Genomic DNA, 57,671 nt, shown 5'->3' on the forward strand with positions numbered 1-57,671 from the left:
GAAGGTGCTGCCAGATGAGCACCGACAGACCGAAGGATGCGCCGAGGGACAGCACCACGGTGCCCACGATCACCGCTGCGGCCACCACGCTGCGGGTGAGGATCAGCATGATGATGAAGATCAGGCAGAGCGAGGCGATTCCGGCGATCAGCAGGTCGTAGTTGGCGCCTTCCTGCATGTCCTTGAACATGGCCGCGGTACCGCCGAGGTAGATCTTGGAGCCCTCCAGCGGGGTGCCCTTGATCGCCTCCTTGGCGGCCAGCTTGATGGGTTCGACGTGAGCGACCCCTTCGGGGCTCATGGGGTCGCCCTCATGGCTGATGATGAACCGCACCGCGTGCCCGTCGGGAGACAGGAACATCTTCATGCCGCGCTTGAAGTCCGGGTTCTCGAAGGTCTCCGGCGGCAGATAGAACGAGTCGTCGTTCTTGGCGGCGTCGAAGGCCTGACCCATGGCGGTGGAGTTGTCCTGCATCGCCGCCATCTGATCCTGCATGCCGCCCTGGGTGGCCTGCATGGTCAGCATCATGGTCTTCATCGTCTTCATCGTCGCGATCATGGGCTGCATGTTCGCGATCATCACCGGGATGAGTGCGTTCATCTTGTCCATGTCCGGCACGATCTGCTCGAAATCAGCTGTCATGGTGTCGACCCCGTCGAGGGTGTCGAACACCGAGCGCATCGCCCAGCACATGGGAATGTCGTAGCAGTGCGGTTCCCAGTACAGGTAGTTGCGGATCGGCCGGAAGAAATCGTCGAAATCCGAGATGTGATCGCGAAGTTCCTTCACGTCGTCGACCATGATGTGCATCTTGCCGACCATGCTGTTCATGACGTCGCGCATCTGCTCCATGAGCGCGATCATCTTGTCCATCGTGTCGATGGTGACCTGCATTTCATCGGCTTGCTTGAGCATGTCAGCCATGCGGTCCTGCATGTACTTCTGATTCATGGTCTGGGTCGTGCCCTGCATGCTGATGTTGAACGGGATCGAAGTGTGTTCGATCGGCGTTCCCTGCGGACGCGTGATGGCCTGCACCCGGGAGACACCCGGCACGCCGACGATGCGCTTGGCGATCCGCTCGATCACCAGGAAGTCCGCCGAGTTGCGCAGATCGTGATCGCTTTCGATCAACAGCAATTCGGGGTTCATCCGGGCCTGCGAGAAGTGGCGGTCCGCCGCGGCGTACCCGGTGTTGGCCGGCAGGTCCGGCGGCAGGTACTTGCGGTCGTTGTAGTTGGTCTTGTAGCCGGGCAGGGTCAACAGGCCGACCAGCGAGATGGCGATGGTGGCGACCAGGATGGGACCGGGCCAGCGCACCACGGCGGCACCGATCTTGCGCCACCCGCGGGTGCGCATGGCCCGCTTGGGCTCCAGCGTCTTGCCGAACTTGGTGGCCACCGTGATGATCGCCGAGCCGAGGGTCAGCGCGACCACCACGACCATCACCATGCCGATGGCCAGCGGGATACCCAGTGACTGGAAGTACGGCAGGCGGGTGAAATGCAGGCAGAACGTGGCGCCGGCGATGGTCAGGCCCGAACCCAGGATGACGTGGGCGGTGCCGTGGAACATCGTGTAGTAGGCCGATTCTCGGTCCTCGCCGACACTTCGGGCCTCTTGATATCGGCCTATGAGGAATATCGCGTAGTCCGTGGATGCCGCGATCGCGAGCATGACCAGCAGGTTGGTGGCGAACGTCGAGAGCCCGATGATGTTGTAGTAGCCCAGGAACGCCACCAGGCCGCGGGCTGCCGACAGTGACAGCACCACCATGAACAGGGTGAGCAGCACGGTCACCACAGAGCGGTAGACCGACAGCAACATGATGATGATGACCACGAACGTCAGGGCGGTGATCATCTCGAGGCTGCGGTTACCGGCGATCTCCTGATCGGCCGACATCGCGGCCGGTCCGGTCACATACGCCTTGACGCCTGGCGGCGCCTGCACACTCTGGACGATCTTCTCGGTGGCCTCGACGGATTCGTTGGCCAGCGCCTCGCCCTGGTTACCGGCGGTGTAGACCTGCACATAAGCGGCATGCCCGTCGGAGCTCTGGGCGCCCGAGGCGGTCAGCGGGTCGCCCCAGAAATCCTGGATGTGCTCGATGTGCTTGTCGTCGGCCTCGAGCTTGTCCACGATCTCGTCGTAGTACTTGTGTGCCTCGTCGCCCAGGGGCTGATCACCCTCGAGGACGACCATGACCGAGCTGTTGGACTTGAACTCCTGGAACACCTCGCCGACGCGCTTCATCGCGATCATCGACGGCGCATCGTCCGGTGTCATCGACACCGAGCGCATCTTCCCGACCTCTTCGAGCTGCGGAACGACGGTGTTCAGGACAGCGATGACGGCGATCCAGCCGATGATGATCGGCACCGACAAGCGCCGGATCCACTTGGCGATCCCGCCATGATTGCTGTGCTTAGGTGCGGGGGCCGCCGGGATCGAGTCGGTCGGGGTGTCGTAATTGCTCATGCAGATTTCACCAAGCAGAAGGTCTGGGCGTTGACGCCGTTGGAGGTTCTCTCGTCCTTGAGTTCGTCATCGACGGTGATCCGGCAGCTGATCATGTCGCCGTTGCCCTGGGCCACGATGTTGGGGAAGACCGACGGTGCGGTGGACTCCAAGCGCAGCGTCCACGGCAGGCTGACCCCGTCGATGCGCTGCGGTTGCGCGTCGAGATCGAGGTAGTTCACGTCGGCAGTGGCGCCCGGCTCGCCGTAGATCTCGTAGACCACGACCTTGGGGTCGAAGGGTTTGGTGTCATCGACCTTGGCGCTGGCGAAGCCGGAGCCGTCGCCTGCGCCGAAGAACGTGCGTACCCGCATCACCGTGAATCCGCCGACCAACACCACCGCGATGATGATCAATGGAATCCAGAACCGTCTCAACAGCTTCATATTCGCTGGTCGGCCTTTCGGAGGTCAGGTACGCGGTGACGTACCGGCTAGCTTGGAAGCTCCATTGCCACTTCGTGATCATCTCGGCGTCGGCGGCTTCCCGCCAACATCGTTCTACGTCGACATCCGAGGCGACATCTCCGTCGGATTCGTCGCGGAACGGACTCACCGAGATCTCCGAGACGAGCCTGCTGCCCGGTGCGCTCATGACGGTGATGTCGGCGACGAGCCGACGCTGCTCGTCCAATGGGATGAAGGGTAATACGCCTTCCACGCTCCACAGGGTCGGCCGGTCGGCGTCGAATCCGGCGCGGACCAGTGCTGCGGCCCAGTTGTCGCTGATCGTGGCAGGCACACCGCACACCGCCGCCGTTGGCGTGATACCTGTCACGGCGTGGGTCTTGACGTCGAGGATCGCCGGATCGTCGACGACGTAGACGGTGATGTCCGCCGGCCAGGGCAGTTGGTACGGTCGCGGATCCAGATCGGAGGCCAGGAAAACGACCTGTGCGACGCCGGACTCGACAGCAGTCAAGAGATAGGTGTCGAGGAGGTCTGATTGAAGTGCCAGGCACGAGCTCGGCATCGGCACTCCTCCTCGCGATTTCCTTGCCGGATGTAAAGTGAAACCTATACAGTCGGCTAACTTCAATCAAGTTAGTTCGACTATTGACACTGTGATCTAGCCCGCGTCTGGGTACGCTCGGCGCGACGAAGGGACGGGGTGTGGCGAAGGCTGTTGCGCCGCGTGGCTTTGCGCGCGAGCGGGTGCTGGAAGCGGCGCTGAGCCTGTTCGCCGAGCACGGTGTCAACGGAACGTCGCTGCAGATGATCGCCGACCGCCTGGGCGTCAGCAAGGCCGCCGTCTACTACCAGTTCCATTCCAAGGACGAGATCGTGCTGGCGGTCATCCAGCCGGTCTTCGACGACATGATCCGCCTGGTCCGCATCGCCGAGGCGATGTCCACACCCGAGGCCCGGCGGGAGGCCGCGATCAGCGGCATGGTGGAGATGGCGGTGCGGCACCGTCGCGTCACCGCGGTGTTCCACGGAGACCCAGTCATCGACAGCCTCGTGCACAGTCGTGACGAACTCCAGGACACGATCGAACGACTGACCGGGATCCTGCTGGGCCCCGAACCCGATGCCGCCGACCGGATCTGCATGTCGGTGCTCGCCGCCGGTGTCTACGGCAGCGCCACCGACCCCGCGCTCGCCGACGTCACCGACGAGGAACTGCACCGCGTGCTGCTGGATTGCGCGCAACGGTTGCTGCGCGCGCCTGCCACGCCCGTCTCCTCCGGCTGACGCCGAAAATCAGCCCCGCAGCGCCGACGCGAAGATCGCGGGCAGCTTGCCCCATCCGGGGTTGCCGGCGAAGTCCACCAGCAGGCGGCCCGTCGTGGCCGCGGTGCGGTTGTTGACGAACCACGGCGGCTTCGGCGACAACGACCACTCGCCGCGGACCACCGAGCGCGGCGCGGGCCGGAACGGGCCGCGGACCACCGTGCGCTCCGGGCGATCGAGCAGAAAAGCGTTGTGCACCACGCCCGTTCCGCTCTGGATGTCGTTGCGCTTGTGTCCGGGGAAGGCGCCCCAGGTGGCGGTGGGCGTCAGATAGCCGACGCCGGTCCAGGCGTTGATCGCGATGGTGCCGTAGCGCAGCTGCTCGACGAGGTGGTCGAACTTGTCGCCGAGGCCGGCGAGGGTGTCCGGGTGGGCGATGATGTTGACGCCGAGGGTGCCGACGAACTCGTCGTTGGCGACGCGGACCGCCTCCTCGAGGAATCGTTCAGCCGAATTGTCGTCTTCTGTGTCGAGTTCGATCACGCCGAGCACCGGACCGAAGTACTCCGTGCACAACAGGGCTTTGCGGTCGGCCGGATCGACCACCAGGACCCGGGCTCCGCTGGAGCCCAGGTGCTGTGCGTCCGGGTATGACGTGTCGGCGCTGGCGACCCTGACGTCGGAGCCGGGGTAGTAGGCCGCCCGCGTCGGTGCGTCGTTGACGGCTTTGCGGATGGCGGCGATGAACTCGTCGCGTTGCGCCCAGCGCTTGGGCAGCACCACCACCTGCGCGGCCACGCAGTTGTAGCCGTTGTTGTGCAGCCGTTGTGTGGCAACGTGATTGGCCTGGAACTCGATGTCGGCCTTGCTCCAGACGCCGGGTAGCACGATCGTCGGCGACACCCCACCGAGCTCGGCGGTCATTTCCTTGTCCAGCACCGGCTCGTCGGCCGCCTTGCGCCGGGCGCCTTCCTCCCCGGTGCCGAACACGATGGCGTCGTACGTCAGTGCGCTGCCGGTCATGTGCACATGGTCGACGCGCTTGTGCCGCACCAGGTAAGTGCCGGCCTCGGCTCCGCCGGTCAGGATGCGCACCGCGCCGACAGCGATGAACGGAGCCAGCACCTTGGTCAGGACGGGCAGTAGCGGATCGGTGATCGGGTTGAGCTTGAGGGCCACGACGCGGTTGTTCGCGTACAGCTCGTAGATGGTGTCCAGCGGGGCGATCGAGAAGATGTTGCCTGCCCCCAGGACCGCACCCACACCATTGGTGGCCGACGGGTCGCGCTGGGCCAGGCCGGCCGCCCGTATCGCCTCGGCCTTCTCGATACCGGGCTGCAGCCACACCTCGGCGCTGAACCCGGACAGCAGTAGCTGGTCGAAGGTATTGAGCGGCAGGGCTTTTACCGTCGTGCGGCCGCCGGGGGCGTAGCCGAACTCGGCGCCGTCGAGCGGGCTGCGGCCCGATTCGAGCTTGGCCAGGCTCTCCGAAAGGGCACCCAGCCCGGCCGCCAGCGAGTACGGGCCCGACATCCATTCCTCGCCGACCAGCGGCGAGGACGGGTCGAGTTGTTTGATCCCGACGGCAGCGTCGACCCACTCGGCGGCATGGCGCACGGTCAGCGCGCGCACCTCGTCGAGCAACCCGCGGCGGGCCGCCAATGACAGGGAAGCCCAGGTCTTTTCGCCCTCGACGAGTTCCTCGAGGGCCTCGTCTATCTGCATTTCGGTCATGTCAGCTCGCGCTCTTGTCGAATTGCACCAACGCTTCGTGGTGGTTGTGGGCATATGGAGTTGGGCCGTCGCCCGCCTCGCGTTTGGCCACGATCGCAGCGTACTGCTCGAACGGAGTGGTCCGGTCCCATTTCGCCCTGGCCTCGGCCGGCGTGTAGGTCACGGTGTTCTTGGCCGGGACACCGAGCAGGGTGGGGCCGACGATCGGCGTGGTGTGCGGGGTGGTGAGGTCCAGGAATGCCAGTTCCAGACGCGGATTCATGGCCATGGCCTTGAGGAGGGGGCGGACCACCGCTCGGGCCGCGACATCGGCGAACCGGCGCTGCGGGATACCGCCCAGCAGTCGCATCCAGCGCGGCATGGTGGCGATGATGGCGGCCCGCATGGGGACGTTGAACAGCTTGCGCATCCAGTGCGGCATCCGCTCGGGCAGGATGTGGTAGCCCAGGTCGACCAGGTAGTCCATCATCTTCTGCGCTACTTCGGAGCCCACGAGGTCTGCTCGGTTGCTCTCGAAGTACTCGCGGATGCCCTCGCGGGTGCGTGGCACGTCGTCGGGATTGATGGTCTGGAATTCCGCGGCCCGCGCGCACTCCTCCCAATACTGGTTCTCCTCGGCGGGCGACAGCTTGCCGGGACCGTACATCTCGTAGCTGTAGAGGATCGAGTGCCACGCGGTCAGGTGGATCCACAGCTGCGAGTGCGGATCGTTGGCGTCGAACGGGCGCTTGGTGATCGGCTCGGTACCGATCGCCTTGGCGTGAATCTTGACCAGGACCTCGGAGGCATCCAGAACGGACTTGGCGTCGCCGAAGGCCACCAGGGCGAAGTACTGCATGGTCCGGTCGTAGCGCAGCCGGGTGCGCGCGTACACCTGCCCGGTGGCGTCCACGGCGGCGGCCAGGAACGGGTCGAGGTGCTCGATGGTCACCGCACGGGAGAAGCCGATCAGCAGCGATGTGGGGTAGCTCCACACCTTCCAGGTGACCGAATCCGGGCCGAAGAATCCGTAGTCCTCGGCCGGCGCCAACGGTTCGGCGACGGCCGGTAGGCCTGCCGCTTTGCGAAGTGCGATTAGCGCGTCCATCTGCGTCGTTCCCTCCGAAAGTTAGTGGTACATGACGTACCAGTTGGCTGAATGGTACGTCATGTACCACTTGATTGCTAGGGTGTGCTTGTGGAGAGCGGCGTCACCGGGAGATGGGCGGGCCAGCGGGAACGCCGACGGGTCGAGTTCGTCGACGCCGCGCTGTCCGCCATCGCCGAACACGGTCCGCAGACCTCGACCGAGCAGATCGCCGCACATGTCGGTGTCACCCGCACCAAGCTCTATCGGCACTTCGCCGGCGCGGCCGACCTACAGCGGGCGATCGCGCAGCGCGCCGCCGAAATGCTCAACACCGAACTTGCGCCGCTGTGGACACCGCACGGTTCGATGGCCCAGATCATCGAGGCCAGCGTCGGCGCCCACGTGCGGTTCCTCGTCGAGCACCGCAACCTCTACCGCTACCTGGCTCGCTGCTCACTGGGTGAGGACGCCTCGACGCCTGACGCCATCGCGGACATCCGGCTGACCATCGGTACCCAGCTCGGTGAGTTGTTCACGGTGTACCTCAACGCTTTTGGCGTTTCTACGGATCCGCAGCCGTTGGCCTTCGCCATCGTCGGGCTGGTCGAATCGACGACCGGCCGGTGGCTTGACCAGCCCGGCTCGACCGCGCAGGACCGGTTGGTGGCCGACCTCGTCCGGTGGATCTGGCTTCTGGTCGACGACACGCTGCGGGCCGGTGGGGTGTATCTGGACAGCGCCGAACCGCTGCCGACGCCTGATGTGATCGCCGCGCGGGCCGAGACCTACCGAAACCCCGAACGCGTCGGCCTCGCCTGACGTTCGCGTATGGGGCGCCGTGGCGGGAGATCGGGCCGCACGCCGCCATTCGGGCCTACCAGCGGCAAACCTCTGCGCCCGAGCCCGAGTCGACCGCTCGGAACGCGAGCAGGTGGCGTTGCCACCAGGGCAGCGGCGCGGCGAGGACGGGATCGTGCGTCGCATCGTCCACCACGCGCGGCGGGCCGCCGCGCAGGTAGGCGATGCGGACGCCGGTCAGGCCCGCGTCCTGCCACAGCAGCACCGTGCGCCGCAGCTCCAGCCATGGGATGCGGACCGGAGGATCCTCGGACATCCAGCGGGTCTGCCGACGAAGGTTTGTCATGTCACCCGATTGGTCGGGCAGCTCCAGCCCGACGATGGTGACGGTGTCGCGCTGGTAGCCCGCCGGCTGGAAGGCGGTGACGCCCGGCAGCAGGTGATTGGTGGTGCCCTCCTCGGTGTGCAGGTTGCTGAACATCGAGAAGTTCGCCACGGTCTTGAGCCCCAGATACGGCGTGGCCCCATTGGCCACGGCGAGTAGTGGCGCGATGAGCAGCACCAGCGGGCGCAGGCTCCAGTTCGGAGTCTTGACGCCGGCCGCCTGCACCACCCGGTAGGCGCGCAGCAGCGCGACCATGAACGGGGTCACGGCGATGAACCACGTGAGGACCAGCAGGGTGTGCCATGGCAGGCCGACCGGGCTCGCCGGAGACTCGGCCGAGCTCGACAGCACACTCAGCAGCACGTGGGCCGCGAATCCGGTGAGCGCCAGCCGTCGCAGCTGGGTCGTTCGGGGTGCCAGCGTCGCGAACACCTCGGTCGGGACCAACAGCACGTACACCGCGAAGACGACGGTGGCGAAGTCGTAGAACGAGGCGAGCGCCAGTACCGAATGGAAGCCCACCCCGAGCAGCACGCCCCAGAAGCGCAGGCGCGGCACGGCAAGCAACCCCAGAATGGCGGCCTCGATCAGGACCGCGACGACGGCGACGAATTGCCCGAGGGCCGGGGCCGGCACCACATCGTCGAAGCCGTTGAGCCAGATGAGCTGGCCGAACAGGTCGCTGCCACACGAGGTTTCCGGAGTGAAGTAAGCGGTGTTCAACTTGTCGAAGACCGTGAACGCATAGACCACGAGCAACACGAGGCCGACCGGACTGCGGGCTGCATCCAGCCACCGCTCGACAAAGCTGCCCGGCGCCCCGGGCCGGTCTCTGGTGGCCAGGGCCCACAGGGCCGCGGTGCCGACTGCGACGGCGACCAGCAAGCTCAGCACCAAATGGTTCGATGCGGCGGGCAGGTTCAGCACGGCCACCGTCGCGCCGGCCGCCACAGTCAGAACGGCCGCGGCGACCGAGCCGGGAAAGAACAGGGCGGGCAGGCCGGCCAGCAGAACCGGCACCACCGCAAGGGGCTGGCTGTCGGAATAGTGGAACACCAAGGCCATCGCGAACAGTGTTGCGAACCAGCCGAGTTGCTGTCGTGCGCCGGTGGGATCATCTGTTCGGGCGTTGCTGCGCCACCGCATTGAGAAGACTGTACTTGCCTACCGGCGTGAACCGTCGCCGACCGCCGCCATCGCGCCCGTCACGGCGTAATCTGAGAAGTGATGGATGGGGGCGGTGAGGCCCAAACGCCTTGCCGGGTAACGGAAAGGATAAGAAATGAGTACAGTCCATTCATCAATCGACCAACACCCGGACATCATGGCCCTACGGGCCGGCTATGACCGTGTCGCAGAGTCGATGGCAGCGCAGGTCACCTTCGGCCTGACGTTGCTGACGGCGATGTACGTCGCGTTGTCACCATGGATCGTCGGCTTCGACGCCTTCAACGGGCTGACGGTCAACGATCTGATCGTCGGAGGGGCGATCGCGTTCCTGTCAATGTGTTTCAGCTTCGCGCTGGACCGCGCGCACGGCATGACCTGGACACTGCCGATCTTCGGTGTGTGGCTGATCATCTCGCCGTGGGTGTTTGTCAGCGGACCGACCACCGGCATGATCTGGTCGCACGTGATCAGCGGTGCGCTCGTGATGGTGCTGGGCTTCAACGCGATGTACTTCGGGATGCGGGTGCGCAACTCTGAAGCGCGGCACGCCTGACGGTAGGCAGGTCCGGTAAACCAGCCGTGCTCCGACCGGCCGGTTGGGCACATCTGCGTCAATTTGCGCCCCGTGGCTGCTCGCACGCCATATCGTGGGCAATCGCAGGACTCCGATGACGGCGATGGCGGGTATGAACTGCTGAGATGAAGCTGGCGGGGCGGGAAGAAGAACTGGCGGCGATCCGTCGCTCCCTTGGTGGGCCGGGAACCCATCACGGAGTGGTGATCGTCGGTAGCGCCGGCGTCGGCAAGACCCGGTTGGCCCGCGAGGCCCTCGGCCACGCGGCGGCGTCCGGGCACCGGACCAATTGGTTCGTCGGCACCGAATCTGCGCGGGCCATCCCGCTGGGGGCATTCACCGGATCGATCAGCCAGAACATGTGCGACCCGCTGCCCGACGTGCGGCGGGTGATCGATTCGTTCGTCGCGCAACAGCGCATGGGCAGAGTGGTCATCGGCATGGACGACGCCCACCTGCTCGACCCGCTCTCGGCCCACGTCGTACACCAACTCGCACAGACACAGGGCGTGCGTATGGTCGTCACCGCGCGTTCCGGCGGCCCCGAACCCGATGCGGTGACGGCACTGTGGAAAGACGGCCTGCTCGAGCGGATCGACCTCGAACCCCTTTCGGCCGCCGCGGCCGCCACTCTGATCGAATCGGCCGCCGCTGGACCCGTCGACAGCCGCAGCACGCGACGGTTCTGGAAACTCACCGGAGGCAACGCGCTGTATCTGCTGCAGTTGGTGAAGGATCAGATCGCCGCCGGGCGGATGCACAAGTCCGCCGGGGTGTGGATGTGGGACGGCGATGTGGCCGTGTCCCAGAGCATCACCGACATGGTCGGGCGACGTCTGGGCGAACTCGATCCCGGTATGGCGTTGGTGCTCGACACGCTTTCGCAGTGTGAGCCACTGAGCGTCGACGTCCTGCGCGATCTTGTCGACCTCGCCGACCTGGAGGCGGCGGAGCAGATGCATCTGGTCACGGTCGAACGCGCCGGGCGCGACCTGGTGGCCACCCTCGCGCATCCGCTGTACGGCGAATTACGCAGGGCCACAGCCGGTGAGATGCACCTGTCGAGTATCCGCGGAAAGCTGGCACGGCGGCTGGCGGCCGAGCCCGACGGGGATATGCGCGCCACGGTGCGCCGGGCACTGCTGGCGCTGAACTCCGACCTGCCACCGGATCCGGACCTGTACCTGACGGCGGCGCGGTGCGCTGCAGTCCTACTCGATCCCCACGCGGCCGACCGATTCGCCGCTGCCGCAGCCGAATGCGGTGCACCCGAGGCCGCGCCGATGCGGGCGATGACACTGGTCCTGCTGAGTCGGGGTGATGAAGCCGAGGCGATCCTGCGTGACATCAGCACCGACGGCAGGCCGGACGGTCACCATTGGGCGACGGTGCGGGCGGCCAACCTGACCTGGATGCTCGGCCGACCGCTCGAAGCCCGCGCGGTATTGGAAAAGCTCGCCGAGACAACAGAATCCGATGCCCAGCGGATGGAGCGCCTGGCGGTCGAGTGCTGTGTCGACGCCGTGCTCGGCCACTGCGTGCGTGCGGAGGAAAATGCCAGGGCTGCTTTGGATTACGCCGGGCTGCCCGATATCCACGCCATGATGGCCTCGATCGCGTTGGTCATGGCGCTCGGTGCCCTCGGACACATTGACGATATCGACCTCGTCGCCGAGAAAGCTATCGAGCGGGCCACCATATCGTTCGAATCGTCTCCCATGCGGTTCTGGTTCGGGGCGGTCCACGGCCGGGCCTGCCGGCTGACCGGGCGCATCGACGACCTGGTCGCGATGGCGGCTGGTCTGGACGAGTCCGCGCGCGACGTTCCCGGCATCGCGTACGCCAACCTCGCCTATCTCCTCGGTCACGCTGAATTGGCCCGAGCCGATCTCGTCGGCGCGGTCAAACACCTGCACGAGGCCTATGCCGGCGTCGAAACGCATGACATAACAACGGGTTTGCGGGTTGCAAGCTGTTTCTCACTGGCCGAGGCGCATGCCAAGCTCGGCCATGCCGCCGCAGCCCAGGAAGCGCTGGCCCGGGCGGGCGAGCGGGTGCCCGAGGATTACGTCTTCGTGCATACCGCGATGTCACTGGCCACCGGGTGGACGCTGGCCGCGGGTGGGGCGCTCACCGATGCGGTCGCCGTCGTGCGTGACGCCGGCCGCGACGCCGCCCGGCGGGAACAACCCACGCATGAACTGGCGTGCCTGCAAGCCGCCGCACAGTGGGGTGACACGACCGGCGCGGCGCGGGCACGGGAACTCGCAGAGACCCTGAAACTGCCGCTGGCCCAGATCGTCGCCCGCCATGTCGAGGCGCTGGCCGCCGACGACGGCACCGAACTACTTGCGGTCGCGGAGCGCTACCGCGCCATCGGTGACCGGGCGACTGCTGTCGACGCGACCGCGCAGGCCGCGGTCGCGTTCGGCCGTGACGGCCAGGGCAAGCGCAGTGCGCATGCGGCCGCGATTGCTCAGGAGGGCGCCGACGAATGTGGCGGGCTGTGCACCCCCGCGCTGCGCAATCCGGCAGGTCAGCCGTTGACACATCGGCAGCGGGAGATCGTCGAACTCGTGGTCGGTGGGATGACCAACAAGCAGATCGCGGATCGGCTGGTGATGTCGGTGCGCAGCGTCGAAGGTCATCTGTACCGGGCCTGCCAGCGAGTGGGCGTCAGTTCACGTGAGGAACTCGCGGCCATCATCCGGCATGGATCACCTCAGGCTCGCGCCTGAGCCCCCTCGGTGGCCAGGTTCTCCTGGCTCGCCGCCCACGAGGCGAGCAGCGTGAGACCGTCGGCGGCCGGAGTGCCTGCGGCTGCGGTGTAGATGTTGAGCGCCAGGCCCGGCTCCGACGGAAGCTCCATCGCCTCGAAGTCGAGGTCGAGCTGACCCACGACGGGATGCCGGAGCCGCTTGCGGCCGGAGCGGTGGAACCGCACATCCTGCGATGCCCAACGCTGGCGGAACAACTCGCTGCGGGTGGACAATTCGCCGATCAGTGCGACCAGGTCCTCGTCGTGTGGGTTGCGTCCCGCCTCCAGCCGCAGCATCGCAGCGGCATCCCGGGAGACCTTGTCGTAGTCGACGAAAAACTGTTCGGCGGCTTCGGGATTGAGGTAGACGAACCGGGTGGTGTTGGCCGGCCGGCGGGGGTCGGCGAGGACGGGGGAATAAAGGGCGCGGGCGAGTTGGTTCATCGCCAGAATGTCGTGACGGCCATTGCGGATCCAGGCGGGCGCATCGGTGATGGCGTCGAGGACCTGCTGGAGTACCGGACGCACGGTCGCGGTGGTCTTGCGCCGCCGACGGGTGCCGTGAGACCCGGATTCGCGGGCCAGCGCGAACAGGTGGTCGCGTTCGGCTTCGTCGAGCTGCAGCGCCGAGGCCAGCGCGTCGAGCACGCTCTCGGAGGCTCCACCCAGGCTGCCGCGTTCCATGCGTACGTAGTAGTCCACCGATACCCCGGCCAGCAATGCCACTTCCTCGCGGCGCAGGCCCTTGACGCGGCGGTTTCCGCCATAGGCGGGTAGTCCGGCCTGTTCGGGGTTGATCCGGGCCCGTCGTGAGCTCAGGAACTCGCGGATCTCGTTGCGCAAGTCCATCGTGCCCATGCCTCTACGGTAGGGCCGTCCCGGGCGCGTAAACAGGTAATGCCAATACCCCGCTCAAGCGTCACTCCCTCAGCGCCGAGCAGAGGCGTTCACTAGAAGCATGCGAGCCACGTATATCTACGGACCGGGTGACGTCCGCGTGATCGACTCGGCGGTGCAGCCGGGCAAGGTATTCGACCGCACCGTTGCCCTGGACGAAACGCCGGAGGCGTACGCCGCCATGGATTCTCGTGAAGCACTGAAAGTGATGGTCAAACCCCGATGAGCGCTTGCGCGAAGAGGAGACAGTCATGAGCGTTCCCACCTTCACCCTCAACAACGGCGTGACGATGCCGGCCCTGGGCTTCGGCGTCTACCAGACTCCGCCGGACGAAACTCTTGCGGCCGTCGGCGTTGCGCTGGAGACCGGCTACCGCCACATCGACACCGCCGCGGCCTACGGCAACGAGCGGGGCGTCGGCGAGGCGATCCGCCGCTCCGGCCTGGACCGCGACGACGTCTTCATCGAAACCAAGGTGTGGATAACCGATTACGGTTACGACGCCACCCTGCACGCCTTCGACAAGGCGGCCGGCAAGCTCGGAGTCGGCACGATCGATCTGCTGATCCTGCACCAGGCGTTGCCGGGCGAGTTCGAGCGGACCATCGACGCGTACAAGGCACTGGTGAAGCTCTACGACGACGGCAAAGTACGCGCGATCGGCGTCTCGAACTTCATGCCGGCCCACCTTGACCGCTTACTGGCCGAGACCGAGGTGGTACCCGCGGTCAACCAGATCGAGGTGCACCCCTACTTCCGGCAGTCCGACTTGCTCGAGATCGACGACCAGCTCGGCATTCTCAACCAAGCCTGGTCCCCGATCGGCGGCATCACGTTCTACCGCGACGGGTCCCACGGGTCCACGTTGCAGGACCCGGTCATCGGCGAGATCGCCGCCGCGCACAGGAAGACACCCGCACAGGTGATGCTGCGCTGGCATCTGCAACAGGGCCGTCAGGCGATTCCGAAGTCGGTGACGCCGTCGCGGATCGCCGAGAACTTCGACGTCTTCGACTTCGAACTCACCGCTGGCCAACTCGCCGCCATCGATGCGCTCGACACCGGTGTGCGCGGCGGCCCGGAACCCGAAGACATCACCCGAGAAAAGTTCGGGATCGAAATTCCCGAAGCCGGGTGATGAGCGCTTGCGCGAAGAACAGAGCACCTGAGGAGGATTCATGCACACACGCACACTCGGCCAAGGCCTGCAGGTCTCGGCGATCGGTCTCGGCGCCATGGGAATGTCGCAGGGTTATGGACCCAATCCCGGCGGCCGCGACGACATGATCGGGGTGCTGCGCTACGCCGTCGACGAGGCGGGGGTGACGTTCATCGACACTGCCGAGGTGTACGGGCCTTACGTCAACGAGGAACTCGTCGGTGAGGCGCTGGCCCCGGTACGCGACCAGGTGGTCATCGCCACCAAGTTCGGCTGGAACATCGTCGACGGCAAGATGTCTGGCACCGACTCACGGCCCGAACAGATCAAGCGGGTCGCCGACGCGTCGCTGCGACGGTTGCGGACGGACGTCATCGACCTCTTCTATCAACACCGGGTCGACCCCGACGTGCCCATCGAGGACGTGGCGGGAGCGGTCGGGGAACTCGTAAAGGCCGGCAAGGTACGCCACTTCGGGCTGTCGGAGGCCGGCGCCTCGACGATCCGACGCGCCCACGGCGTGCATCCCGTGACCGCGGTGCAGAGTGAGTACTCGCTGTGGACCCGTGACCCCGAACCCGAAGTGCTGCCCACCTGCGCCGAACTCGGCGTCGGGTTCGTGCCGTTCAGCCCGCTCGGCAAGGGCTTCCTCACCGGCACCGTCGCCGCGTCGACCGAGTTCGCCGCCGGCGACGTTCGGAACACGATCCCGCGGTTCAACGCCGAGAACATCACTGCCAACGAGGCTTTGGTGGCTCACGTCCGCGGCCTCGCCGAGGCGAAGAACGCCACCCCCGGACAGATCGCGCTGGCCTGGTTGCTCGCCCAGCAGCCGTGGATCGTGCCGATCCCCGGTACCCGCCGCCGTGGCCGCGTCGATGAGAACGCCGGCGCTACCCAGGTCGCGCTCTCGGCCGACGAGATCGCCGACCTCGATGCGCTCGCCACGCGGGTCGGCGTGCAAGGCAACCGCTACAACGACGCCGGCATGGCCATGGTGGGCCTGTGAGCGGGTGGACCGAGGATGAACTGCGCGGCATCGGTGACGCGTATGAGCTCCACATTGCGACATACCGTCCGGACGGCACGGCCCGGCAACCGATTCCGATCTGGCAGGTCCGCGTCGGCGATGCGATCTTTGTGCGTTCTGCGCATGGACCGGAGAACGGCTGGTTCCGCCGCGCCCAGAAGACCGGCGCCCGGATCGAATCCGGCGGTGTGGAACGGGACGTGACGTTCGAACCGGCGCCACCCGCCTTGGCCGACGAGATCACCGCGACGTATCACGCCAAATACGACCGGTACGGCCCCGGTCCCGTCGGCGCGGTCACCGGCGATGACGTGCTGGAGACGACGCTGCGGGTGACGCCCCGCGACTGACCGAGAGGAAACGGACATGCAGGTCGACGCCCGCAACCCAACTACCAAGAACCCGCCCGAGCAGTTCACCGGCGACGTCTGGCTGGATCCGATCGCATACCCGCGCGAAGCGGGGCAACGGATGACGGTCGCCAAGGTGCGGTTCGCTCCGGGCGCCCGCACGGCCTGGCATTCACACGCGCTGGGCCAGACGCTTCACGTCACCCAGGGAGTGGCATGGGTGCAGTCGCGAGGCGCGGAGAAGGTCGAGGCCCACCCCGGGCAGACCATCTACTGCCCGCCGGGCGAGGAGCACTGGCACGGCGCCAGCCCCGACTCGTTCATGGAACACCTCGCGATGCTCGACAACGCCGACGACCCCGCCACCACCACGACGTGGCTTGAGCACGTCACCGACGAGGAATACCTCGGCTGACCATAAGGAGAGATCATGGCGATCAGCGAAACCGCCAAACGCAACCACGATGAGCTCTTTCCCGATCACGTTTCAGCCTTGGCGGTCACAGACCCCGAGTTGATCGAAGTCTTCGACAATTTCGCTTTCGATGAGGTACTGGGCGACGCCAACTTGGACGTGGGCACCCGGCTGATGGTTCAGTTGGCCTCGATCATCGCCTCTCAATCCGTCAGCGAGTTCCGGGCCATGCTGGGCGCCGCACTGACGGCCGGGGTGACACCGGTGGAGGTCAAGGAGATCGTCTATCAGGCTGTGCCGTATGTCGGTCTGGCCAAGGTGTTCGACTTCCTGCACGCCACCAACGACGTGCTGACCGAGCGCGGCGTGCAATTGCCGCTGCCCGGCCAATCTACGACGACACCGGAAACCCGGGCAGACAAAGGTATTGCGGTGCAGAAGCGCATCGTCGGTGATGAGCTCGTCGACGGCATGTACGCCGCCGCAGCCGATGACGAGAGCCACTTCCAACGGTATCTGTCGGCGAACTGCTTCGGCGACTATCTCACCCGCGCCGGGATTGACGTGAAGACCCGTGAACTGCTGACCTTTTCGATGCTCGTCGCACTGGGCGGAGCCGACGCGCAGGTGAAGGGTCACGTGGCGGCCAACCTCAACGTCGGCAATGATCGATCCACCCTGCTGTCGGTGCTGACCGTGGTGCTTCCGTTCATCGGCTATCCGCGCACCCTCAACGGTCTCAACGCCGTCAATGACGTCACCAAGGCTCGTTGACCGACGACGAAGAATCACGATGAGACTGAGGAGGCGCCGTTCCGCAGCCACTTACCTGCGGGGAGTGATCGGCCGCAGCAGATCGGCGGCTTCGGTCTGGTAGGCGTGCTCGGCCCATTCCAGGGGAGTCGAACCGAAGCGCCGGTCGGTGATGGTGGGATCGGCCCCGGCGTCGAGGAGACGCCGGATCAGTTCGAGGTCGCCGGCCCAGGCGGCCTGGTGCAGCGGGGTGGCGCCTTCGTCGTCGAGCGCGTTCGGGTCGTCCGGGAACACAGGGGCGACCACATGCACGCCGGACACGTCGATTCCGTGCCGGGCCAACAGGTCGAGCCGCGCGGTGAACCCGTGCTCGGCGGCCCAATCGACCTGGCGGCGCCACATCTCGTCGCGGGATTCCATCGCTTCGCCGAGGCGCAGCTCCCACGGACTCGGCACAGCGTCGGTAAGCCCGTGCGCGAACAGCAGTTCCAGGTGTGAGTCATCGGCCCGGAACATGCGGTTGTACAACGTCTGTTGGTCGACGGGATGCGCTCCGTGGTTCAGCAGCAGGGCGGCCAGCTCGGCTGCGAACGGATGCCGGGGCTGACGCCGCGGACCCTGCTCGCCCTCGCCGAACACCCCCGTCAGCGCCGTGAACGGTGTCGACAGCCCGCACCACAGGTAGCCCGCATTCGGGTCGGCGCCCGCGTCGAGCAACAATGTCGCGGCTGCGAGCACGTCGTCGACGTTGCGGCCCAACGGAACTCGCGAGTAGCAGAGATACAACAACGGAGTCCAGCCAAACGGACCGCCGCCGGTCGTTGCCAGGGCGGGCTGCTTGGCGAGGTGTACGGCCAGGGCGTTCGGATTCGTGGCCGAGGCGGCGGCCCAGATGTGTTTGTCGACCAGATCCGGTGTGGCGTCGAGCAGATCGGCCGCGGCCTCCCAGCGTGGCGGCGCATCGGTTTCGTTGTAGCGCAACGATGCCCACGAGCAGAACCGGTCCGCGGAGTCCAGGCTGTCCTCGTCGAGCGCGCCGGGGTCGACGCTGAGCGCGGCCGCGTCGCGCAGGTAGTGCACGAGCCTGGGCCAGCCGCTGAAACCGTAGTCGCGGGCGACGGCGAACTGGGCTTCGTGCAGCTGGGTGCCATTCACACGCTGCAGCTTGCGGGCTTCGGCACGCAGGTGGTCGATCGACGGATTGCTCGGCAGACGGCTGGCCATGACGGCCTCCTCTCACATGCCCGCGTCCGCGATCGAGCTGAGAAGAGGTCGGTCACACGGCAACTCAGTATGCAGGGAGGCTGAGCCCCTTCGAGCGGACGTCGGGCGGTCCTGCACGCCCGGACGCCACACTACCGGCCCGCGAGCGTGCGTGAAATGCCGACGTTGTGCGGGTGTGTCGGCGGACAGACACGCACGCTCGCGGTGCAGGGGTCAGTTGCAGACGGCGCCGACGGCGGCGGACTGGACCAGCTTGGTGTACTTGGCGAGCACACCCTTGGTGTAGACGGGCGGCAGCGGCTCGAAACCGACCTTGCGAGCCTCGAGTTCGGCCTCGTCGACGAGGAGATCCAATGTTCCGCTCGCCACGTCGAGCCGGATCCGGTCACCGTCTTTGACGAACGCGATCGGCCCGCCGTCCACGGCCTCCGGGGCGATGTGCCCGACGCACAGGCCGGTCGTTCCACCGGAGAATCGACCGTCGGTCATCAGCAGCACGTCCTTGCCCAGCCCGGCACCCTTGATGGCGCCGGTGATGGCCAGCATCTCGCGCATACCCGGGCCACCCTTGGGGCCCTCGTAGCGGATGACCACGACGTCGCCGTGTGTGATGGTGCCGTCCTCGAGAGCGTCCAGCGCTGCCCGCTCGCGCTCGAAAACCCGTGCGGTGCCCTCGAACACGTCGGAATCAAAGCCCGCGGACTTCACCACCGCACCCTCGGGAGCGAGCGAGCCGTGCAGGATCGTGATGCCGCCGGTCGGGTGGATCGGGTTGTTCATCGCCCGCAGCACCTTGCCGTCGGGGTCGGGCGGCGCGATGTGGGCCAGGTTCTCGGCCATGGTCTTACCGGTGACGGTCAGGCAATCGCCGTGCAGCAGACCGGCATCCAGCAGCGCACGCATCACCACCGGCACGCCGCCGATCTCGTCGACGTCCTTCATCACGTGGCGGCCAAAGGGTTTGACGTCGGCCAGATGCGGCACCTTGTTGCCCACGCGGGTGAAATCGGCCAGCGTCAACTCGACTTCGGCCTCACGGGCGATCGCCAGCAGGTGCAGCACGGCGTTGGTCGATCCGCCGAACGCCATGACGACGGCGATGGCGTTTTCGAAGGCTTCCTTGGTGAGGATGTCCCGTGCGGTGATGCCACGGCGCAGCAGTTCGACGACCGCCTCACCCGACTTGCGGGCGTATTCGTCGCGGCGCTTGTCGATGGCCACGGGTGATGCGCTGCCGGGCAGCGACAGTCCGAGTGCCTCGGCGGCGCTGGCCATGGTGTTGGCCGTGTACATACCGCCGCACGCACCCTCGCCCGGACAGATCGCCCGTTCGATGATGTCGACGTCCTCGCGCGACATCAGCCCCCGCGCGCACGCCCCGACCGCCTCGAAGGCGTCGATGATCGTGACTTCCTTTTCGGTGCCGTCGGTCAGTTTGGCAATGCCCGGCATGATCGAGCCGTTGTAGAAGAACACGCTCGCGAGATCCAGGCGCGCGGCCGCCATCAGCATGCCGGGGATGGACTTGTCACAGCCGGCCAGCAGCACGGTGCCGTCCAGGCGCTCGGCCTGCACCACTGTCTCGACGCTGTCGGCGATCACCTCACGGGAGACCAGCGAGAAGTGCATGCCCTCGTGGCCCATCGAGATGCCGTCGGACACCGAGATGGTGCCGAACTCCAGCGGGTAGCCGCCGGCCTCGTGCACGCCGGCCTTGACGTCCTGGGCGAGGCGTTGCAGCGACATGTTGCACGGGGTGATCTCGTTCCACGACGAGCCGACACCGATCTGCGGCTTGACCCAGTCGTCGTCGCCCATACCTACCGCGCGGAGCATTCCGCGGGCTGCGGTTTTCTCCAGGCCGTCGGTGACGTCGCGGCTGCGGGGTTTGATATCGACCGACTTATCGGCGGGCGTTGTGCTCATTGTTCAAGTATGCGCAGTGCGTCTAATCGGATTGAGCTGAGGCAACCCTCTGTCAGCTGCGGCCCGTGAACACGGACTGCAGGTAGGGCACCAGCTGGGCGTTCGGATGGTCGGGGGTCATCCCCAGCTGGTCCTTCTTCCGCCCGGTGGGCGGGATGAGGATGACCATGCCGTTGTCCACGATGATCTGGGTGTTCGCCCAGGGGAAGAACCAATTCTTGTGTGGGTAGTGCAGGCCATTCGCGTCGACCGCGTAGATGTTGCCCATGCTGACCCGTTCACCGGCGCGCATGCGGTTGACGAGGGTGTCCCGCAACCGGGGTTCGAGATGGTGGCGGCACAGTGCGACGAGGCCCTGCCAGTGCGCCCTGTCCTGGTCACGACCGGTGAACTTGAGAAGAATCTGATTCGGACCCGGGATGCGGGTGCGCTGGCCGCGGCCCACGGAAAAGACCAGGTCGCTGCCGATATCTTGCGGCTTGCCCACCTTGATCCCCAGCATGAAGTAGTCCTGGTAGAAGAGGTTGGTGATGGAGTATCCGTACCACTCGGCGTCCGACCACCGCAGCGTCGTCGAGTCGCACGTGATGCTGTCGGCGTCGGCGCGAATCTCCTCGTTGAGCAAGCTCTTGCGGCGGTAGACGGCCTCGGGGCCGTCGGGCGGAGGATGCGCGGCGGGCTGCAGCGGGTGCGGTGGTGGCGTCGGTGCGGCCGGCGGCAGGGGCTGGACCATCGAGGTCCAGCGGTTCCCGTCCCACCATCGCGCCATGGTCTGGTCCGCTGGGTCGGCATACCACCCCTGCACAGGTGTGTGCGGCTGCATGTGCTCCCCCTCGCCCGGCCGACGCCGTGGAACTCATCATTGCAATGAGTGAGTCAACGGTGCGCCCCGTGGCAGGATGCGGCTGTGGCGGGGGTTGACGACGAGGGGACGGGCTTCGGCCAATACCGGCTGGGGCGACTGCTGGGGCGCGGTGGTTTCGGCGAGGTCTACGAGGCTGTCGACACCCGGATGGGTCGTCGGGTCGCGCTCAAAGTGATCAACCCGGCCTATTCGCAGGATGAAGCGTTCCGGCAGCGAATGTTCCGCGAAGCGCAGACGGCTGGCCGGCTGCATGAGCCTCACGTGGTACCGGTGCACAGCTGCGGTGAGATCGACGGCCGGTTGTTCATCGACATGCGGTTGATCGAGGGCACCGACGTGAGGGGATTGCTCGCGGACATAGGCGCGATGGATCCCGCGCGTGCCGTCGACGTGGTGTCACAAGTTGCAGCGGCGCTCGACGCCGCGCACGCGCAGTCGATCGTGCACCGGGATGTCAAGCCCGCCAACATCTTGCTGACCGATGGCGACTTCGCCTATCTGGTCGATTTCGGGTTGGCCAATGCTGACGGGGACACGAGACTGACGCGTAGCGGCACGGCGGTCGGCACCCTGGCGTACATGGCGCCCGAGCGCTTCTCCGGGGAAGACGCCGGGGTGGCCGGAGACGTGTACGCATTGGCGTGTGTCCTTTTCGAGTGCGTGACGGGATCGCCCCCGTTTTCCGGCGACACGCCATCAGTCATCAACGGGCATCTGTCATCGCCGGTCCCGGCGGCCAGCGGGCGTCGGCCCGGTGTCCCGCAGGCCCTGGATTCCGTGATCGCCAAGGGGATGGCCAAAGATCCGTGCGACAGGTACCCCAGTGCCGGGGCGCTGGCAGCGGGCGCGCGGGATGTGTTGAGCCGCCCTGATTTTCATCAGGCGGAGACGGTCATGGCCGATCCGGTACGGCAGGTGGACTGGTCGCCACCGCGTACGCCGCGGCTGGATTTGCCGCCGCCGTACGTCGATCAGCCCGCCACAACGAAGAAGCGGCGGTCCCGGCGGCGTCGGGTCGTTGTCGGCGGATTGGCTGTCGCGGTGACCACAGTGGTCGGTTTGGCCACGTGGGGTATCGCTACGGATTCCGGGATCCGCGACATGTTGTCATTCGACAGTCATGGCGAGTTGTTGCCGTTCACCGGATTACAGAATCCCTGGGGCATTGCGGTCACTCCAGGCGGCGACGTGTACATCACTGATCGACGAGGCGGGCTCAACCAAGATGTGGTGCTGAAGTTGGCATCCGGCGCCGACGCGGCGACGGAATTGCCGTTCGGCGATCTTTTCGAGTCATTCGGTATCGCAGTGGACGACTCGGACAACGTTTACGTCACGTCATGGGCGCCAGGGCGGGTGATGAAACTGGCTGCGGGGCAGAGTACCCCGACTGTTCTGCCGTTTCCGGACCTCGGCGAACCGACCACATCCATCGCGGTGGACTCGACTGGAAATGTGTATGCCTTCAACGACCGCGATGAACTGTTGAAGCTGGCCCCTGGTGGCGCCCTGACGCCGTTGCCGTTGGGTCAGCTCGATGATCCGGACGGCGTGGCGGTTGACAGTGTCGGCAACGTGTACGTGACCGACGGTGGAAATCGGCTTCTGAAGTTGACGCCCGGTGCGTCCGGTCCGACGCAGGTCGCCAGCATCGAAAATCCCACGGCGATCGCGGTCGACAAGTCCGGCAACGTCTACGTCGATTCGGCGTCAACGACCGGGCTTCTAAAGTGGGGCGCGGGTGCTAACACTCCGGTCCAGCTGCCCTACCTGGGAACGTTCTCCGAGATGGCGTTCGATGACGCGGGCAATCTCTACGCCACCATGGGTTCGGGTGTGAAAGAGGTGCGAAAGTTCTCTCCCGAGGAGTTGACCCCGTAATCGATGCATACCCCCGTAGGGTACCTATACAATGGGGTCATGGCTGACGAGTCGGCGGTGCATGGCTATTCACCGCAAAAAGAGAACTACGCGAAACGGCTACGCCGGATCGAGGGGCAGGTCCGCGGTATCGCCAAGATGATCGACGAGGACAAGTACTGCATCGATGTCCTCACCCAGATCAGCGCCGTCAACAGTGCGCTGCAGTCCGTGGCGCTCGGGCTGCTCGACGAGCATCTCGGACATTGCGTGACGCAGGCTGTCTCCGAAGGCGGCGATGAGGCCGAGGCCAAGCTGGCCGAGGCGTCGGCTGCGATCGCCCGACTGGTCCGCTCCTGAGCTTTCCGCGCCAGTGTGCTTCGCCGAGATCTACGTCAGGGTTGTTCCGCCGCGTTGGTGACGACCGTGGTGTCGATTTCGGCGAAGCGAGGTTTGACCAGTCGCGCTAGTCGCGCAGAGCCTGTTCGATCCGCTCGACCTTCGCCGTCAGTTGCCCGGTGTAGCCGGGCCGGATATCGGCCTTGAGCACGAGGCTGACCCTGGGCGACACAGCGGCCACGGCTTCCACGGCCTGCTTCACCACGGCCATCACCTCATCCCATTCACCCTCGATGTTGGTGAACATGGCATTGGTCTCGTTGGGCAGGCCTGAGGCCCGAACCACCCGCACGGCTTCGGCCACCGCGGCACTGACACTCCCGGATTCATCCCCACCGGACGGGCTGATGCTGAAGGCGACGATCACGACACCGATTGTGCGCCGGGTTCGGATCCGGCGCGCCTCCGCACGGCAGCAAGGCCGCGTCGTCACGCCGATCGCGACATCATGGCACTACCGTGGCATTCCAGCATGACCTTCAGCGTCACCGGCGAAGCGCGCACCGCCAGTCCGTGGACACCGCGCGTCGCCGCACAACTCGCCGTACTCGCGGCGGCGGCGTTCATCTACGTCACCGCCGAGATGCTCCCGGTCGGTGCACTGCCGGCGATCGCCACCGATCTCCAGGTCAGCGAGGGCCTGGTCGCCACCCTGATAGCCAGCTATGCCCTGGTCGCGGCCCTGACCACGGTCGCCCTTGTGCGCTTGACCGCACGCTGGCCACGACGCCGGACACTGGTCGTCACCCTGGTCTGCCTGACCGTTTCGCAGGTGATCTCGGCGCTCGCGCCCAACTTCGCGGTGCTGGCCGGCGGCCGAGTGCTGTGCGCGCTTGCCCATGGGCTGATGTGGTCGGTGATCGCACCGATCGGTGCCCGGCTGGTCCCGGCCAGTCACGCCGGCAGGGCTACCGCCGCGGTCTATGTGGGCACGGGCCTGGCACTGGTGGTGGGCAATCCGCTCGCCGCGGCGCTCAGCGCGGTGTGGGGCTGGCGGGCCGCGGTGGCGGTCATCGCCGTCGCCGCGGCCGTGGTCGCCGTGACCGCGTGGACGACGCTGCCTCCGCTGCCGCCCGCATCTGGTGTCACACAGGCCTCCGGGGTGCCGCACGGCCATCGGCACAACCGTCGCCTGCTCACCCTGTCGGTGCTCACCCTGATCGGAGTCACCGGGCATTTCATCGCCTTCACGTTCATCGTGGTGATCATCCGGGACGTGGTCGGGATACACGGGCCGCACCTGGCCTGGCTGCTGGCCGGGTTCGGCGTGGCCGGCCTGGCCGGGATGGCTGTCATGGCCCCACCCCTGGACCGGTGGCCCAAAGCCTCCGTGGTGGGCTGCCTGGCCGCACTGGCTGCCGCGTTGCTGACCCTGTCGGTGCTGGCCCTCGAATCGTGGTCCGGAACGGCTGTCGTGATGCTCGGCGTGGTGGCGGTGGTGGTCTGGGGCGCGGCGTCGACGGCTTTGCCGCCCATGCTGCAGGCCTCGGCGATGCGCACCGCACCGGAAGACCCCGACGGCGCGTCCGGCCGGTATGTCGCGGCCTTCCAGGTCGGCATCATGGGCGGTGCGCTGATCGGCGGTGCGGTGTACGACCACGGTGGTGCGGCACCCACCATCAGCGTGGCCGCGGCGCTGATCATCGTCGCCATGTGTGGTGTTGCGCTGTCTCGCGGCGTGTTCACAGTTTCCTGCGCTACCACCGAGAAGTAACGCGAGCCGACTTACAGTCGATAAACATCGCAGTTCAGCGCCGTGGTATCAGTCGCTGTCGGGGAATGGCAGGCTCTCGCGGCAGTAGCTGGTCATTGCGTTGTGAGACACTGGAGCCAGTTGTGCTGTCTGGAGGTTACACATGCCGAAATCGGCAAAACGTCGACTGATCACCGCGTTCATAGCCGCGGGAGTAGTCGGTGGAATGGTACTCAGCCCGTCCGCCTATGCAGATCCCGAGGTGCCGCCGGCGCCCGTCGACCCTGCTGTCCCGGGCCCGCCTCCGGGCGCGTACATCCCCCCGCTGCCGGCCGACCCGGCGGCTCCGGCCGCCGCTGCTCCGGGCGCTCCCGCGGCACCCGCGCCGATCATCAACTACGGTTCCCCGACCGTCCCGTTCGAGGGCACTGCGCCCGGGCAGAGCTCCGAGCCGTTCACCGGTGAGGCGCCGTTCCTGCCGCCGTCGTTCAACCCGGTCAACGGTTCCATGGTGGGTGTCGCCAAGCCCATCTACATCAACTTCCAGCGGCCGATCGCCGATCGGCAGATGGCGCAGGACGCCATCCGCATCACGTCCAACCCGCCCGTGGCGGGCCGGTTCTACTGGGTCACCGACACCCAGCTGCGGTGGCGGCCCCAGGACTTCTGGCCGTCCAACACCGTGGTGAACATCGACGCGGCCGGCACCAAGTCGAGCTTCCGGGTGGGCGACTACCTGGTGGCCACCGTCGATGACAAGGCCCACACGATGCAGATCATGCGCAACGGGAAGCTGGAGAAGACCTTCCCGGTGTCGATGGGCAAGCCCGACGGCAAGCACGAGACCAAGAACGGCACGTACTACGTGCTGGAGAAGTTCCCCGACATCGTGATGGATTCCTCCACCTATGGCGTGCCGGTGGACTCCAAAGAGGGTTACAAGCTGAAGGTGAAGGACGCCGTCCGCATCGACAACAGCGGCATCTTCGTGCACAGTGCGCCGTGGTCGGTCGGCGACCAGGGCAAGCGCAACGTCAGCCACGGCTGCATCAACCTCAGCGCGGAGAACGCCAAGTGGTTCTACGACAACTTCGGCAGCGGCGACCCCGTGGTGATCAAGAACACCGGTGGCGGTTGGTACAACACGCCTGACGGTGCATCCGACTGGCAGATGTTCTAGAGGAACGTCGATACCAAAAACCCCGCAGCTCGCTGCGGGGTTTTTGGTATCGGGACTAGGTCAGGTCCAGCGGCTCCCCGAACCGGTGAAAGTAGACCTCGTATGCGAGCCCACCAAGGTTGGCTGGATCACCGACGTCGACGTGTGACGGCATCCGGCTTGGCTCTACGAGGACCGCTTCATATTTCTCCCGCCCTTGGCTGACCACCCAGTGTGCTGCGTCTTCAAGGCCATCTTCAGACTCGTCGGGCCCGAGATGGGACCGATATGGCTCGTCCTGGAGCTCGGCGGCGAAGTCCAAGAACAGATCTTGGAACTTGTGGACGGCGCCCTTCGGTAGTCGTCCGAGAATTTCACGAAGCTGATCGCGGCTCCGCGAGGCCTCCGCTATGGCATCCCAGAACCAGTCGACGTCCGGACCCTCGTCGTGACGAACATCGTCAACCAAAGTCGCTCCTGATCTTCCAGACGAACAGGCCCTAGTTCCAGATGCGCACGCGTTGGTCCGGCTCCAGGTAGAGCTCGTCGGATTCGGAGACCTCGAACGCCTCGTAGAACGAGTCGATGTTGCGGATGACGCCGTTGCAGCGGAACTCCGGCGGCGAGTGGGGATCCACCGCCAAGCGCCGGATCGCCTCGGCGTCACGGGATTTGGTCCGCCACACCTGTGCCCAGCCGAAGTAGACGCGCTGCACGCCCGTCAGCCCGTCGATCACCGGCGCCTCCTTGCCCTTCAGCGACAGCTGGTAGGCCAGCAGGGCGATGGACAGCCCGCCGAGGTCGCCGATGTTCTCCCCGACGGTGAACGCGCCGTTGACATGATGGGACTGATCCAGCCCGCGCGGGCTGAACTGCTCGTACTGATCGATCAAAGCCTTTGTGCGTACCCCGAATTCGGCGCGATCGGCATCGGTCCACCAGTCCACCAGGTTGCCGTCACCGTCGTACTTGGCGCCCTGATCATCGAAACCGTGCCCGATCTCGTGCCCGATCACCGCCCCGATACCGCCGTAGTTGGCCGCGTCGTCAGCCTCGGCGTCGAAGAACGGCGGCTGCAGAATGGCTGCGGGAAAGACGATCTCGTTCATCCCCGGGTTGTAGTACGCATTGACCGTCTGCGGCGTCATGAACCATTCGTCGCGGTCCACCGGGCCGCCCAGCTTGGCCAGCTCCCGATCGGAGTTGACCACGTGGCCGCGCCGGTAATTGCCGTAGAGGTCATCACGCTCGACCACCAGCGCCGAATAGTCGCGCCAGCGGGCCGGATAGCCGATCTTGGGGGTGAACTTGTCCAGCTTCACCAGCGCCTTGGCCCGGGTCTCGGGCGTCATCCAGTCCAGGTCGTTGATGCTGACGCGGTACGCCTCGCGCAGGTTGGCCACCAGCTCGTCCATCCGGGCCTTGGCCTCCGGCGGAAAATACCGCTCGACGTAGAGCTTGCCCAGCGAGTCGCCCATCAGGCCCTCGACCAGGGAGACGCCGCGCTTCCAGCGGTCGCGGTTCTGCTCGGTGCCCGAGAGGGTGCGGCCGTAGAAGTCGAAGTTCTCGGCCACCAGCTCGTCGGTCAGCAACCCGGCACGCGAATGGATGACACGCCAGCGGGTCCAGGCCTTCAGGTCCTCCAGATCCTCGCTCGCCCATAGTGCGGCGAATGCCGTCACGTAATCGGGCTGACGGAGCACCAGCTCGGACACTTTCTCGGGGGTGCTGCCGAGCGCACCGAGCCACCCGGTCCAATCGAATCCGGGCGCGTCGGCCGACAGGTCGGCGAAGGTGCGCAGGTTGTAGGTCAGATCCGCGTCGCGGCGCTTGACCACATCCCAGTGCGCGGCGGCCAGCTTGGATTCCAGCGCCACGATCCGTGCCGCGGTCTCACTCTGGGCATCCGCCGTCTCCGCCCCGTAGACCAGCGTGAACATCCGCGCGATATGGCCGGGATACGCGGCCAGGATCTCGGCGTGCTGATCTTCGCGGTAGTAGGACTCGTCGGGCAGACCGAGGCCACCCTGGCTCACGTGCAGCAGGTAGCGCGTCGAATCCTTCGAATCGGTGTCCACGTAAACACCGGCGCCGCCGGATACGCCGGTGCGCTCCAGCCCGCCCAAGACGGCGGCCAGTGCATCGCGGTCGGCCGCCCCGTCGATCAGGGCGAGCTCCGCGAGCAGCGGCGCCAGGCCGCGGGCGGCGATGGCCTGCTCGTCCATGAAGCTGGCGTACAAGTCACCGATGCGCTGCTCGTCGGTGCCTGCCGGCGCACCGGAAGCAGCGGCGGCGGTGATCAGATCGCGGATCTGTTCCTCGGCGCGGTCGTGCAGCAGCCGGAAGGCGCCGTCGGTGGCGCGGTCGGCCGGAATCTCGTAGTCGGTCAACCAGCGGCCGTTGACGTGGCCGAACAGATCGTCTTGCGGGCGGGCCTGCGGGTCGACATGGTTCAGGTCGATACCCGACTTGATCGCTTCTACCGTCACCCCGACATTCTTCCAGAAGGCCGCGGGTGCGCTGGGCCGGTCGCGCTGCCGGTACCCTCACGGCCATGCCCGAGGCGCCTAGCAAGGACAGCAAGGACAGCAAGGACAGCCCAGCCGATCACCCCGGCGGGGCGATCACCGGCTTCGGCTTCGCCTCGGCGGTCGCCGGCCTGATCGCGATCGTGGCGGTGGTGCTGGCCGCCATGGTGTGGAACGGGCACCGCGACGAGGCCGACGAGCGCGCCTACCAGACCCGCGTGCTGCGGACTGCCGCCGACTGGACCAACGTCCTGATCAACATCAACAAGGACTCCGTCGAGGCCGGTATGCAGAAGCTGCGCGAGGGAACCGTCGGTCAGCTCAACTCCGACTTCGACGCTGCCGTGCAGCCGTACCGCGACCTGGTGCAGCGGTTGCAGGCCCGCACCACCGGCCAGATCGATTCGGTGGCCATCGAATCGCTGTACCACCCGCCGCCAGGACCTGACGGTCGTCCGGTGCCCGCACCCAAGACCGAGTTGGCCGGGATGGTCGCGCGCACCGACACCGTGCTGGTGGTCGCCACGTCCGTCAGCGAGAACGCGGGCACCGACAAGCCTCAGACCGTGCGCTGGACGTTGCGGCTGGACGTCTCCGATGTCGACGGCACGCTGATGGTCTCCCGGCTGGAGCCGATCCGATGAGGAACCGGTTGCGCGTCCTGGCGTTCGACATCCTGGCCCCGCTCGCCGCGATCGCGGCGTTGCTCTACATCGGCCTGGCGTTGGCCTGGCCGCTGTGGTGGGTCTCGCTGTGCTCGGTGCTGTGCCTGCTGATCGTGCAGGGCGTCATCGTCAACATCGTGCTGGCCCGCCGCGACGGCGTGACGCTGGGCACCGACGACGATGCCCCCGGCCTGCGGCTCGCGGTCGCCGGGGTGGCTGCCGCCGCGGTGGTGGCCGCGGTGACGGTGGGCTATCTGCGCTGGACCGTGCCCGACCGCACCTTCAACAACGACCGCGACGAGGTGGTGCGCATCGCCAGCAGCGTCTCGGAGGCCACCGCCACCTTCAGCCCGCAGAGCCCGACGGCCTCGATAGACCGCGCCACCGCGATGATGTCGCCGCAGCAGGCGGAGCAGTTCAAGAACGAATTCGCCAATGTGGCAAAGGAATTGGCCAGCAAGAACGTATCGGCCACCGCCGCCACCATCTCGGCCGGGGTGGAGGCATTGGGTCCACAGGTGGCCAGTGTGGCCGTGGTGCTCCGCGGAACTCAGAGCGCGCCGGGTAAACCGACCGACAATGCGGTGATGGCGCTGCGCGTGGCCCTGAGCAAGACCGACGGACGCTGGCTCGTCGACAACGTCACCCCGTTGCACTCGCGCTAGGGGGTGGCGCCGGACTACTTCGCGGAACGCTGCGCGGACAGTTTCGCGAACCGGTCCGAGAGCCGCTGCATGCGCAGCAGCAGCGAGGCCGGCGGGCTGACGGTGCCCTCCAGGTAATCGGCGAAGGACTCGTTGGACACCCCGACGCGCGAAGCGAACTCGGGTGCCTGTAGTTCGGAGCGGCGCAACATGGCCTGGATCTGGCGGGCCACCTCGGCGCGCTCGGTGGCCTCGAGGTGCTCACGGGTGCGCACCAGCACCTCCGACAGCGCCTTCGAAACCCCGTAGGGCCGAGCGGTCTGCAGCACTTCCTCGACCTGCCGGGCGGTCCGGCCGTACGGGTCCCGCTTGATGGCGGCGACGATCCGCTGCCAGACCGCCATGTCGTCGGTCTCCAATGCGGCACGAATGGCCGCGGTCGGCCAGTACTCGACCGGCCGGTCGTCGAATGCGGGTTGGCGCTGCGGCGGTGCGGCCTTCGCCTGACGTGGTTGTCGTGGCTGTGCCGGCTGCTGCGAGCGCGGTACCGGTGTGCGTGGTGTCTGCGTGCCCTGCCCCTGTGTGCGCTGTCCGTTTGTGTCCTGCCCAGGAGTCCGTTGCTCCTGTGTCCGTTGTACCTGGGCGGGCGCCTTCTGGGGGCGTTGTGCGGAACTGCGCTGCGTCGAATTGCTTTGGCCGGACGTGCGCGGCGTCGTTGTGCGTGGCGTGGCGGGTGTCCGCTGGGCGGCCGTGCGCGGGGTCGCGGCGGCGCGTGTGGCGCCGGTTCGGGGAGCCGAGGTGCGTTGCGCCTGGGGCCCTTGGACTCGTTGTCCGGCAGGACGGCGAGTGGACGACGGAACCGGTTGATTCTCATCGCGACGCGCGATCCGCGCATCCCTCGGTTCCCGGACGTCGGGGGCCAACGTCACTTCGCCTCCTCCAGCATCGCTACCGCAACTGACAGGCAGCGCTGCCTGACCTTCTCCCATTCGGCAGCCGCATCCGGGTCCGACATCACGAACTCGTGTTCATCGGAAGGTTGCGGGTCGGCCAGCCGCCGCACCAACTGCGTGGCGACCCATCTGCTCTTCGGGTTCTGCCCACAGTAATACCGGTCCATGCCCGACAACACCAGAGCTGCTGTCTCGGTTTCCACCGATTCGACAAGATCAGCAAACTCTTCAAAGTCCTTGGTGCTGTTACGGCACATGATCAGAAAACTTTTCAGCCGCAGCGTTTCCGCGCCTGTCGGGATCTGCAGCCGATCACCGGTCGGCAGTTGGACATTGGTGGTCTCCACCGGACCGAGCCGCTCCATCGGTGCGCGGTCTGCGTCGGCCTCCGTCTCCAGAGCGTCCACGGCTACCGAGAGCCTGCCCCGCCACATCGTCACGGGATGCACTCCGGGGCACCGCTTCGGGCCGCCGGGGCGACGTGCCGCCAGCCGCGAGGAAGGTTTGCCGCAGCCGCTGAAAGCCAGCGGATCGGTGACGATGATAGTTTGCGGGGCAAGGGTTTTCATCCGTGCGGCGGTGCGCACCATCGTGCGCAGATCGGATCCGCTCGGGCCCATCGCGGAGATGTCGTCGGGAATGATCACCAGATCGGTGACCTCGACCTTCGGCAATGGCTTCTCGAAATCAACCTCGGGCAGCACCCGATCCAGCCAACGCGGCAGCCACCAGTTCCACTCGTCGAACATGGCCATCAGCGCGGGCACCAGGATGAGGCGGACCACCGTCGCGTCGACGGCGATGGCGACCGCGCACGCCACCCCGAGTTGGGCCACCAACGGCATGCCGGCAAAGGCGAAGCCGATGAACACGGCGATCATGATCAACGCGGCGCTGGTGATGGTGCGGGCGCTCGTGCTGACGCCGTAGGCAACCGCGTCGCGGGTGTTGTTGGTCTGCAGGAACCGTTCCCGGATCCGGGTGAGCAAAAAGATCTCGTAGTCCATCGACAGGCCGAAGGTCATCGCCAGGACGAGCGGCGGCACCGTGCTGTCGAGCGAACTGATCTTCTCGAAGCCCAGCCCCTCGAACCATCCCCATTGAAAGACGACCACCAGGCTGCCGTATGCCGCGGCCACCGACAGCACGGTCATCAGCACACCCTTGAGTGCCAAGAACACCGATCGGATCGACACCAGCAGCATCACGAACGCGATCAACGCGACGAACAGGAACACCAGCGGCTGGGTACTGGAGACCCGATCGTCGAAGTCTTTGATCAACGCGGTCGGACCACCCACGTCGACACGCGCGTTCGAGCCCGCGGCCTGCTGCAGCTTGTCCCGCATCCAGTCGACGGATTCGCGGGCAGCCAGATCCTCGGGATCCACCGACAGCACAGCCGACAGCAGAGCGCTGGTGTCGTTGTCCGCGAACACCGGCGGCTGCACGGTCTGCACGCGGGGTGCCCGGGTCATCTCCTGGCGCACCGCGTCGATCGTGGCGGTGCCTTCGGGGCTATCGGCGGAGCCTTCGGGGAACGTCACAAGCACCCGCACCGGGCCCAGCGCTCCGGGACCCAACGCGTCGGCGGCGGCGTTCACCCCGCCGCGGATCTCGTGGGTGGGCTCGAACTGGCGCTGCATGCTGTTGCCCAGCACCATGCCGAATGCCGGTGCCGCCAGGGTGAGCAACAGGATCGTCGCGCCGATGGCCGAGGCCCACGGCCGGCGCATCACCGCACCCGTCCACCGGGTCCAGAACCGCGACTGCGTCGCCTCCGCTCGGCGTGACCAATGCAAGTACGACGAGCGCTTGGCCGCCGCCTTTCCGAACGTCGCCAGCACGGCCGGGGTCAGGGTGGTGGAAGTCAGCACCGCGACCGCGACCGCGAGGATCGCGCCCGTGGCCATCGACACCAGCACCGGGGTGTTGATGAGGTAAATGCCCGTGACCGAGGCGATGACGGTGAGACCGGACAGCGTCACCGCAAGGCCGGACGTGGCCATCGCCGCGTCGACCGCATCCGCCGGATCACGGCCGGCCCGCAACTCCTCGCGGTACCGCATGAGGATGAACAGGGAGTAGTCGATGGCCAGGGCGATGCCGAACATGGACACCGTCGACGTGACGAACACGCTCATCTGCGTGTACATCGACAGCAGATAGACCAGCCCCATCGTCACCACGACCGTGCAGATGCCGAGCACCAGCGGCAGTGCCGCGGCGGCCAGCGAGCCGAACACCGCCAGCAGCACGATCAACACGATCGGCAGGTTCCACTTCTCGGCCGCGGCGATGTCGTGCTTGGTGGCCTGCGTCGCGGCCGCACCGAGTGCGCCCTGGCCGATGACGTAGAACTTGACCTTGCCGTTCTCGCTCTCGCCCGGCTCCTCGCCGTGCACACCGACCTTCTGGCGCAGCTGCTTGGCCACATCCACCGCGCCGGTGTTGTTGAAGTCCAGTTGCAGCGTGATGACGTAGGGCCGGTCCGGCTGCGGGGCCGGCTGTTGCGGGTTGGGCACGATCTTGACGCTGGGAACCTGGCCCGCGACCTTCTCCAGCCACACCACCGCGGCGTTCATGTCCTGGAACGAGGCGTCGGCGCGGGGAGCCGCGATCAGGGCAAGCGGGGACGCGCCCTGGTCCGGGAAATGTTCCTCGAGTTGCCGCTGGACGTGGAGCGACTGTGAACCTTCGACGTCGAACCCGCCGCCGGTCAGATTGGACGACTGGTTGATCGCGAGGTAGATCGAGGGCACCAGAAGCAGTAACCATGTCGCGAAAACCGCCCAGCGGAATCTGCGCAGATAGCTGCTCAAGCGCATCATGAACTGCTGGATGCGAGGTCCCCGCTTTCTCCCCCCACCGTGGCTGGGCGTGTCCTGGCTCGTGTCAGCGAGAGCGTACCTCTACCGGTGTAATGTGGCCCGCTCTCTTCCGGTTCTGAGATCGCCCTGAGACCTCTCACAGCTGGCATCCGTAGCGTTGTGACGAAGTCGTCGGCCCGGCGGTGCTAACAGCGTGGCCCGCTCCGGCGACATTGCCTAAGACGACCCCGGACGGCGTGTGCGCCGGGGCCCACGCTGAAGGAGTACCCATGCAACCGACCGACGGCGGTTTGCGCCGCAGTCTGGCCGTCGCGTTCGCGGTGACCGCGGCCGGCGGTGCGGCAGTGGCCGCGCTCATGGTCCCGTCCGCCACGGCCGCCACCGATCCGTGCGCCGCCAGCGAGGTGGCTCGCACGGCGGGCAGCGTGGCCACCAACATCGGCAACTACCTCGACACGCATCCGCAGACCAATCAGGCCCTGACGACCATCAGCCAGCAGCAGGGTGGAACCCAGTCGATCGCCGCCCTCAAGAACTACTTCGACGCAAACCCGCAGGCGGCCAAGGACATCCAGCAGCTGCAGCAGCCGTTGGCCAGTCTGGGGACGCGGTGCAAGCTGCCGGTCAGCCTGCCGCAACTGATGGGTCTGATGCAGGCGACCCAGCAGGGCGGGACGTCCACCGGTGGTTTGCCTGGCGGCCTGCCGTCGGCGCAGAACGTCGGAGTGCCCAGCGTTGCGGTGCCCGCACAACGTGCGCCCGTCTCGGCGGCGACCGCGGGCTCCGGTCCGCTTCCGGGCCCCACCACCGCCTCCACCCGCTGACCCGGCGGCCGCCGCGTCGCCGCTGCCGACCCCGTTGAGCTGCGGGTTCACCGAACGAAGTGGCGGTTTGCGCGCAAGGCAAGAAAGTCGTCACGGATTCTGCTTAGCTTTCCTTCAGCCGTTAACCGTTTGGGGTTACGGCCTTCCCCATCCGATGAAGGAGCTTGACCATGTTGCTCTCGGCCCGAAATGCGCGGCGCGTGGTAGCTGGCGTGGCCGGCGCCGGCGCCGTAGCCGGTGCGATGCTGTTCGGCACCATCCCGTCGGCGCTCGCCGACGATCCGGCGGCCAACCCTCCCAACTGCACCGCAGCCGATCTGGCCGGTGTCGCTTCGGGTGTGTCGGCATCGACGTCCGCCTACCTGTTCACCCATCCCGATGTGAACAACTTCTTCACCAGCCTGGAAGGCCTGCCCCGTGAAGAGGTCAAGACCAAGGTGCACGACTACCTGGAGGCGAACCCGCAGACCAAGGCCGAACTGACCGGTATCCGCCAGCCGCTGGTAGACCTGAAGAACCGCTGCGGCGAAGCTCCGGCTCCTTCCATCCCGTAACCGAGTGCGGGTGGAAGCAACCCCCGCCAGCGGCGAAGGACACGTGACGCACGAGAGCGCGAACCGCACGGTGCTGATGGTCGACGACGACCCGGATGTGCGTACTTCGGTTGCCCGCGGATTGCGGCATTCGGGGTTCGACGTCCGGGTCGCGGCGTCCGGCAAAGAGGCACTGCGCCTGCTGTCGAACGAGTCGCACGACGCGCTCGTTCTCGACGTCCAGATGCCGGAACTCGACGGTGTCGCCGTGGTCACGGCGCTGCGGGCATTGGGCAACGAGATCCCCATCTGCGTGCTCTCGGCGCGTGACACGGTCAACGACCGCATCGCGGGCCTGGAAGCCGGCGCGGACGATTACCTGACGAAGCCGTTCGACCTCGGCGAGCTCGTGGCCCGGCTCAACGCACTGCTGCGCCGGGCCAGCCATGCCGACCGGCCGTCGGACACCATGACCGTCGGTGCCTTGACCATCGACACAGCCCGTCGTCTGGTGTTCGTGGCCGGGGAACGCGTCGACCTCACCAAGCGGGAATTCGACCTGCTGGCCGTGTTGGCGGAGAACACCGGCGTGGTGCTGTCCCGGCAGAGGCTGCTCGAGCTGGTCTGGGGATACGACTTCGACGTGGACACCAACGTGGCCGACGTCTTCATCTCGTACTTGCGGCGCAAGCTCGAAGGGCCCGACGTGCCGCGTGTCATCCACACCGTGCGCGGGATCGGCTACGTGCTGCGGGAGGACGCGTGAAGGCCGCGTGATGGGCACCGTGAGGAACCAGCGGTAGGTGCGGATCTTCGGCTTCATCCGTTCGGCGTCACTACGTACCAGGGTCGCGGTGGCCTCGGCGCTGGCCGCCGGGGCGGTGGTCGCGATGTTCACCATCCTGACGTCGGTGGCGCTGGCCAACAACGATTCCGCACAGTTGGACCGCAGGCTCGATTCGATCGTCGATGCCAGCATCAGCCCCGAGCATCTGCAGGATCCCACGCGCGGGGTGTTGACCACCGGACGGTCGCGGTCGACGGGGCAGGTGGTGTTCCAGCGCGGCTTCCAATTGCCTGCGCTGCCGCCGGGTACCGAGACCGTCGAGGTCAACGGCGTCGATTACCGGGTTCGCACCGTTGCGGTGGACCAGCCCGGCGGCGTGCTGATGTCGATCGGTATTCGTGCGGACAGTATCTTGTTGAGCCCCAACAGAATTCCGCTGTACACCGGATTCGGTGTGGCCACCGTGCTGGTGGCGGCCGGGCTGGGCTGGTTGCTGGCCGGGCCCGCCATCCGGCCGCTGCGCAAGCTCACCGAGCACACCTCGAAACTGGACAGCGGCACCGACACCATGCCGAAGGTGCGCGGGGTGCGCGAGGCCGAGGACCTCTCGGAAGCCATGGCGGGCATGCTGACCCGCTTGGCTGCCGCCCAACGCGCCACCACCAATTCCCTTCAGGCTGCGCAGGATTTCGCCGCCAATGCCGCGCACGAGCTCCGCACACCGCTCACCGCGATGCGTGCGGACCTGGACACCCTGCGCATCCACAACCTGCCGGAATCCGAACGCGACGAGGTGGTGGCAGATCTGGCCCGGGCCCAGCGCCGGGTCGAGGCCATCATCACCGCGCTGGGGCAACTCGCCTCGGGGCAACTCGCCCAGGTCGAGGATCGTGAACTGATCGACATCGCTGATCTGCTCGACCGGGTGGTCCGGGAGAACGTCCGGGGGAGTGAGCATGTCGGTATCGAGGTGCATGTCGCCGACGACATCGGCCTGGTGATGGGCTGGCCCGGAGGCCTGCGCATCGCGGTGGACAACCTGGTGCGCAACGCGATCGTCCATGGTGAGGCCACCCGGATCGTGCTGACCGCCCATCGCAGCGATGAGCATCTCGTCATCACCGTCGACGACAACGGGCGCGGACTACCTGTCGAGGAACACGAGACCGTGCTGGGCCGGTTCCGCCGGGGCAGTACCGCGATGGCGGGCGGCTCCGGGCTGGGCTTGGCCCTCGTGGCTCAGCAGGCCCACCTGCACGGCGGGGAGATCACATTGTCCGACGGGCCGCTCGGCGGCCTGCGTGCCACTCTGACGATATCGATCTCACCGACAGGCGATGCGGCTCACGCGGATTGACGACGGCGCAGGGCGGCCGCCAGTGCGCGCCACCCCAACAGCAGCACCGCAGTCACCAGCGTGGCGACGACGACGAAGCTGACAGCCACACCCGCCGAGGTCAGTTTGCGCAGCACCATGCCGATCACCACGGTGCTCACCCACACCACCACCCCGGTCGGCACCAACGACGCCGGCTGCCGCCAACCGCGGGAGATCAACCAGCCCACCATGGTTCCGGCGAGAAACGGCCACGCCGTCTCTGCCACCCCGGCCACCGTGATGCCCTCGGCGTGGCTGCGTCGGCCGATCGTGCAGAACACCACGACACAGATCAGGTCGGTCAAAAACGCACCGGAGCCGCTCCGGAGGCGATATTCGGCCGGCGCGCTAACTCGTCGCATAGGTCATCACATCCAATACCAGTGGGCTGACGTCGGTTTGGTCGCGCTCGGCGAAGCCCGGTTGCCGTGCGGCCGGCTTGCCGTCGAACAGCGCGTCGGCGGCGGCCAGTGAGGTGAGCCGGGAATCGAGCCGGAACGATTTGAAGGTAAATGGTAAGCCATTGGACGCCAACGGATCCGGACCGTCCATCACGTGGAAGTGCAGATGCGGGGCATCGGAGTTGCCGGAGTTGCCCAGCGCGCCGATGACCTGCCCGGCGGTGAGTTTGTCACCGGGCTTGACCTTGAGGCTGTTCGGTTGCAGGTGCGCGTAGAAGGCGTAGTTGCCATCGCCGATGTCCTGCACGATGTGGTTGCCGCCGTACTGGCCCAGCGTGAGACCGCTCGGAGCGACACCGGGGACCTGCTCGTTCAGACCGTCGAGCACCGCCACCACCGGTCCGTCGGCCACCGCATGGATCTCGGCGCCGAAATACGGGTAGCTCGCGACCTTGGCCCGGTCCCCGGAGTACAGTCGCCCGTCCGGGCCGAGCTGCACGTAGTCGATCGCGAATCGTTCTGCAGCCCAGACCTTTCCGTTGATGGGATTGAGCGCCATGCGGTGTGGCGTCATATCGCAGCAACTGTTGGCATCCACCCAGTTGTCCCCGGTCAGCGGCGCGGTGATCGATACGGGCTTGCGGGTCTGCACCGACACCGGCGCCACGGACTCGGTCAGCGTCGGCGGGACCAGCGGCGGCATCGGCTTGGCCACGGTGATCCCGAGCTCGTGAGTGAGCTCGGTGGGCACTTGTGCCGGGTCGTCGGCGACGACGTCCAGCCATACGTACGCGCTCTGGCCGGGGCCGAGCACGTTGGTTCCCGCAGCGGTGTTACCCACCGCCCTGGTCCAGTACTTCAGGCTGTCCCCGGACAGGGTGAGCAATTTGCGCTCAGCCGTCGCGGCGCTCAGAGAGTTGAGGGTGACGTTGGACGGTGAGGTGTTGGTCAGCATCAGCTCGTAGGCCAGGTGCGTGCGGCCGTCGGTGGCGGCCACCGGAACCGGTTCTGCCAGAACAGATCCCACCACCGGCGTGACAGCCGGCGGCGGGGTGCTGGTTGTGGTCGACTCCGACTGGGGAGTCTGCGCCGACGAACACCCGGCCACGGTGAGGGCGAGCACAGCGATCGGATACCGGATTCGCATGGATGTCTCCTAGTGCTCGGATTTGGGTTGCGGGGTGTCGGCTGCCGTGTCCATGCTCGCGTCGGGGTCGATGTCCTTCTCGGTGCGGAACATGAAGAAGAACACCACCCAGCCGATCGTGGAGATGAAAATCCAGCTGACCAGCCGGTAGATCAGCATCGCCGAGATGGCGGCGGCCAGAGTCAGTCCGGAGGAGACCAGCCCCGGCACCAGGACGGCCTCCACCACCAGCAGGCCGCCCGGCATCAACGGGATGGATCCCACTGCCCGGGCCGCGGCGTAGGCGACGGTGACACCGGCCAGGGAGGGGTGACCGCCCGCGGCATAGCAGGCGAATGCCAGGCAGGCCACGTCGGCGATCCAGTTGAACATCGACCAGCTGAACGCCGCCGCGAGATCCCGACGGCCCAGGCTGACCGACTCCAGCTGCCGCAGGATCTCACGCCACTTGGCCAGCCCGATGTCTGTCGGCTTGCCGCGCAGCGAGTTGAACCATGCCAGGACCTTGGCTCCGATGCCCTCGATCAGCTCGGGTCTGGTGGCCACGGCCTGGGCCAGCAGGATGATCGCCAGAAACGCACCGAGCGAGAAGATCAGCGACAGCGGATTCTTGCTGGCACCGAGCATGAGTGCGCCGCCGAGGCCGAGCAGCGCCAGGCCCACGATCTGCAGAACCCCGGACATCACCAGCTGCCACGAGGCCACCAGCGGTGAGGCACCCCAGATGCGTTGTTGGCGGTAGACGAATGTTGCCGAGAGCACCGGCCCGCCGGGCATTGTGGTCGACAATGCGTTGCCGGCGTAGAACGCGGCCTCCGAACGCCACTGCTTCACGGGCACGCCCGCCGAGCGCAACAGGGTCCGCTGGATCTGGGCGAAGCTGTGCATCGAGGCCATCGCGGCGCCGACCGCCGCGAGCACCCACCATCCGTTCGCGGTCAGCAGGCTGCGCCACGCTTTCGCCAGCTGATCCCAGACCAGGGTCACCTCGATTGCCAGCACGGTGACCGCGAGTGCGATGACCACCCACCGCGCCCACCAGTACTTGCCGCGCCCGGAGCCGGCCCGTTCCCGGGCCGCCTCGGCCGGCGCGTCTTGTGACACGCACTACAGGGTAACCGCGCAGGTCGCGCCGACATCGCCGGTTGTGGCGGCGCGCCGCATTAGGCTACCGGCATGTCACCGGATCCTGTTGCCGATGAGGCCGTCACACCGTTCGTCCGCAAGGTCGCGGCCTGGTCGTGGCGTCTACTCGTCATCTTGGCGACCGTCGTGGCGTTGCTGTGGCTGGTCAAACGCCTAGAGGTGCTCGTGGTGCCGGTGGCTCTGGCCACCATGGTGGCGGCTTTGCTGCTGCCTGCCGTCGATTTCATGGACCGCCGCGGTGCACCGCGCGGTGCCGCCGTCGCCCTCGTGTTGCTGGCCAGCTTCGCGGTGGTGGGCGGCATCCTGAGCTTCGTCATCTCCCAATTCATCGAGGGCGCACCGCAACTCGTCGAACAGGTGACCCGAAGCATCGACGGCGCCCGCAACTGGTTGATCAACGGTCCGCTCCAGCTGAGCAAGGAGCAGATCGACCAGGCCGGCAACACCGCGATCGAGGCGTTGCAACGCAACCAGGAGAAGCTCACCACCGGAGCGTTGTCCACCGCGGGCACCCTCACCGAACTGCTCACCGGTGCGCTGCTGGTGTTGTTCACGCTGATCTTCCTGCTGCAGGGCGGCCGCAACATCTTCGCGTTCGTCACCAAGGCGTTCCCGACCCATGTCCGTGAGCGTGTCCGCGACGCCGGCCGCGCCGGCTTCCACTCGTTGGGCGGCTACATGCGGGCGACGTTCCTGGTCGCCCTCGTCGACGCCGTCGGCATCGGTACCGGCCTGGCGATCATGGGCATCCCGCTCGCGTTGCCGCTGGCCTCGCTGGTGTTCATGGGTGCGTTCATCCCGCTGGTCGGTGCCGTCGTCGCCGGATTCCTGGCCGTCGTGGTCGCGCTGCTGGCCAAGGGTTTCGTCTACGCCCTGATCACCCTCGGGCTGATCATCGCGGTCCAACAGCTCGAGGGCCACGTGCTGCAGCCGCTGGTGATGGGCCGGGCGGTGTCGATTCACCCGCTCGCGGTGGTGCTGGCCATCGCGGGCGGCGGTGTCTTGGCCGGCATCGTGGGAGCGCTGCTCGCGGTGCCCACCGTGGCGTTCATCAACAGCGCCACCCGGGTGTTGTTGTCCGAGGATCCGGACGCCGAGGAGGCCCGGCAGGAAAACGCCGAGGGGGTCCTGATCGACGCGAAGACGGACCAGCCGGACGACTAGCGCTCAGCGCGCGGTTACAGCCGGCCTTCGCGACGCAGCAGATCCTGCGCGCTCATCCCGCCCCCGCGTCGCGGAGGCTCGTCCTCGCGGGGGTTGAACTTCTGGGTCGACGGATCCTGATCACGCTGGCGTGGAGTGGGACCCGGCGCCGGGGCCGGACGTTGTGCGTTGAACGCGGTCGTCGGCGCGTTCTCACCACCTGCGGGCGGCCGCTGTTGCGGCATCGCTCGAGTGGCGTCGGCTGACGGACGCGGTGCGGGCGGCGGCGGTGGTGGAGGCGGGGTTCCGTTGGACGGACCGCCCTTGGCCGGCCCGCCGCGCAGCGCACCCAACCACGATTCGATCTCGCGGTCCTCACGCTGCGGGGGTGCGGCCGGGCCCGAGGTGGGCCGACCGGGAGCCTGCGGGGTGCGCTCGGTGTTGGCGTTGGTGTGGCCGGTCGCGGTGTTGACGGTGTTGACAGCGGTGTTCACCGCGTTGCGAACGGCGTTGCGGGCCATCGCAAACCGTGTGGTGGCGGGCTCTTGGTTGGGCTGTTGCCGAGCTTGCGCCTGGGGCGGGGTGATCCGCGCCGTGCCTGCGGCCGAGGGAGCGTTGGTCCGCGGCACCTGCGGGCGCATGGGTTCGGCCGCCGGGTGGGTCGGATCGTGCGGTCGCGGTGCAGGCAGGGCGCCGACGCCGGCCAGGGCGCGTGGGTCCTCACCGGACTCCGGCCCCATCGGACGTTTGCGCTCGTCGGGCAGTTCGGTCTCACCGAGGCCGAGCTTCTCCTGGATACGCTTCATCCACACCGGAGCCCACCAGCAATCGTCGCCGAGCAGTTTCATGATCGCGGGCACCAGGAACATTCGGATGACCGTGGCGTCCAGCAGCAGCGCGATCAGCAGACCGAACGCCAGGTACTTCATCATCACCAGGTCGGAGAAGGCGAATGCGCCGGCCACCACGGCCAGCACCAGGGCGGCACCGGTGATGAGGCGACCGGTGGTCGCGGTACCGATCCGGATGGCCTCGGCGGTGGACATACCGCGTTCGCGGGCCTCCACCATGCGAGAGACCAGGAACACCTCGTAGTCGGTGGACAGACCCCAGATCACCGCGATGATCAGACCGATCATCGGCGCCATCAGCGGCTGCGGGGTGTAGTTCATCAGTCCCGACCCGTGGCCGTCGACGAACATCCAGGTCAGGATGCCCATCGTCGAACCGAGTGTCAGCGCGCTCATCAACGCCGCCTTGACCGGTAGCACGATCGATCCGAACGCCAGGAACATCAGCACGGTGGTCGTGATCACCAGGATCGTCACCATCAGCGGCAGCCTCGAGAACAGGCTGTGAATCGAATCCTGTTCCAGGGCCGGGGTACCGCCGACGAACACATCGATGCCGTGTGGAGGCTGCAACGCCCGTAGATCCGCGATGTTCTGCGCCGCGTCACCGCGGTTGACCAGGCCGTTCTGGATCACCCGGACAGATTTGTCCTTCGACCCGGAGTCGTTGGCCGGGCGCTCTTTCCACATGGCATCGGGATCGTTGTCCGGATCGGTGAAACCGGAGACGGTCATCGCCTTGGCGCGCATGTCGGCGATCTGCGCATCGGTGATCGGCTCACCGTCTTCGCGCTGCATCACCAGCGTGATCTGTTCGGTCCGGAAACCGGGGAACAGCTTGTCGAAGTGCTCCTGCGACTGGCGTACCGAGTTGTCCGGCGGCAGGTACTTCTCGCTGATGCCGGCGAGTGTGAGCGAGCCGATCGGGAGGACCAGCAACGTCATGACGATCAGGATCGGTGTCGCGAAGGCGATGGGCCGCTTCATCACGACGTTGACCAGGCGGCCCCAGAAACCCTGCTCCACTTCTTCGCGGGTCTTGGTCTTCTGGGTCTTCTCGGCGAACCAGTCGATGATCTTCCGCGAGAAGGGCCAGTTGGCCAGGAACGGCACCTTCAGCAGCGTGGTCACACCGAGTGCGTCGACCCTGGGTCCCAGGATGCCCAGGACGGCGGGGAGCACGGTGATCGACAGGAACGCGGCCAACATGACCGAGGCGATGATGGCGTAGGTGATCGACTTGAGGAAGCCGAGGGGGATCAGCAGCAGCGGCAATGACGACGCCACGATGATCACGGCGGAGAACGCCACGGTCCGGCCGGAGGTCATGACGGATCTTCGTACCGCGGCTTCGGTGTCGTAGCCCTCGGCGAGTTCTTCTCGGAACCGGCTGACTATGAACAACCCATAGTCGATGGCGATACCGAAGCCCATCATCGTCACGACGGGCTGGGCGAAGAAGTGCACCGGCCCGAACTCTGCGGTGAACCGCAGAATGCCCAAGGCGCCGCCGATGGTCAGACCACCGATGATCGCGGGCAGGGCCGCGGCGACCGCACCGCCGAAGACGAAGAACAGCACCACGGCCACGAGCGGCACGATCGCGAGCTCGGCGCGCTTCTGATCGGTGCCGATGGTGCCGGTGAGCTCGCTGGCCAGCGGGTTGAGACCGGCCAGTTCGATGTTGCCGCCGTTGACCTGTTGCAGATCGGGCTCGACGGCCTGGTAGTTCTTGAGGATCGCGTCGTCGTCATCGCCCTTGAGGGGCACGCTGATGAAGGTGTGACGCAGGTCCTGCGTCTTCATCTGGCTGACGGTGGGGTCCGTGGTGTCGGGAGCCTTGAGCCAGCCGACCCAGCCGACGACGGTGTCCTCGTGGTCCTTGACGACCTGGTCGAGTTCCTCGGTGACCTTCTTCTGCCACGCCTTGTCGGTGACTTTCTTGTCATCCGGCGGTGTCAGGATGGCGACAACGTGACTCGTTCGGTCGCGTCCGTAGACCTCGTCGCCCAACAGCGACGCCTGGACAGACTGGCTGCCCTCGTCGTAGAAGCCACTCTGCGTGACGTGCTGTCCGAGACTGGCACCATAGACGCCGCCACCTAGGCACAGCGCCACCATGACACCGATGACGATGTACCTGAACTGGTACACCGTTCGACCCCACCAGGCGAACACTTAGGCTCCTAACGCTTTGATACTTCGCTCTAAAACTTGTGGTGACCCGCGCTTGACTCCGGCGATGGTCTTCAGTTGTTACACACGCGCGGTCAGTAGCGATGACAGCGGCCGGAATGGCTGCAACCATGCTCCCTGCTCGGGTAGCGAGTCCAGGCCGATCCGTGGCAGCGGTTCCCGGAACACACCGGGAATGTCCTCCAGATCGACAAACTCCAAGGTATCCGACGCTAGCGCCCAGCTCGCATGTTCGCGAAATCCGAGCACGTGCACGGGAGTGCCCTCGCGGGCTATCTCTTCCAGCGGTTGCCGGAACGCCTGTCCGTCCGCCGAGGCCACCAGAACCGCCGCCAGTCCTTCGCGGCGGCGTAGGGCGATGTGGTCGAGCATGTCGCTGTCGACATCGCTGTCGTCGTCGATCTTCGGTTTGGCGAAGACGGCGAAACCCACGTTACGCAACGCCTCCACCCATGGGCGCACCACATCGGCGCTACCTGGGGCGATGTTGGTGAAGACGGTGGCCTCGGGTTCCAGCGAGACTCCTGTTTCGTCCTCGTCATCGCCGGCCTCGGCCGAGAGATCAGCCGTATATCCCAAGAGCCAGCGGCCCAACGCGTCGAAGCGGGGACGGTGTGCGGCGGTCGGGCGCCCACCCAGGATCGCGCCCAACCCCATGTCCAGATTGGGGGCATCCCATACGAGAAGCACGCGTCGCGAGGGGATGATCGCCGGTGTTTCGGAGGACGGCTCGGATCGGGCGTCTACCTGCGCGGATTCGTCCTGAATGTCTTCGGTCACACTCACGGCCGTTTCTCCCAGACCAACTCGGTGACATCGGGGCCCGCCAGAGCCTTGCGCTCGTATTTCGTGACGGGGCGCTCGACCGATATGGGCAGTTCCGCGCTCATGTCGACCCGGCGCAACCGCGGTTCGGCATCTCCGACCTCGGCCATGTGCTCGGCATATCCGGCGTGGTCGGTGGCGGCATGCAGGATGCCGCCGGGCCGCAACCGGTCGGCGATCAGCGCGACTGTCGACGGCTGCAGCAGACGGCGCTTGTGGTGGCGGGCCTTCGGCCATGGATCGGGGAAGAACACCCGCACTCCGGTCAGGGTCGCGGTGCCGAACATGTGCTCCAGCACGTCGACGCCGTCTCCGCGGATCAGGCGGATGTTGGTCACGGGCGATCCGGTCTGCGCGGTGCGGTCGATGGCGCTGAGCAGCTGGGCCAGACCCTTGCGATAGACCTCCACCGCGATCACGTCGAGATCGGGCTCGGCCTGGGCCATCGCCAGGGTGGACGTGCCGGTGCCCGAGCCGATCTCCAGGATCAGGGGAGCCGAGCGCCCGAACCACGCCGCGGTGTCGAGGCCGACGACGGGTTCCGAATTCTCGTCGCGGGCCTGGATGCCCAGCTCCGGCCACAGCCGATTCCAGGTCTGCTGCTGGGCCGGGGACAGTGTCGACCGCCGGGTACGGAAGCTGGTCACCCGGGGAAAGCGGTGCGGATGGGCGGGCGGCACGTCGGCCGTTTCATCAGCCGGCGCCGGCCCACCGACATCGGACCTGGACGGGTGCATCCGTCCATGGTCTCTCATCTGCGGCGTGGTACCCGCATCGTGGTAGAGATTGATACCCAACAGTTGCCTCCAGCTGTCAGGACTTAAACCTCTGTTCGCGGGTACGCCCGGGCCGTGTCACGATTTTTCGTGGGGCGCCGGTGCGCCCGTCACCACGCAGGGAAGGCCGCCAGATTTTCGCAGACGAGCTCACACGCTTTGCCGACCGTGACGGCGATGCGCGGTTGGCGGAGGTCAGTGCGCGGGTGGCGGCTCCGCTGGGTGTGGATGTGCGCGGCCGTCGCGGCGTCGGGGTGAGCACGGTGGCCCGTGCTCTGGCAGGCGCGGGCCTGGAGATCACCGAGGCCGGCGACGTCACGGTGCTGGTGACCGCCGAGGTGCTGAAACCCGAGGATGAGGCGCTGCTCGCGGAGCTGAGCCGGGCGGGCCGGCCGGCGATCGTGGTGCTCAACAAGGCTGATCTGGCCGGCTCCGGGCCAGATGGTCCGGTCGGAACCGCCCATCGGAGGGCGCGGCGCCTGCAACAGCAGGCCGGTGTGCCGGTCGTGCCCATGGTGGCCCTGCTGGCGACGGCCCAGCCGCTGCCGCCGCTGCTGCTGGACGCGGTGGGACTGCTGACCGCTGAACCCGCCGACCTGACCTCGGCGGACGCGTTCGTTGCCGGTGCGCACCGGGTGCCGCTTGCGGTGCGGACCGAGCTCCTCGAACGTCTCGACCGGTTCGGGATCGCCCACACCACCCTGGCGCTGAGCCGTGGCGCGCGGGTCGAGAGCTTGCCTGCGCTGTGGCGAGGGCTCAGCGAGGTCGACAGGGTGATGGCGGCCGTCGATGCGGCCGCCGCGCCGGTGCGGTACCGGCGGGTGCGATGGGCCCTGGCCGAGCTACGTGCGATCGGCGGCCCGGCGGTGGGACGCTTTCTGGCCGCCGACGACACAGTGCTCGCGGTGATGGCCGCGGCCGTCGACGTCGTGCAGGCCGAAGGGCTGGCGGTGGATCCCGGAGACGATCGCCACGCCCATCTCTGCCGCGCCCGGCGCTGGCGGCAATACCGGGACGGTCCGGTCAATGCCCTGCACCGCCGGTGCGGTGACGACATCGTGCGTGGGTCACTACGGCTGCTGGGTGCGGCGGAGGGCCGGCGGTGACCGACGTGACGGACCGGGATCCGGCGGCGGCGCGGACGCGAGGACAAAAAATCGCAGAGGCCGACGCCGTGGTGGCCGCGATCGATCCCGGTCTGAACTCGCCGGGCGTGGAGATCCGCGATGCGGTTCTGGTGGCCGGACCGTGGCTCGCCGGGTCGACGAGCGTGATGGCCGCGTTGCGGGCGCGGATGCCGCAGACCACCTTCGTGGAATCCACCGAACTGGTGGCCGGCGAGGCGCCCGCGGCGGTGGTGTTCGTGGTTTCGGCGGCCGCACCCGTGACCGAATCAGATTGCGCCCTGGTCGATTTGGCATCACGCCACACCGATCTGGTGATCGGCGTGGTGTCCAAGATCGATACCTACCGAGACTGGCGCGATGTGCGCGACGCCGATGCGAAGATCCTGGGCGAGCGCGCTGCGCGCTACGAGCGCATGCCCTGGGTCGGGGTGGCGGCCGCGCCCGATCTGGGGGAGCCGCAGCTCGACGAACTCGTGGACCTGCTCACCGAGCAGCTGGCCGATCCTGACGTCGTGCGCCGGAACAGGTTGCGCGCGTGGGAAACTCGGTTGGAAGCCGTGATCGGACGGTATGAGGCCGACGGGTCTGGGGCCGACCGCCGGGCGCGGGTGGAGGTGTTGCGGGAGCGGCGCGCCGAGTTGTCCAGGGCGCGCAGGCTTACCCGCACCGAACGCAGCATCGCGTTGCGCAGCCAGTTGCAGCAGGCCCGGGTTCAGCTCGGCTATTTCGCCCGCAATCGCTGCAACTCGGTGCGCACCGAGTTGCAGGAGGACGTCGCGGGCATCGGCCGGCGTCGGATCGAGGCCTTCGAGGGCTACGCCAGGCAGCGGGCGCACGAGGTTGTCGGTGAGGTGGACGAGGGTGTCACCGCACACCTGCGCGGCATGGCGGCCGAACTCGAATTGGCCGCGCCTGATCCGCCCGCTCCGGCGCGGGTGCCGGACCTGCCGTCGCCGCAGCTGAAATCCCGGACTCTTGAGACGCGGCTGATGTTGGTCCTGGGCACCGGCTTCGGTCTGGGCGTGGCGGTGGCGGTCAGCCGGGTGCTCGCGGGTGCGGCGCCGCGACTGGCCGTGGCCGGCCTGGTGGTCGGCGCGGTGGTGGGCCTGCTGCTGGCGGTGTGGGTGGTCGGCACCCGGGGGTTGTTGAACGACCGCGGGGTGCTGGATCGCTGGGTCGGCGAGGTGACGGCCACCCTCCGCGCGACGGTTGAAGAACTCGTCGCCCAACGTGTGGTGGCCGCGGAGGCGACGCTCACCACGCAGCTTGCGGCCCGTGAGGAAACTGAGGCGGCTGTGGTGGCTGAGAAGATCGCGGCGATGGATGCCGAGCTGCGTGAACACGCCATCGCGACCGCGCGGGCGGCCGCCCAACGAGACCGGCGGATCCCGCCGCTGCAGCGCGCGCTGGACGCCGTTCGGGCGGATTTGTACGGCAACGGCGATGCTACTGGCGAGTAACCGTCCGATAACGTTCTTCTGAATCGTTCCTGTGAGTGATCGGACATAGCACTGGTTCACAGTGGGTATGTCACCCGCGTTAACCTCTACCCAAGGGGTAGCCGTGATCGCGTCGAACGCGGGTTGGGTTACACAAACCTACGCAGGAGAATTTGATGACCTCAGCGACCATTCCGGGTCTGGACACCGCACCGACGAAACATCAGGGACTGCTGGCCTGGGTCCAGGAGGTCGCAGAACTGACTCAGCCCGACCGGGTGGTCTTCGCCGACGGGTCCGCCGAGGAGTACGACCGTCTGGCCGCCCATCTGGTCGAGGCGGGCACGTTCCAGAAGCTGAACGACGAGAAGCAGCCCAACTCCTACCTGGCGCTCTCGGATCCCTCGGACGTCGCGCGGGTGGAGTCGCGCACCTTCATCTGCTCACAGCGTGAGATCGACGCCGGGCCCACCAACAACTGGATGGACCCCGACAAGATGCGCGGGATCATGACCGACCTGTACCGCGGCTCGATGCGCGGTCGCACCATGTGGGTGGTGCCGTTCTGCATGGGCCCGCTGGATGCCGAGGATCCCAAGCTGGGTGTGGAGATCACCGACTCCGAGTACGTCGTCGTCTCGATGCGCACCATGACCCGGATGGGTCGCGCCGCGCTGGAAAAGCTCGGTGACGACGGCTTCTTCGTCAAGGCGCTGCACTCGATCGGTGCGCCGCTGGAACCCGGTCAGAAGGACGTCCCCTGGCCGTGCAACGACACCAAGTACATCACCCACTTCCCCGAGACCCGCGAGATCTGGAGCTTCGGCTCGGGCTACGGCGGTAACGCGCTGCTGGGTAAGAAGTGCTACTCGCTGCGGATCGCCTCGGCCATGGCCCACGACGAGGGCTGGCTCGCCGAGCACATGCTGATCGTCAAGCTGATCTCCCCGGAGAACAAGTCGTACTTCATCGCCGCGGCATTCCCGTCGGCGTGCGGCAAGACCAACCTCGCGATGCTGCAGCCCACCATCCCCGGCTGGCGTGCCGAGACCGTCGGTGATGACATCGCCTGGATGCGGTTCGGCAAGGACGGCCGGCTCTATGCCGTCAACCCCGAGTTCGGTTTCTTCGGCGTCGCGCCCGGCACCAACTGGGATTCCAACCCCAACGCGATGAAGACCATCGCCGCCGGTAACACCGTCTTCACCAACGTGGCCAAGACCGACGACAACGACGTGTGGTGGGAGGGCCTGGAGGGCGACCCCGACCACCTGATCGACTGGAAGGGTCAGGACTGGTACCGCGAGTCGGAAGACAAAGCGGCGCACCCGAATTCGCGTTACTGCACGCCCATCGCCCAGTGCCCGACACTGGCACCGGAGTGGGACGATCCGCAGGGTGTGCCGATCTCGGCGATCCTGTTCGGCGGCCGTCGCAAGACCACGGTCCCCCTGGTGACCCAGGCCCGCGACTGGCAGCACGGTGTGTTCATCGGCGCCACCCTCGGTTCCGAGCAGACCGCCGCCGCCGAGGGCAAGGTCGGCACCGTGCGCCGCGACCCGATGGCCATGCTGCCGTTCCTGGGCTACAACGTCGGTGACTACTTCCAGCACTGGATCAACATCGGCAAGAACGCCGACGAGTCGAAGCTGCCCGCGGTGTTCTTCGTCAACTGGTTCCGCCGTGGAGACGACGGCCGCTTCCTGTGGCCCGGCTTCGGTGAGAACAGCCGCGTGCTGAAGTGGGCCATCGAGCGCATCGAGCACAAGGCCGACGGCAAGAGCACCCCCATCGGCATCGTGCCCACCGCCGCCGACCTGGACCTGTCCGGGCTCGACGTGGACCCGGCGGATGTGGACGAGGCCCTGGCCGTCCACGCCGACGAGTGGCGCGAAGAGCTCCCGCTGATCGAAGAGTGGTTCGAGTTCGTCGGCGAGAAGCTGCCGACGGGCATCAAGGACGAGTTCGACGCCCTCAAGCACCGCCTCGCCGAAGAGTCCTAGCCAGGACCCCAACGCAAGAGCAAGACGCGCACCCTCGTGATTCACGAGGGTGCGCGTTTGCGTAGGGACCAAACCTCTACGCGCGCGCCATCTCCCGGGACGGCCACCACATGCGATCGCCCAGCAGACTCATCGCAGCGGGAACCAGGTAGGTCCGCACCACCGTGATATCGAGCAGCAGCCCGATGCCGATCGTGGATCCGATCTGCACCAGGTTGAGCACCGTCCCACTGGTCAACGCGAACATGGTGATCGCGAAAACCACTCCGGCGGTGGTGATCACACTGCCGGTGCTGCCGAATCCGCGGATGATGCCGCTGATCACCCCGCTGTGGGACTCCTCGCGGATGCGGGCCGCGAACAGCATGCTGTAGTCGGCGCCGACCGCGACCAGGGCCATGAACGCCACCGGGAACACCGACCAGTCCAGGCTGATGCCGATCAGATGCTGCCAGATCAGGGTGGACATCCCTGCCGCGGCGCCGAAGGAGAGCACGACCGCGGCGATCATCAGGACCGGAGCCACCAGGCTGCGCAGCATCACGATGAGCACCAGCAGCACGGCCGCCACCGCCACGGCACCGAAAAGTGCGAAATCACGCCAGGTTTGGTCGACATGGCGTTTGGACAGCGAGGCCAGGCCGGTCGACTCGATCTGGGCGTGCTCCAACACGGTTCCCGTCGCGGCATTGTTCGCCGCGGCGATGATGTCGGGTACCGCACCCATTGCCTCGGCTCCGTAGGGGTTCACCGCCCAGACCACCATCATGCGGGCGCTGCGCCCGTCGGGGGAGATCAGCAGTTGCTCGCCGGCGGTGAACCTCGGGTCGGTGCGGCCCTCCTCGGGCAGGTAGAAGCCCCGCCCCGCGCCGGTGCTGGTATCGGCAGACATCCGGTGCAGGAAGTTCGCGGCGCGATCGAGCCCCGCGCTGAGCTCGGTGGTCAGTGTGACCATGGTGTCGGTACCCGTCTTGACCTGACCCAATCCAGCGGTGAGTTGACCGAGACCGGTTGTCAGTTCGTTGATTCCGGACAGCAGCCGGCTCAGTTCCTGACGGGTCTGGTCGGGGGTACGGGTGCCGAGTTGATCGAGCATGGCTCGCAGGCCTTTGATTCCCGCGCGCAGGTCAGGCAGGGTGTCCAAGGCTGTGGTCACGGGTTGTTCGGGAACCAACGGTGCGGCCAGTGTCAATCCGTTGACGGCCAGCAGTGCTCGTCCTCCAGTGGCCGCGTTGAGGTCGGCGAAGGCCTGCCTGGCTCGAAGGCAGGAACGGTCCGCCGCGCAGGCGGCCGACGGCTCTGGCCCGGTGAGCGGATCGAACACCGCGTGTAATGCGGCCGTGGGGGCTGCCAATCGCTCTTGGGCGGAATCGATGTCGTCGACCACCCGGTCCAGGGAATCGACGGCGTTGGAGATGCTGCGCACCGCGGTCACGACGTCGAGTGACCCGCCGGAGAGCGTGGCTGCCACCCGATCGGCGGATTCCAGCGTGCCGAGCAGGTTGCGCGCCAGGTCGACCAGGGACCGGGCGCCGTCGGTGAGTTCGGGGAGCCTGGCGGCGGCGTCCGCGGAGCCGTCGTGCAGTTGGGTCACTCCGGAGGCGAGGCGCTTCAGTTGTGGGATGGCCTCTTCGACCCGTTGGTGGGCGTCGGCCAGGCCGGCGCCGACTTGGGCGGTCTGCGAGCCGATGGCCGTCTCGGGCAAGGGTTTTCCGTCTGGCCGGGTGATCGATCGGACGTAGGCGACCTCGGGAAGGTTGCCGATGGACATGGCGATGAGGTCCAGCGCCGCCAGGTCGTTGGTGTTGCGCATGTCGTGGTCGGCTCGGATGGTGACGAATTCCGGTGCCGCCTCGTTGACGCCCCAGTGCCGGTATACGGCCTCGTAACCGCGCTTGCTGTCGGTGGCGCGCAGCTGCATCGCGTTCTCATCGACGTTCGGTTCGAAGGTGAGCAGCACTGAGCTCATGGCGATGAGGAACGCCAAGGACGCTGCGACGAGTGCCGGTGCCCGGCGGATGATGCCTACGCCACGCTTGCGCCAGCGTCGTTCGTCGAGGGGTCGGGGTTCGGCGTACCCGCGCCGGCCCCACAGAGCCATGATGGCGGGAGTCAGCGTCAGGCTGACCGCCGTGGTGATCGCGATCGACAGCGCGATGGGCGGCCCGGCGGTTCGGAACATCCCGATCTCGGTGAATATCATGGCCATTCCGGCGCCGGCGATGGTCAGTGCGGAGGCGATGACAATACCCGCGGTGTGCGCACCGGACCGGGCGACCGCGTCGTCGACGGCCATCCCACGGCGCCTGCCCTCGTGGTAGTTGGCGAGTAGGAAGATGCCGTAGTCGGTCCCCGCGCCCAGCACCATCGCCGTCACCAATGCGATGGTGAAGTTCGAAACCGTCAGCAGGTCATGGCCGCCGAGGAAGGATATGACGGGACGCGCGATTGCCAGTGAAATGCCCACGGTGAGAAGGGGAATCATCGCGGTCAGCAAGGATCGATAGACGGCCAGCAGCAGCAGGGTGATCAGTACCACCGAGACCACCGTGATGATGGCCAGTGAGGTGTCGATCGCGGAGAACAGATCAGACAGGGTCGGTGCGGCGCCGGTGAAATGAACGTCGATCCCGGACGGGCGCGGGAGAGCCTCGACGGCGGCGCGGACGTTCTCGGTAGAGCGGTGCGCACGCGTGGAGCCGACGTCGCCGATCGTAGCCACGATCAGGTGGATGGCCTTCCCGTCGGGGCTCAGGCCGATTCCCTCCAGGCCCGGGGTGCCGTAGGTGTCGAGCACATAGGCGACGTCGTCCTTGTCGGCTACCAATCGGGCGACCAGATCGCGGTAGTAGGCGGTATCGGCCGCCCCGAGCACCCGGTCACTGGACACCACGATGCTGCCGATCGCGGTGGTATCGGGAACGCCGAAATCCCGTGACATCTGCCGCAGGGTTTCGGTGGTCGCGCTTTCCGGAGTGAACGGCGCGGAGTGCTCGGCAACCGTGCGTTCCAGCTGGGGGATTGCCAGGTTGAGCACGCCGGCCAGGGCCAGCCACGCCCCGAGAATCAACCACGCATACTTCGCGCAGCCTCTGGAGAGTTTGCCGAAGATTGCCAGATTGTGCATTCCGGCATGATAGACCAATCAGTCTATGGGTGGCTGGCTAGGATGGACTGATTGGTCTATTTCGGTGATGGAGAGGGTGATGGCGGTGGCAGGCCCGCGCGAGCGTCTCATTCGGAGCGCCATCGAGCTGATGCGTGAATACGGCGTGCACGCGACGGGGTTGAGTGATCTGCTCGAGCGCAGCAACACCGCTCGCGGGTCGATCTACCAGCACTTTCCTGCCGGGAAAACTGAACTGATGGAGCAGGCGACGTTGGAGGCCGGGCGAATCATCACCTCGAGCATCGAACGTTTGGCGCAGACGTTGCCCGCTGTGGACGTCGTCGACGCCTTTATCGCCGGATGGAAGCACAATCTCGTCGACAGCTCTTTCGCCGCGGGCTGTCCCATCGTGGCCGCCGCCCAGGCCGGGCCGGACGCGCTCGTGGTGCGGGAAGCGTCCGCTGCTGTGTTTGCTGATTGGTCCAGGGTGATCGCGGAGTCGATCGCATCCAAGGGTGTTGACACCGCCACCGCGGCCTCACTCGGCAGCTTCATCGTCAGTGCACTGGAAGGTGCCATCATCCAGTGCCGCAGCGCCAGGTCGGTGCAGCCCCTCGACGACGCCGGCACCGGCCTGATGCTGCTGCTGCGTGGTGTTGGGGCCGACTGATCACTGCTGGTGGTGCGGATTCTTCGAGGCCGCAGACGCACCGCGGCACTCGCCACTTGACACCTGTCAAGTGGCGCCGGTTACAGTGCCCTCATGCAGATCCGCGAGCATGCCGAGGCCAACCCCGAGAAGCCGGCGATCATCCTTCATCCGTCGGGCACCGTCGTCACGTTCGGTGAGCTGGAAGCCCGCGCGAATCGCCTGGCCCACCACTTCCGCAGGCAGGGCCTGCGAGAAGGCGACGTGGTGGCGATCCTCATGGAGAACAACGAGCACATCCACGCCGTGATGTGGGCGGCGCGGCGCAGTGGTCTCTACTACGTGCCCATCAACACACATCTGACCCCGGCCGAGGCCGCCTACATCATCGACAACAGCGGTGCCAAGGCGATCGTCGGCTCCGCGGCGCTCAAGGACATCCTGGTGGGGCTCGACAAGGAGCTGACCAATGGCCTGCCGCCCACCCTGCTGATGGCTGGAGCCGCCCCGGCGGCGACATCAGGCCCCGACGGTGAATTGGACGGCTGGCAGCGATACCCGGAAGCCGTCGCGAACCTGCCGGCCACCCCGATCGACGACGAGCTGGACGGCGATCTGCTGCAGTACTCGTCGGGTACGACGGGCCGGCCCAAGGGAATCAAGCGCGAGCTGCCGCATGTGCCGCCATCGGAAACTCCGGGCATGATGTCGGCGCTGGTCGGGTTCTGGATGCAGCCGGACTCGGTGTATCTGAGCCCCGCGCCGCTGTACCACACCGCTCCGTCGGTGTGGTCGATGCAGACGCAGGCGGCCGGCATCACCACGGTCGTACTCGAGAAGTTCGACCCCGAAGGCGCGCTCGACGCGATCCAGAAACACGGTGTCACTCACGGACAGTTCGTGCCGGTGATGTTCACCCGGATGCTGAAACTGCCTGACAGCGTGCGGACTTCGTACGATGTGTCGAGCCTGCGCCGGGTGATGCACGCCGCGGCGCCGTGTCCGGTGGAGATCAAGAAGCAGATGATCGACTGGTGGGGGCCGATCGTCGACGAGTACTACGCGTCCTCGGAGGCCATCGGTGCGACGGTGATCTTCGCCGAGGACTGGCTGACGCACCCGGGGTCGGTGGGCAAGCCGATGAACGGTGCCGTGCACATCCTCGACGAGGACGGCAAGGAGCTGCCGCCCGGTCAGGCCGGCGAGATCTTCTTCGATGGCGGCGCCGATTTCGAGTACCTCAACGATGCCGAGAAGACCGCGTCCTCGCGTGACTCGCACGGCTGGAAGACGGTGGGGGACATCGGCTATGTCGATGAGGAGGGCTACCTCTACCTCACCGACCGGCGGCACCACATGATCATCTCGGGCGGGGTGAACATCTACCCGCAGGAAGCCGAGAACATGCTCGTCGTCCACCCGAAGGTGATGGACGCCGCGGTGTTCGGCATCCCCGACGACGAGATGGGGCAGAGCGTCAAGGGTGTCGTGCAGACCGTGGACCCGGCCGATGCCACTCCGGAATTCGCCGAGGAACTACTGGGCTGGCTGCGTGAGCGTCTGACGCACTACAAGTGCCCGCGCACGATTTCGTTCGAGGCCGAGCTGCCCCGCACCGACACGGGCAAGCTCTACAAACAGGGGCTGATAAACAAGTACTCGTGAGCGTCCTTGAGCTGCCTGCGGGAATCCGCGTCGGGATCGACATCCCGACGGATGACGCGACGTTCACGTTGACCGAACGGCCTTGCGAGGACCGGCGTGCGGTCACCGTCGGTTCGGTGGAACAGGCGGTGGATCAACTCACCGAGCGTTGCCGGGCATGGCCGCAGGCGGCGGCGGTGTGTGACGACGTGCTGCGTTCGTTCGACCCGGCCGGTCCGGCCCGGGCCGGTGTGATCACCGAATCGCTGGCGTATTCGACACTGCAGGCGGGACCGGAGTTCGCTCGGTGGCTGGCAGAGCGGGGCCCGGCCACCGCACCGCAGCTGCCCGATCCGGTGCAGGCCCGACGCGACGGAAACATCCTGCACGTCCGGTTCAACCGGCCGCAGCGCCACAACGCGTTCTCCACCGATGCCCGGGGCGCACTGCTGGAGGCGCTCGAGGTGGCCCGGCTGGATCCGTCGGTCGACGAGGTCGTGCTCGGCGGCAACGGCCGATCATTCTGCAGCGGTGGTGATCTGGCCGAATTCGGCTCGTTCGCCGATCCGGCCAGCGCCCACCTGGCGCGCACCAGGCACAGCCCGGCCCTGGTGCTGGACGAACTCACGGCGAGGCTGGGACAGCGCTGCCGCGCCGAGGTGCACGGTCAGGTGCTGGGCAGCGGCCTGGAGATGGCGGCCTACTGCGGCTGGGTCAGCTGCGATCCGGACGCCACAATCGGCCTTCCGGAACTGGCCCTGGGTTTGATCCCGGGGGCGGGCGGCACGGTGAGCATCACGCGACGCATCGGCCGGTGGCGCACCGCCTACCTCGTGCTCTCCGGGCGCACCGTCGACGCGGCGACGGCGCTGGCGTGGGGCCTGGTCGATGAGGTGCGCCCGGTGACTCTGCGGTGAGGGTTGGGCTTCCTCGCGCTTCCACGCCCTAGACGCAGAATCGATGTCGGTGAATGGCATAGTGCGAGATGTGAAACAAGGTGGCCCGTACTTCGATGACCTGGCGGTCGGCCAGGTATTCGACACCGCGCCGTCGATGACGCTGACCGCCGGTGCGGCTGCGACGCATCAGGCGATTCTCGGTGACCGGCTGCGGTTGGCGCTCGACGCCGAACTCGCCACCGCGGTGACCGGCGAGCCGGGTCCGCTGGCCCACCCCGCGCTGGTGTGCGACGTGGCGATCGGGCAGAGCACGCTGGTGACCCAACGGGTGAAGGCAAACCTGTTCTACCGCGGGCTGGCATTCCACCGCTGCCCGGTGATCGGGGACAGCTTGTACACCCGCACCGAAGTGGTTGGGCTCAAGCAGAACTCGGTGAAACCCGGACGCGCGGCCACGGGTCTTGCGGCGCTGCGGATGACCACCGTCGACCAGTTGGACCGCAAGGTTCTCGACTTCTACCGCTGCGCGATGCTGCCACTGTCCGGAGATGACATTGACACCGGGCACGCCGACGATCTGTCGACCATCGGGGCCGACGCAGCCGCCCCGAACCCCACCGCGGGGTGGGATGGGGACGCTTTCCGGGCCCGGGTGCCCGGCCCCCACTTCGATGCCGGCCTGGCCGGTACGGTGCTGCACAGCACCGCCGACGTGGTCAGCAGTGCCCCCGAACTGGCCCGGCTGACGCTGAATATTGCT

48 protein-coding genes and 2 pseudogenes (1 of these 50 running past the window's edge) are annotated in these 57,671 nt (G+C 66.7%); 28 read left to right on the forward strand and 22 right to left on the reverse strand.

Features of this window, described 5'->3' with window-relative positions:
* The 3 genes from QQ25_RS01595 to QQ25_RS31225 all read right to left on the reverse strand — a co-directional run.
* Positions 1-2,482, reverse strand: a 2,482-nt coding sequence (locus QQ25_RS01595) for an MMPL/RND family transporter (protein WP_039376827.1), incomplete at its 3' end; no start/stop codon positions are given.
* Positions 2,479-2,862: an MmpS family transport accessory protein gene (locus QQ25_RS01600; protein WP_234706001.1), complete on the reverse strand. Its 384-nt coding sequence runs from the start codon at positions 2,860-2,862 to the stop codon at positions 2,479-2,481. The genes QQ25_RS01600 and QQ25_RS01595, both read right to left, overlap by 4 nt.
* On the reverse strand, positions 2,771-3,493 hold the full coding sequence (locus tag QQ25_RS31225; protein WP_082017374.1) for a class I SAM-dependent methyltransferase: 723 nt from the start codon (positions 3,491-3,493) through the stop codon (positions 2,771-2,773). The genes QQ25_RS01600 and QQ25_RS31225 overlap by 92 nt, the downstream gene beginning before the upstream one ends.
* Positions 3,494-3,633: 140 nt before the next feature.
* Between QQ25_RS31225 and QQ25_RS01610 the strand changes: the two genes are divergently transcribed.
* The gene (locus QQ25_RS01610; RefSeq protein WP_039312611.1) at positions 3,634-4,215 is read left to right on the forward strand and encodes a TetR/AcrR family transcriptional regulator; all 582 of its coding nucleotides are present in this window, start codon (positions 3,634-3,636) and stop codon (positions 4,213-4,215) included.
* A 9-nt stretch (positions 4,216-4,224) separates the two neighbouring features.
* Here QQ25_RS01610 and QQ25_RS01615 read toward each other — a convergent pair whose 3' ends face one another.
* Both QQ25_RS01615 and QQ25_RS01620 read right to left on the reverse strand, forming a co-directional pair.
* The gene (locus QQ25_RS01615) at positions 4,225-5,928 is read right to left on the reverse strand and encodes an aldehyde dehydrogenase family protein (RefSeq protein WP_039376829.1); all 1,704 of its coding nucleotides are present in this window, start codon (positions 5,926-5,928) and stop codon (positions 4,225-4,227) included.
* 1 nt (position 5,929) lies between these two features.
* A complete protein-coding gene (locus QQ25_RS01620) occupies positions 5,930-7,015 on the reverse strand; it encodes an oxygenase MpaB family protein (RefSeq protein ID WP_039376831.1) in 1,086 nt (361 codons plus the stop codon).
* Positions 7,016-7,105: 90 nt separating this feature from the next.
* Here QQ25_RS01620 and QQ25_RS01625 point away from each other — a divergent pair, with 90 nt between their 5' ends.
* Complete coding sequence (locus QQ25_RS01625; protein WP_052235555.1) at positions 7,106-7,816, forward strand: TetR/AcrR family transcriptional regulator; 711 nt, start codon at positions 7,106-7,108, stop codon at positions 7,814-7,816.
* A 55-nt stretch (positions 7,817-7,871) separates the two neighbouring features.
* On the opposite strand, the gene QQ25_RS01630 is transcribed toward QQ25_RS01625, so the two are convergent.
* Positions 7,872-9,326 carry a hypothetical protein gene (locus QQ25_RS01630; protein WP_039376832.1) on the reverse strand — a complete coding sequence of 485 codons (1,455 nt, stop codon included), beginning with the start codon at positions 9,324-9,326 and terminating at the stop codon, positions 7,872-7,874.
* 136 nt (positions 9,327-9,462) lie between these two features.
* On the opposite strand from QQ25_RS01630, the gene QQ25_RS01635 reads away from it, so the two are divergent.
* Together QQ25_RS01635 and QQ25_RS01640 are read left to right on the forward strand one after the other, a co-directional pair.
* Entirely contained in the window at positions 9,463-9,903 is a 441-nt protein-coding gene (locus QQ25_RS01635; protein WP_039312628.1) for an SPW repeat protein, read from the forward strand.
* A gap of 146 nt (positions 9,904-10,049) precedes the next feature.
* Positions 10,050-12,662 carry a helix-turn-helix transcriptional regulator gene (locus QQ25_RS01640; protein ID WP_039376834.1) on the forward strand — a complete coding sequence of 871 codons (2,613 nt, stop codon included), beginning with the start codon at positions 10,050-10,052 and terminating at the stop codon, positions 12,660-12,662.
* Here the strand turns inward: QQ25_RS01640 and QQ25_RS01645 are convergent.
* The gene (locus QQ25_RS01645; RefSeq protein ID WP_039376836.1) at positions 12,647-13,540 is read right to left on the reverse strand and encodes a helix-turn-helix transcriptional regulator; all 894 of its coding nucleotides are present in this window, start codon (positions 13,538-13,540) and stop codon (positions 12,647-12,649) included. The genes QQ25_RS01640 and QQ25_RS01645 overlap by 16 nt on opposite strands.
* Before the next feature lie 121 nt (positions 13,541-13,661).
* On the opposite strand from QQ25_RS01645, the pseudogene QQ25_RS30455 reads away from it, so the two are divergent.
* From QQ25_RS30455 to QQ25_RS01670, 6 genes and pseudogenes are all read left to right on the forward strand, one after another.
* Positions 13,662-13,805, forward strand: a pseudogene (locus QQ25_RS30455) (IMP dehydrogenase); the annotation flags it as partial.
* Positions 13,806-13,830: 25 nt separating this feature from the next.
* Complete coding sequence (locus tag QQ25_RS01650; RefSeq protein ID WP_039376838.1) at positions 13,831-14,718, forward strand: aldo/keto reductase; 888 nt, start codon at positions 13,831-13,833, stop codon at positions 14,716-14,718.
* 40 nt (positions 14,719-14,758) lie between these two features.
* Complete coding sequence (locus QQ25_RS01655) at positions 14,759-15,748, forward strand: aldo/keto reductase (protein WP_039376840.1); 990 nt, start codon at positions 14,759-14,761, stop codon at positions 15,746-15,748.
* Positions 15,745-16,119 carry a DUF2255 family protein gene (locus QQ25_RS01660; RefSeq protein WP_039376841.1) on the forward strand — a complete coding sequence of 125 codons (375 nt, stop codon included), beginning with the start codon at positions 15,745-15,747 and terminating at the stop codon, positions 16,117-16,119. The genes QQ25_RS01655 and QQ25_RS01660 overlap by 4 nt, the downstream gene beginning before the upstream one ends.
* A 16-nt stretch (positions 16,120-16,135) precedes the next feature.
* Entirely contained in the window at positions 16,136-16,534 is a 399-nt protein-coding gene (locus QQ25_RS01665) for a (R)-mandelonitrile lyase (protein WP_039312650.1), read from the forward strand.
* 15 nt (positions 16,535-16,549) lie between these two features.
* Positions 16,550-17,308, forward strand: coding sequence for a carboxymuconolactone decarboxylase family protein (locus tag QQ25_RS01670; RefSeq protein WP_039376844.1), 759 nt, complete (start codon positions 16,550-16,552; stop codon positions 17,306-17,308).
* Positions 17,309-17,359: 51 nt separating this feature from the next.
* On the opposite strand, the gene QQ25_RS01675 is transcribed toward QQ25_RS01670, so the two are convergent.
* From QQ25_RS01675 to QQ25_RS30460, 3 genes are all read right to left on the reverse strand, one after another.
* Positions 17,360-18,511 carry an ankyrin repeat domain-containing protein gene (locus tag QQ25_RS01675; RefSeq protein ID WP_039376845.1) on the reverse strand — a complete coding sequence of 384 codons (1,152 nt, stop codon included), beginning with the start codon at positions 18,509-18,511 and terminating at the stop codon, positions 17,360-17,362.
* 213 nt (positions 18,512-18,724) lie between these two features.
* Entirely contained in the window at positions 18,725-20,437 is a 1,713-nt protein-coding gene (gene ilvD / locus QQ25_RS01680; protein WP_039376848.1) for a dihydroxy-acid dehydratase, read from the reverse strand.
* 52 nt (positions 20,438-20,489) lie between these two features.
* Positions 20,490-21,260, reverse strand: coding sequence for a DUF2510 domain-containing protein (locus tag QQ25_RS30460; RefSeq protein ID WP_039312662.1), 771 nt, complete (start codon positions 21,258-21,260; stop codon positions 20,490-20,492).
* An 84-nt stretch (positions 21,261-21,344) separates the two neighbouring features.
* Between QQ25_RS30460 and QQ25_RS01690 the strand changes: the two genes are divergently transcribed.
* Both QQ25_RS01690 and ricR read left to right on the forward strand, forming a co-directional pair.
* A complete protein-coding gene (locus QQ25_RS01690; RefSeq protein WP_039312664.1) occupies positions 21,345-23,183 on the forward strand; it encodes a serine/threonine-protein kinase in 1,839 nt (612 codons plus the stop codon).
* Between the two features lie 39 nt (positions 23,184-23,222).
* Positions 23,223-23,522, forward strand: a complete 300-nt coding sequence (ricR, locus tag QQ25_RS01695; RefSeq protein WP_029106480.1) for a copper-sensing transcriptional repressor RicR — start codon at positions 23,223-23,225, stop codon at positions 23,520-23,522.
* A gap of 106 nt (positions 23,523-23,628) precedes the next feature.
* On the opposite strand, the gene QQ25_RS01700 is transcribed toward ricR, so the two are convergent.
* On the reverse strand, positions 23,629-23,928 hold the full coding sequence (locus QQ25_RS01700; protein ID WP_039312669.1) for an MTH1187 family thiamine-binding protein: 300 nt from the start codon (positions 23,926-23,928) through the stop codon (positions 23,629-23,631).
* Positions 23,929-24,033: 105 nt separating this feature from the next.
* Between QQ25_RS01700 and QQ25_RS01705 the strand changes: the two genes are divergently transcribed.
* Positions 24,034-25,275: an MFS transporter gene (locus QQ25_RS01705; RefSeq protein WP_039312672.1), complete on the forward strand. Its 1,242-nt coding sequence runs from the start codon at positions 24,034-24,036 to the stop codon at positions 25,273-25,275.
* Between the two features lie 142 nt (positions 25,276-25,417).
* A complete protein-coding gene (locus tag QQ25_RS01710) occupies positions 25,418-26,434 on the forward strand; it encodes a L,D-transpeptidase (RefSeq protein ID WP_039312675.1) in 1,017 nt (338 codons plus the stop codon).
* A gap of 55 nt (positions 26,435-26,489) precedes the next feature.
* On the opposite strand, the gene QQ25_RS01715 is transcribed toward QQ25_RS01710, so the two are convergent.
* Both QQ25_RS01715 and QQ25_RS01720 read right to left on the reverse strand, forming a co-directional pair.
* Positions 26,490-26,882: a DUF4240 domain-containing protein gene (locus QQ25_RS01715; RefSeq protein WP_052235556.1), complete on the reverse strand. Its 393-nt coding sequence runs from the start codon at positions 26,880-26,882 to the stop codon at positions 26,490-26,492.
* A 31-nt stretch (positions 26,883-26,913) separates the two neighbouring features.
* A complete protein-coding gene (locus QQ25_RS01720) occupies positions 26,914-28,902 on the reverse strand; it encodes a M13 family metallopeptidase (RefSeq protein ID WP_039312678.1) in 1,989 nt (662 codons plus the stop codon).
* A 65-nt stretch (positions 28,903-28,967) separates the two neighbouring features.
* Between QQ25_RS01720 and QQ25_RS01725 the strand changes: the two genes are divergently transcribed.
* Positions 28,968-29,585, forward strand: coding sequence for a hypothetical protein (locus tag QQ25_RS01725; protein ID WP_039313712.1), 618 nt, complete (start codon positions 28,968-28,970; stop codon positions 29,583-29,585).
* Positions 29,582-30,271 (forward strand): hypothetical protein, encoded by a 690-nt coding sequence (locus tag QQ25_RS01730; protein WP_039312681.1) that lies wholly within the window; start codon positions 29,582-29,584, stop codon positions 30,269-30,271. The genes QQ25_RS01725 and QQ25_RS01730 overlap by 4 nt, the downstream gene beginning before the upstream one ends.
* A 14-nt stretch (positions 30,272-30,285) precedes the next feature.
* On the opposite strand, the pseudogene QQ25_RS01735 reads toward QQ25_RS01730, so the two are convergent.
* Positions 30,286-30,747 (reverse strand): annotated as a pseudogene (locus tag QQ25_RS01735) (XRE family transcriptional regulator); the annotation flags it as partial.
* 428 nt (positions 30,748-31,175) lie between these two features.
* Positions 31,176-34,034, reverse strand: a complete 2,859-nt coding sequence (locus tag QQ25_RS01740; protein ID WP_039312684.1) for an MMPL family transporter — start codon at positions 34,032-34,034, stop codon at positions 31,176-31,178.
* A gap of 269 nt (positions 34,035-34,303) precedes the next feature.
* Here QQ25_RS01740 and QQ25_RS01745 point away from each other — a divergent pair, with 269 nt between their 5' ends.
* The 4 genes from QQ25_RS01745 to QQ25_RS01760 all read left to right on the forward strand — a co-directional run bounded on the left by QQ25_RS01745 (position 34,304) and on the right by QQ25_RS01760 (position 37,535).
* Positions 34,304-34,858: a hemophore gene (locus QQ25_RS01745; RefSeq protein WP_039312687.1), complete on the forward strand. Its 555-nt coding sequence runs from the start codon at positions 34,304-34,306 to the stop codon at positions 34,856-34,858.
* Positions 34,859-35,028: 170 nt separating this feature from the next.
* Positions 35,029-35,412: a heme-binding protein gene (locus QQ25_RS01750; RefSeq protein WP_039312690.1), complete on the forward strand. Its 384-nt coding sequence runs from the start codon at positions 35,029-35,031 to the stop codon at positions 35,410-35,412.
* A gap of 76 nt (positions 35,413-35,488) precedes the next feature.
* Positions 35,489-36,157, forward strand: a complete 669-nt coding sequence (locus QQ25_RS01755) for a response regulator transcription factor (RefSeq protein WP_169748629.1) — start codon at positions 35,489-35,491, stop codon at positions 36,155-36,157.
* 124 nt (positions 36,158-36,281) lie between these two features.
* Positions 36,282-37,535 (forward strand): HAMP domain-containing sensor histidine kinase, encoded by a 1,254-nt coding sequence (locus tag QQ25_RS01760; protein ID WP_276014203.1) that lies wholly within the window; start codon positions 36,282-36,284, stop codon positions 37,533-37,535.
* On the opposite strand, the gene QQ25_RS01765 is transcribed toward QQ25_RS01760, so the two are convergent.
* Genes QQ25_RS01765 through QQ25_RS01775 form a run of 3 tightly spaced genes read right to left on the reverse strand, consistent with a single transcriptional unit; the run spans position 37,523 to position 40,208 of the window.
* Complete coding sequence (locus tag QQ25_RS01765) at positions 37,523-37,918, reverse strand: DUF3054 domain-containing protein (protein ID WP_039376849.1); 396 nt, start codon at positions 37,916-37,918, stop codon at positions 37,523-37,525. The genes QQ25_RS01760 and QQ25_RS01765 overlap by 13 nt on opposite strands.
* Entirely contained in the window at positions 37,905-39,104 is a 1,200-nt protein-coding gene (locus QQ25_RS01770; protein WP_052235558.1) for a peptidoglycan DD-metalloendopeptidase family protein, read from the reverse strand. Before QQ25_RS01770 ends, QQ25_RS01765 begins: the two co-directional genes overlap by 14 nt.
* A 9-nt stretch (positions 39,105-39,113) precedes the next feature.
* Positions 39,114-40,208, reverse strand: a complete 1,095-nt coding sequence (locus QQ25_RS01775; protein WP_039312699.1) for a lysylphosphatidylglycerol synthase transmembrane domain-containing protein — start codon at positions 40,206-40,208, stop codon at positions 39,114-39,116.
* Positions 40,209-40,280: 72 nt separating this feature from the next.
* Between QQ25_RS01775 and QQ25_RS01780 the strand changes: the two genes are divergently transcribed.
* Positions 40,281-41,414, forward strand: a complete 1,134-nt coding sequence (locus QQ25_RS01780) for an AI-2E family transporter (protein WP_039312701.1) — start codon at positions 40,281-40,283, stop codon at positions 41,412-41,414.
* Between the two features lie 14 nt (positions 41,415-41,428).
* On the opposite strand, the gene mmpL3 is transcribed toward QQ25_RS01780, so the two are convergent.
* The 3 genes from mmpL3 to trmB form a co-directional block, all read right to left on the reverse strand.
* A complete protein-coding gene (gene mmpL3 / locus QQ25_RS01785; RefSeq protein ID WP_039376851.1) occupies positions 41,429-44,422 on the reverse strand; it encodes a trehalose monomycolate exporter MmpL3 in 2,994 nt (997 codons plus the stop codon).
* Between the two features lie 78 nt (positions 44,423-44,500).
* The gene (locus QQ25_RS01790) at positions 44,501-45,226 is read right to left on the reverse strand and encodes an NYN domain-containing protein (protein ID WP_039312707.1); all 726 of its coding nucleotides are present in this window, start codon (positions 45,224-45,226) and stop codon (positions 44,501-44,503) included.
* A complete protein-coding gene (trmB, locus tag QQ25_RS01795) occupies positions 45,223-46,020 on the reverse strand; it encodes a tRNA (guanosine(46)-N7)-methyltransferase TrmB (protein WP_039313724.1) in 798 nt (265 codons plus the stop codon). The genes QQ25_RS01790 and trmB overlap by 4 nt, the downstream gene beginning before the upstream one ends.
* Positions 46,021-46,142: 122 nt before the next feature.
* On the opposite strand from trmB, the gene QQ25_RS01800 reads away from it, so the two are divergent.
* From QQ25_RS01800 to QQ25_RS01810, 3 genes are all read left to right on the forward strand, one after another.
* On the forward strand, positions 46,143-47,147 hold the full coding sequence (locus QQ25_RS01800; protein WP_308205422.1) for a P-loop NTPase family protein: 1,005 nt from the start codon (positions 46,143-46,145) through the stop codon (positions 47,145-47,147).
* On the forward strand, positions 47,144-48,628 hold the full coding sequence (locus tag QQ25_RS01805; protein ID WP_409370964.1) for a hypothetical protein: 1,485 nt from the start codon (positions 47,144-47,146) through the stop codon (positions 48,626-48,628). The genes QQ25_RS01800 and QQ25_RS01805 overlap by 4 nt, the downstream gene beginning before the upstream one ends.
* Positions 48,629-48,783: 155 nt before the next feature.
* On the forward strand, positions 48,784-50,610 hold the full coding sequence (locus QQ25_RS01810; protein WP_039312710.1) for a phosphoenolpyruvate carboxykinase (GTP): 1,827 nt from the start codon (positions 48,784-48,786) through the stop codon (positions 50,608-50,610).
* 76 nt (positions 50,611-50,686) lie between these two features.
* Here the strand turns inward: QQ25_RS01810 and QQ25_RS01815 are convergent, their stop codons facing one another.
* Positions 50,687-53,737, reverse strand: a complete 3,051-nt coding sequence (locus QQ25_RS01815; protein ID WP_039376854.1) for an MMPL family transporter — start codon at positions 53,735-53,737, stop codon at positions 50,687-50,689.
* A gap of 79 nt (positions 53,738-53,816) precedes the next feature.
* On the opposite strand from QQ25_RS01815, the gene QQ25_RS01820 reads away from it, so the two are divergent.
* The 4 genes from QQ25_RS01820 to QQ25_RS01835 all read left to right on the forward strand — a co-directional run.
* Positions 53,817-54,389, forward strand: a complete 573-nt coding sequence (locus QQ25_RS01820; protein ID WP_039313732.1) for a TetR/AcrR family transcriptional regulator — start codon at positions 53,817-53,819, stop codon at positions 54,387-54,389.
* A gap of 93 nt (positions 54,390-54,482) precedes the next feature.
* A complete protein-coding gene (gene fadD4 / locus QQ25_RS01825; RefSeq protein WP_039376855.1) occupies positions 54,483-56,033 on the forward strand; it encodes a fatty-acid--CoA ligase FadD4 in 1,551 nt (516 codons plus the stop codon).
* Positions 56,030-56,929 carry an enoyl-CoA hydratase/isomerase family protein gene (locus QQ25_RS01830; protein WP_039376856.1) on the forward strand — a complete coding sequence of 300 codons (900 nt, stop codon included), beginning with the start codon at positions 56,030-56,032 and terminating at the stop codon, positions 56,927-56,929. Before fadD4 ends, QQ25_RS01830 begins: the two co-directional genes overlap by 4 nt.
* A 136-nt stretch (positions 56,930-57,065) precedes the next feature.
* Positions 57,066-57,671, forward strand: the 5' portion of a protein-coding gene (locus tag QQ25_RS01835) for a hotdog family protein (RefSeq protein ID WP_409370965.1). 300 nt of this gene lie beyond the right edge of the window; only the first 606 of its 906 coding nucleotides appear in the window; the start codon lies at positions 57,066-57,068; its stop codon lies beyond the right edge, outside the window.

It is taken from the genome of Mycolicibacterium setense (genome assembly GCF_000805385.1).
Taxonomy (GTDB): domain Bacteria; phylum Actinomycetota; class Actinomycetes; order Mycobacteriales; family Mycobacteriaceae; genus Mycobacterium; species Mycobacterium setense.

What these genes read in the sequence shown, in the direction of transcription:
- QQ25_RS31225 (WP_082017374.1), bottom strand. Translation starts at nt 3,493, where the DNA reads ATGCCGAGCTCGTGCCTGGCACTTCAATCAGACCTCCTCGACACCTAT.
- QQ25_RS01615 (WP_039376829.1), bottom strand. Translation starts at nt 5,928, where the DNA reads ATGACCGAAATGCAGATAGACGAGGCCCTCGAGGAACTCGTCGAGGGC.
- QQ25_RS01620 (WP_039376831.1), bottom strand. Translation starts at nt 7,015, where the DNA reads ATGGACGCGCTAATCGCACTTCGCAAAGCGGCAGGCCTACCGGCCGTC.
- QQ25_RS01630 (WP_039376832.1), bottom strand. Translation starts at nt 9,326, where the DNA reads ATGCGGTGGCGCAGCAACGCCCGAACAGATGATCCCACCGGCGCACGA.
- QQ25_RS01635 (WP_039312628.1), top strand. Translation starts at nt 9,463, where the DNA reads ATGAGTACAGTCCATTCATCAATCGACCAACACCCGGACATCATGGCC.
- QQ25_RS01640 (WP_039376834.1), top strand. Translation starts at nt 10,050, where the DNA reads ATGAAGCTGGCGGGGCGGGAAGAAGAACTGGCGGCGATCCGTCGCTCC.
- QQ25_RS01645 (WP_039376836.1), bottom strand. Translation starts at nt 13,540, where the DNA reads ATGGGCACGATGGACTTGCGCAACGAGATCCGCGAGTTCCTGAGCTCA.
- QQ25_RS01650 (WP_039376838.1), top strand. Translation starts at nt 13,831, where the DNA reads ATGAGCGTTCCCACCTTCACCCTCAACAACGGCGTGACGATGCCGGCC.
- QQ25_RS01655 (WP_039376840.1), top strand. Translation starts at nt 14,759, where the DNA reads ATGCACACACGCACACTCGGCCAAGGCCTGCAGGTCTCGGCGATCGGT.
- QQ25_RS01665 (WP_039312650.1), top strand. Translation starts at nt 16,136, where the DNA reads ATGCAGGTCGACGCCCGCAACCCAACTACCAAGAACCCGCCCGAGCAG.
- QQ25_RS01670 (WP_039376844.1), top strand. Translation starts at nt 16,550, where the DNA reads ATGGCGATCAGCGAAACCGCCAAACGCAACCACGATGAGCTCTTTCCC.
- QQ25_RS01675 (WP_039376845.1), bottom strand. Translation starts at nt 18,511, where the DNA reads ATGGCCAGCCGTCTGCCGAGCAATCCGTCGATCGACCACCTGCGTGCC.
- ilvD (WP_039376848.1), bottom strand. Translation starts at nt 20,437, where the DNA reads ATGAGCACAACGCCCGCCGATAAGTCGGTCGATATCAAACCCCGCAGC.
- QQ25_RS30460 (WP_039312662.1), bottom strand. Translation starts at nt 21,260, where the DNA reads ATGCAGCCGCACACACCTGTGCAGGGGTGGTATGCCGACCCAGCGGAC.
- ricR (WP_029106480.1), top strand. Translation starts at nt 23,223, where the DNA reads ATGGCTGACGAGTCGGCGGTGCATGGCTATTCACCGCAAAAAGAGAAC.
- QQ25_RS01705 (WP_039312672.1), top strand. Translation starts at nt 24,034, where the DNA reads ATGACCTTCAGCGTCACCGGCGAAGCGCGCACCGCCAGTCCGTGGACA.
- QQ25_RS01710 (WP_039312675.1), top strand. Translation starts at nt 25,418, where the DNA reads ATGCCGAAATCGGCAAAACGTCGACTGATCACCGCGTTCATAGCCGCG.
- QQ25_RS01725 (WP_039313712.1), top strand. Translation starts at nt 28,968, where the DNA reads ATGCCCGAGGCGCCTAGCAAGGACAGCAAGGACAGCAAGGACAGCCCA.
- QQ25_RS01730 (WP_039312681.1), top strand. Translation starts at nt 29,582, where the DNA reads ATGAGGAACCGGTTGCGCGTCCTGGCGTTCGACATCCTGGCCCCGCTC.
- QQ25_RS01740 (WP_039312684.1), bottom strand. Translation starts at nt 34,034, where the DNA reads ATGATGCGCTTGAGCAGCTATCTGCGCAGATTCCGCTGGGCGGTTTTC.
- QQ25_RS01745 (WP_039312687.1), top strand. Translation starts at nt 34,304, where the DNA reads ATGCAACCGACCGACGGCGGTTTGCGCCGCAGTCTGGCCGTCGCGTTC.
- QQ25_RS01750 (WP_039312690.1), top strand. Translation starts at nt 35,029, where the DNA reads ATGTTGCTCTCGGCCCGAAATGCGCGGCGCGTGGTAGCTGGCGTGGCC.
- QQ25_RS01755 (WP_169748629.1), top strand. Translation starts at nt 35,489, where the DNA reads ATGGTCGACGACGACCCGGATGTGCGTACTTCGGTTGCCCGCGGATTG.
- QQ25_RS01760 (WP_276014203.1), top strand. Translation starts at nt 36,282, where the DNA reads ATGTTCACCATCCTGACGTCGGTGGCGCTGGCCAACAACGATTCCGCA.
- QQ25_RS01765 (WP_039376849.1), bottom strand. Translation starts at nt 37,918, where the DNA reads ATGCGACGAGTTAGCGCGCCGGCCGAATATCGCCTCCGGAGCGGCTCC.
- QQ25_RS01770 (WP_052235558.1), bottom strand. Translation starts at nt 39,104, where the DNA reads ATGCGAATCCGGTATCCGATCGCTGTGCTCGCCCTCACCGTGGCCGGG.
- QQ25_RS01780 (WP_039312701.1), top strand. Translation starts at nt 40,281, where the DNA reads ATGTCACCGGATCCTGTTGCCGATGAGGCCGTCACACCGTTCGTCCGC.
- trmB (WP_039313724.1), bottom strand. Translation starts at nt 46,020, where the DNA reads ATGAGAGACCATGGACGGATGCACCCGTCCAGGTCCGATGTCGGTGGG.
- QQ25_RS01810 (WP_039312710.1), top strand. Translation starts at nt 48,784, where the DNA reads ATGACCTCAGCGACCATTCCGGGTCTGGACACCGCACCGACGAAACAT.
- QQ25_RS01815 (WP_039376854.1), bottom strand. Translation starts at nt 53,737, where the DNA reads ATGCACAATCTGGCAATCTTCGGCAAACTCTCCAGAGGCTGCGCGAAG.
- QQ25_RS01820 (WP_039313732.1), top strand. Translation starts at nt 53,817, where the DNA reads ATGGCGGTGGCAGGCCCGCGCGAGCGTCTCATTCGGAGCGCCATCGAG.
- fadD4 (WP_039376855.1), top strand. Translation starts at nt 54,483, where the DNA reads ATGCAGATCCGCGAGCATGCCGAGGCCAACCCCGAGAAGCCGGCGATC.